The sequence below is a fragment of the Lachnoclostridium sp. Marseille-P6806 genome (assembly GCF_964238185.1).
GTDB lineage: Bacteria > Bacillota > Clostridia > Lachnospirales > Lachnospiraceae > Brotaphodocola.
Map to the genome: position 1 here is coordinate 139,447 of NZ_CAXSLG010000009.1, position 40,584 is coordinate 180,030.

The window sequence follows — 40,584 nt, forward strand, 5'->3', positions numbered from 1 at the left end:
ATCCCTTTTCCCTCGTCCTCTTCCGTCACCTTTCTCACATGAGTAGTATGGGTCTGATAGGACAGAACCATTTTTTCCGGCGCCGTCCCAAGAATTTCTGCCATGCGGCGGTAATTCTCCATCACATGCTCCGGCTCGTCTCCTCTGGTAAAAGAAAAGTTCATAGAAGAAAAAACACCTTTGCTGACACCGCCTATACGGGTAGAAAAGCTATGGCTTACCAGACCGCTTTCCTCTAAAGCAGGAAAAGACAGCCAGACAACACCATTTTTTTCTTTTATATTTAATTGTTCTTTCGCCTGCTTCCGTTTCCATGACACCATAGCAGTAAACCTCCGTCTCCCGATTTTATTAAAACGCATCCCGAATCCAGGATATCTGATCTCCAAGAATACAGATCACATCAAATCTGCACCTTGTCTCCTCTCCATATCCGCAGCTGTACAGATAATATTGAGCAGTGCTGCGGATACGACGCTGTTTGGACGGTGTCACTGCCTCAGCCGGATCTCCCATTGTCCGGCTGGAACGGTATTTTACCTCCACGAAAACAAGCATCGGACCATCCCTTAAAATCAGATCAATTTCTCCCTGACGGCAGTAAAAATTCTGTTTGAGCAGCTTTAGTCCTGCCTTCTGCAGGTAGTCTGCGGCCATCTTCTCATAATGCTGTCCGGTATGGCGCTTATTTTCTGTATTCATCCCAGGCCCTGTCAATCTTCCTGCTTCAGAAGCTTCTTTAAAAAGCTCCTTCTGTGAATGGGACTGGGGCCATATTCCAGAATTGCCGCTCTGTGTGCCGCAGTTCCATATCCTTTATGCTTTTTAAAGCCATATTCCGGAAACAGCGCATCATACTCATCCATCATATGATCCCTGGTTACCTTTGCCATAATACTGGCTGCTGCTATGGACACACTTTTTGCGTCCCCTTTAACAATCGGGATCTGCTGAATTTCCACACCTGGAATCGTCACAGCATCATTCAGCAAAAGCTCTGGCTGTACAGAAAGACCGGCTATAGCCTGACGCATAGCTTCGTAGGTTGCCTGAAGAATATTGATTTCATCAATCACATCCGGCCCTACAATGCCTACATTCCAGGCAATAGCCTTTTCCTGAATTTCAACAAACAGCTCCTCCCGTTTTTTCTCTGACAGCTTTTTTGAGTCATTTAAAAACAGAATTTCACAGTCTTTCGGAAGGATTACTGCTCCGGCCACCACCGGCCCCGCAAGAGGACCGCGTCCGGCCTCATCGATACCGCAGATCCCACTGCAGGCTGCATAGGTATCTTCATATTCCCTCATAGCTGCCAGACGTTCCCGTTCCGCCTGGAGTTTTTCTTCCGTCAGTTTTCGCATGACTCCTCCATTTCCTCTGGGGGAAATTCCAGCGTAATCCTTCCCAGCCGTCCGCTCCTAAAATCGTCAATTACAATCGCTGCTGCCTTTCCGTAATCCGGTTCTCCGCCCTTTAACAGACAGCCTCTCACCTTTGCAATCTGAGAAAGCCATTCCAGCTCTGTCCGGCTTCCAGAAGAAACCTCCTTATCCTCATCCGGCAAATACCGCTGAGGTAAAATCTGCGGATAATAGGTTTCCAAAAAACGAATCAGTTCCATAGCCAGCTCGTCCTTATTTAAAATCTCATCATTAATCGAGCCGATAAAGGCAAGCAAAAGCCCTACTCTCTGATCCTCAAACCGGGGCCAGAGAATTCCTGGAGTATCCAAAAGCTCCAGGGTCTTATTTAAACGAATCCACTGGTTTCCCTTGGTTACACCAGGCTTATTTCCCGTTTTCGTGCAGGCCTTTCCTGCAAAGGAATTAATAAAGGTAGATTTTCCCACATTCGGGATTCCCACAACCATAGCCCGCACAGGACGATTCAGAATTCCCCTGCGGCGATCCCGCTCAATTTTTTCTTTACAGGCCTCCTGAACAACTCCGGTGATCTGCTTTAATCCTGCTCCGCTTCTGGCATTTACCTTTACCACAAAAAATCCTTTTTTCTTAAACCAGGCTGTCCATGCCTCATTCTGCTTTTCACTGGCAAGATCGGATTTATTCAGCAAAATCAGCCGGGCTTTTCCCTTGCCCAGCTCATCAATATCCGGATTCCGGCTTGCCAGAGGTACTCTGGCATCCACCAGCTCAATAATCAGATCAATCAGTTTTATATCTTCCTTCATGGCACGCTTCGCTTTTGTCATGTGCCCAGGATACCACTGTATATTCAAATAAATACCTCCTCTTCCTCGATTTTTATTATTTTTGTCTATCGTTCTTTTTCTCAGTTCTGTTCTGCCGTTTTCTCTTTTCCAAAAAATTTTTTATCCGCAATTTTCTAAGGCGAAGGAATCAGATTCATATCAATCAAAGGAAACAGTCTAAGCCAGACCTTTCCAAGAATCTGCTCCTCTTTCACATTGCCTACATTGGCAAAACGGCTGTCTTCGCTGCTGTCGCGATTATCACCAAGAAGAAAATATTCGCCGTCCCCCAGCTCTATCGGCTTTTCTGCCAGACCAGCCAGAGAAACATGCCCCAGCCCTTCTTCCTGAATCGGCTGTTCATTTACATAGACCGTACCGTCCTGAATCTGAACAACATCACCGGGAACTCCAATCACCCGCTTGACATACAGTTTTTTGTCTTCCCGCTCAAATACTACTACATCCATCCGATCCGGCTTGCCAAAATCATAAACCAGACTGTTTACCAGAACAACATCATCTGAATTCAGCAGCGGCTGCATCGATTGTCCAATTACCGTAACCCGCGTTCCAAAACAGTTCAGGCAAAACCAGGCAAAGGCCAGGGCCACTGCAATATCCACAACCCAGGACGACAGTCTCCGCACCAGGTTCCGTTCATCTCCCTGATAAAATTCCACGCGTAACATCCTTCCTGCTTTTTATCATTTATCGTAACTATTCAGTCCTGACAGTTACCATTTATCCAGAAACAAAACAAAGGGACAATTTTCATTGTCCCCTCATTCACGCAATTATTTTACTAACTCTTTAACCTTAGCAGCCTTACCTACTCTGTCTCTTAAGTAGTTCAGTTTTGCACGTCTTACTTTACCTCTTCTTACAACCTCGATGTTGTCTACAAACGGGGAATGTACAGGCCAGGTCTTCTCAACGCCGATACCGTTGGAGTTCTTACGAACGGTGAAGGTCTCTCTTGCGCCGCCGTTCTGTCTCTTAATAACGGTTCCCTCAAATACCTGAATTCTCTCGCGGTTACCCTCTTTGATCTTGTTGTAGACCTTAACGGTATCACCTACTGCAAACTCCGGTACGGAAGCCTTTAACTGTGCTGCTTCAATGTTCTTAATAATTTCGTTCATTTGTGTGAACCTCCTTCAATATGTTTGATGTTCTATAATGCTTTCAAGGCAACAGAGGACCATCTCTTTTTATTCGTCACAACTTCCTAATCATATCATAGGATTTTATAAAATGCAAGCATAAATTTAACGGTTTTCTGCGGTTTCCGGCAGTTTTTTCAGGCTTTCTCTCCTCTTTTGCTCCACCTGGAGCCTTCTCCTTCCAAGACAAGCTCCACCAGCTGGGGCGGATTGCAGATACGCTTTAAAAAACGGTTTCCCAACCCACTGCTTACAATCAGTTGCTGTCCCTGCTCAATAAAATGTCCTCTGGAATACGGCGGAAACAGACGCAAATCTGGAGAAAGGACAGCTTTCCATTCCCTCTCTGCCGCTGTCAGCCATATCCCCTGTCATAAGCACCATATCTGGCTGGAAGCCTTCTATAGCCTTTATCATCACATTGTGGTTCTTTCCGAACCAGGCTCCGTGAAGATCGGATAAATGTACCATACGGACACCATAAAATTCCGGTGGAATTTTCTCTGAACAGATACTGTAGTGAACCCTTTCAAATAATGGCCTCATTTCCATTCCTCGTCTTTCTGCTTACGATACAGGCGCCTGAAAAACCTTCTCCTCTATCTCAGCTTTTTTTCTTTCCATATCTGTTTCCAGATTTTCCTGGCGACACTTTAACTGCTGGAGTATATTCTGGAGTCTCATTTTAATCGCTGTCATCTGATTTTGTGCCCGGTTAATCTGATCCTGCACCGCCCAGTCAATAAAAATTCCATCAAAAAACAAATCGGCAAACTTTAAAAATCCGTCCGAGCTTACCTCCAGATGTTCCTGAGGAATCTGAACATCTGAAAGCTCCGTCTGAAATCTTCGCAATTCTACCTGAAAACGTTCAATTCCCTCCTGCGCCCGATCCATATGCTCGTGCTTAGCCAAGGTTGTCAGCATTCCTCCTCCAAGCATATCCCAGGTACCCCAGTTTCCCGCACTGGATAAGCTGTCCAGAATTCTGCCTGCTGTAAAAAGAGCTGTATTTCCTGCTGTTACAGCTTCCTGAAGTTCCCGCTGTTGCTGTCTCATCGCAGCCAGCTCCTCTTCCATTTGAAGAATCTGTTCCCCATCCGCTGTTCCGGAAATCCTCATTTCTTCCTGCTTTTCTTTTAAAAGGTGCTTAAACCGCTCTTCACACCGCGAAAGACGACTAACCTCCTGTCTGGCCGTGCACAGATCCCGCTCCACCGCCTCTAGCTCCTGTCTAGCCGCATCATACTTCACTGCCGCCGTATATGCCTCTGCTTTTTCCCGTTCCAACCGCTCCTCCAGGCTCCCCGATACCCGGTAAAACAGATGATACAAACTGCGGCCCTGAAGCTTATCTACGTCATTACTCTCCTTAACCCGCAAAGCATCCAACTGTCTGGCTTTTTCCCGAAGCTCCTGCTGCTGGAATACCAGCTGATCCAGCCTGTTTCTTGCATGCTCCAGCATAGCTGCCTGCTCTCGAAGATGAAACAGCTCCTGATTTCTCTGCATGGCTTTTTCCCGATAAGAAAAATCCCTCATTCCTGTATCCTCTTTCATCGAAGTTCCCCCTTTTCTAAATTTACAGAACGTTCCCATGTAATAAACTATATTTTATCATAGCCGTTTTGGTCTGACTTTGATCTTTCCATAACATTTTTTTAAATTTTCATTACCGTTTTTTCTGCTTTTTGCAGGATATGAAATTTTGTAAATAATAAAAGAACCTCTATTCTGCCTTAGCTCAATAGAAGTTCTCTAATACTGTTTCCTATTATTCTTCTTCCTTTGACTGCCGAATTTCTTCCAATAACTCTTCCAAATACAGCTTCTCCTTTTTGGAAAGATTGGCTCCCTCCAGCAGATCCGGCCGCCGCTCCAGAGTTCTCTTAATGGACTGCTGACGACGCCATGTCTCAATATTTTTATGATGCCCGGAAAGAAGCACCTCTGGCACCCGCATTCCCTCATAAATCTCCGGCCGGGTATATTGAGGATACTCTAAGAGATTATCATGAAAGGATTCAATCTCAGCAGAAGCATCATTATTCAACACTCCCGGAACCAGACGGGAAATGCAGTCAATCATCACCATAGCTGGAAGTTCGCCTCCCGTCAGCACATAATCGCCTACCGAAAGATAATCTGTCACAATCAGCTCCAAAGCCCGTTCATCAATTCCCTCATAATGCCCGCAAAGAAAGACCAGATCATCCTCCTTCGCCAGTTCTTCTGCAATGGACTGATTAAATACTCTTCCCTGAGGAGTCATATAAAGCACCCGGGGACGCTTCCCCAGCTTTTCGCAAAGTGCCTGATATGCATCACACACAGGAGCCGCCTGCATCACCATACCTGCTCCGCCGCCGTAGGGCGCGTCATCTACATGTCCATGTTTTTCTTTTGTATAATCCCGGATATTCACGGCCTCAATAGACAAAAGGCCCTTGTCCACTGCCCGCCCGATAATGCTGGTATTCAGTCCGTCCAGCACCATATCGGGAAATAAGGTCATGATATGATAATTCATGGTTATCCTCCTGTTTTTCTTACAGATCCAAAAGACCGTCCATAATATGCACCGTCATCTCTCCGGCCTCCAGATCCACCTTTAAAATGCACTGCTTAATCGCCGGGAACAGGTACTCTTTTCCATCGTTTCCTTCGATCACATATACATCGTTGGCTCCTGTCTGAAGCACATCCTTCATTACACCAAAGTTCTCACCTTCATCAGTGATAACCTTCAGGCCAATCAGATCCACAATAAAATTCTCATCCGGTCCCAGCTTCACAGCCTGTTCCCGTTTGATCAGCAGATCTTTGCCCTTGTATTTTTCAATCTCATTTATATTATTAAATTCTTTAAATTTTAAAATGACCATATTTTTGAAGAACTTTACACTTTCAATATTCAAAGTTATCTGTTCTCCGCGGCCCAAATCAAGAATTACTGTTTTCAGTTTTTTAAAACGGTTTGCATCATCTGTTGTCGGATATACCTTTACCTCTCCCCGCACTCCGTGAGTGGAAGAAATGACACCGACCCGAAGCATATCATCCATGCTTTTACCTCTTTCACCTCTGATTTTTTTAACAGCCTGTACCTATTGCCGAAGAGAGGCTGTATCAACAGCAATTTCCTATGAACTGAAAAAAGCTGCCGCTGGAAACTCCGACGACAGCCCTTACCGGCTATTGAATATCAACAACAACCTTTTTTTCTTCTTTGGAAGCAGCTGCCTTGACAACAGAACGAATTGCTTTTGCAATACGTCCCTGTTTGCCAATCACCTTGCCCATATCAGAAGGTGCTACCTTCAATTCAATGAAGGTGCCTCCCTCTTTTTCAGTCTCGGTAACAACCACCTCATCCGGATTGTCAACCAATGCCCGCGCAATTACCTCAACTAATTCCTTCATAGCTTATTCACCTCGTCGATTACTGAATACCAGCGGTCTTCAAGAGCTTTGCTACTCTGTCAGTGGGCTGTGCGCCGTTTGCCAGCCATTTCTTGGCTACTTCCTCGTTGAACTTGATGCCGCTCGGCTCCAGGTTCGGATCGTAAGTACCAACCTCCTCGATGAATCTGCCATCTCTCGGAGATCTGGAATCTGCAACAACGATTCTATAGAAAGGTTTCTTCTTAGCACCCATTCTCTTTAATCTCATCTTTACTGCCATGTCATTTCACCTCCTTAAATTGAACTGATATATCAACAAATACAGAATGTCTGCATTGTTACCAAATAATACCCGGACAGTCTTTCTGCTGCCCTCGTCGACTCGCATCAGAATGGCATCTTAAACTTTCCGAGCATTCCACCCAGTCCGCCGCGGCTCTTTTTTCCGCCCATCATACCGGGAAGCTGTTTCATCATCTTTTTCATCTGATCAAACTGCTTAACAAGCCGGTTCACCTCACTGATGTCTACACCAGCGCCTCGGGCAATCCGCTGTTTTCTGGAAGGATTCATAATCCCCGGATTCGTCCGCTCTTCCTTGGTCATGGAAAGAATAATGGCTTCCACCCGATCCATGGCCTTTTCGTCCACTTCCGGCATTCCGCCTTTTATCTGTCCCACACCCGGCATCATACTCATAATACTTCCGATACCGCCCATTTTTTTAATCTGATGCATCTGATCCAGAAAGTCATTGTAGTCAAACTCTGCTTTTCTCAGCTTCTGACCCATCTCTCTGGCCTTTTCTTCATCCAGCTCCATCTCCGCCTTCTCAATCAGGGTCAGAATGTCGCCCATTCCGAGAATACGGGAAGCCATACGGTCGGGATAAAACTGCTCTAAGTCAGAAAGCTTTTCTCCCATACCAATATATAAAATCGGTTTTCCGGTAATCGCCCGAATAGAAAGGGCTGCACCGCCTCTGGTGTCACCATCAAGCTTTGTCAGAATCACACCGTCAATGCCGACTTTATCCTGGAAATTGGAAGCTACATTTACTGCATCCTGACCAGTCATGGCGTCTACCACCAGAATTGTCTGATCCACGGATACTGCGGCTTTGATATTTACCAGCTCCTCCATCATGCTTTCATCTACATGAAGACGGCCGGCAGTATCAAGAATCACCACATTGTAGCCATTTTTTACCGCATGCTCAACTGCGGCCTTTGCAATATTAACCGGATTCTGGTTTTCACCCATGGCAAATACCGGAACCCCCTGTTTTTCACCGTTGATCTGAAGCTGCTGAATTGCTGCCGGACGATATACGTCACAGGCTGCCAGCAAGGGCTTTCTTCCCTTTGCCTTCAGCTTTCCGGCAATCTTTGCGGTCGTGGTGGTTTTACCTGCACCCTGCAGGCCTGCCATCATAATCACCGAAATCTCATTGCCCGGCTTCAGCGCAATCTCTGTTGTTTCAGAGCCCATCAGACGAATCATCTCTTCATTTACAATCTTGATAACCATCTGTCCCGGCTGAAGAGAACCTAATACCTCTTCTCCTACCGCCCGCTCCTGAACAGAGCTGATAAACTGCTTTACTACCTTAAAACTAACATCCGCTTCCAGAAGCGCCATCTTCACTTCCTTCAAAGCGGTCTTTACATCCGCTTCGCTGAGACGGCCCTTGCCCCGCAGATTTTTAAATACGTTCTGCAGCTTTTCAGATAAGCTTTCAAAAGCCATAAATCATCCTCCTGTGGAAAATCTGCACAGACACTGCAGCATCACTGCATCCATGCCCTACAGTTCCAGGATGTTGCTGGAAATCTGTTCGATCTGCGCAATCAGAGACTCATCTTTCGTCTCATGAAACGCTCTGGTTCTTTCCTGGATATCCTCTACCATCTGTCTCGTCTGCTGAAACTTCTGCACCAGATGAAGCTTTTCCTCATATCCGCTTAAAATCTTATCGCATCTCTTGATTAAATCATGAACTCCCTGACGGCTAATTCCCTGCTCCTCGGCAATCTCTCCGAGAGACATATCGTTAAACACTGCATCCTCGTAAACAGTCCGCTGGTGTTCCGTCAGAAGCTCTCCATAAAAATCATACAAGAGACTCTGTTTTATAATGCTTTCCATAACATCACCTTGGTTATCATACATGAAAGTTCAGCAGGTGTCAAGTATTTTTTCTTTACAGCATTGTTTTTCTTTTTAAACATCCCTTACACTCTGATTTTAATGTCATATTCCCGCAGCCAGCAGTCCACCTGAAGCATATATGCCATCATCTGGGGAGCTGCCATCAGCTGTCCGTACCAGGGTCTTCCATAATCAGAAGGCTTTCGCAGAAAACGCATGGTTTTTTCCCGATCCAAAAGCTCTGCCCCCGGACGTTTTGAATCCTCAAGCATTTCCCTCATCCGCTCAGCCAGAATTTCTTCATAATACGGCACATAGGTTTTAGGGTAAGGAGACTTTTTTCTTGTGCGAACCTCCTCCGGCAGGATTCCCTTTGCAATTTCCCTCAAAAGATGTTTTACCTCCCCATTTTTTGCCTTCATTTCCCACGGCACATTCCAGAGATATTCCACAATCCGGTAATCTGCAAAAGGAACCCGGGCTCTAAGCCCTGCCGAGCTGCTGGTTCGGTCCATGCGGTTAAGCAGGGTCTGCATAAACCACTTTAAATTCAGCCATGCCATCTGCCGCTGCCTGAGCTTTTCCGGACTCTCCTCCGGACATTGCGGAACACGTTCCAGGGTTTCTCGGTACCGTTTTTCTACATACTGCTCCATTCCCAGCTCCTGCAGAAAATCCTCTTTCAGAAGAACCTTTCTTGCATCCAGATCTCTAGTCCAGGGGAATGTATCTGCATTCAACATCTCCTTTTTATGAAACCAGGGATACCCCCCAAAGATCTCATCGGCACACTCCCCTGTCATCGCGATCCCGCAATACCTGGCAGTCTGACGGCAGAAATATAATAAAGAAGAATCAATGTCTCCCATCACAGGCAAATCTGCTGCCCTTACAGAATCTTCCAGCAAATCTGCCAGCTGACGGCTGCTGCACTCCAGACAGTGGTGTTGGGAATTCAAAAAATCTGCCATCTGCTCTACATAAGGATGATCCTGGGAGGGCTGAAAAGCATTGGCCTTAAAATATTTCCCATTATCTGTAAAATCAAAAGAGAAGGTATCCAGACGCTGTCCTTTTTCTTCGGCAAGGGAAACGCAGACCGCAGATACCAGGCTGCTGTCCAGTCCTCCGGAAAGAAAAGCGCACAGAGGCTCCTTCGCAACTGCCTGACGTGTGACTGCATCTATCACCAGTTCCCTCACCTTTTCCACGGTTGTATCATAGCTGTCTTCATGAGGACGGCTTTCCAGCCCCCACCATTCCATTTGCCTGCATCCATCCGGCGCAGCAATCATCATTCGTGCCGGCTCCAATTCAAAAATCCCTTTCAGCACACCATTTCCCGGCGTCCGTGCCGGACCAATACTGAAAATCTCGTTAAGGCCCTCCCGATCCACCTCTGGCCGAATTCCCGGACAGGCAAGAAGTCCTTTCAGCCGGGAAGCAAAATACAGCCGGTCTTTCCAGAAGGTATAAAACAAAGGCTTTACTCCAATCCGATCCCGATACAGAAAAACCATTTTTTTGTTAAAATCCACAACAGCCATGGCAAATACCCCATTCAGCTGTTTTACAAATTCCGGGCCATAATGGAGATACATCCGCCCCGCCAGCTCCGCATCCCCATCTGTTTCCAGATCTTCTCCCAGTGCCTTCAGCTCAGTACGCAGTTCCCTGGAATTATAAAATTCCCCGTCCAAAAAAACTGCTGCTCTCCGTTCTAGACTCCGCCATTCCCAGAAGCATTCGTTTGCTTCCGGCTCTTTCCTGGCAGATAAATGGTTTTGTGCCATTCCTCCTGCTGCCACCCCCGTCTGGTTTCCCCATGCTTTTCCTGATAATACAGCACCCCGATCCTGCTGTGCCTGAAATATCTGCCCCAGCACTGCCTCCTGCTCTCCCGTATCCCAGAATCCTCCGTAAAATCCGCCAATCGCTGCCATATGCCCTCTGTCTCCTTTTTTCTGAATTTATAACCATTGTCTTTTTTCCTGTGTTCCCTTCCAAAAGCTTCTGCTTCTTTGGTCATACTACAAAAGTACACATCCCACCAAAAAAACTGCAGCAAATCCAATCAATACCGGCTTGAGATTTTTTCCTGCCAGTTTCAGAGGATCTACATTGCAGATCGCTGCAACCGGGATGAGTCCCCAGGGAATGATGGTTCCGCCTCCTGTAAAAACTGCTGTAATCTGTCCGGCAGCTGCAAGCACTGGAATCGACGTCCCGGAAGCTGTGCCAAAGGTTCTGGCCAGAGCTCCTGTCAGTGGCAGTCCGGAAAATCCCGAGCCATCCAGCCCGGTCAGTCCTCCTGCCAGCATCTGGATCAAAAGAGAGCCGTAACGATTCACAGGCGCATATTCTGCCAGCCAGAGCGCCCAGTCATTCATAAGACCGCTGCTGATCTCCTTTCCCAGCACTGTATTCAGTCCCCCTCCCCCCAGAAAGAAAAAGGCGCCAATCACAATCACTGGTGCAAAAATCTGAATTGCAAAAAGAAAACCATCTGTTACATATCCAGTAATTTTCCCAAAAGAATTTCGACCATAGGCTGCTGCTGAACTAATGCACATGACAAGAAGCGCCGTCCCGGAAACCAAACTGGTTGCATCTGACCCCTTTACATCACAGACTGTCAAAAACACAATATCCGCAAGAAATGCCAATGGTGTGAGAAAAGCCGCTGCTAATGCCGCTCGTCTCTTTTCCTGTTCTATTCCATGAAAATAGCTGCATCTGATTGTTTTTTTCTCTCCAGACTCCGTTTTTCTTTTGATCAGGACGCCCGGATCTGCCATTTCTTCATCACAGTAAATCTGGCCCGATTTTCCTTCTGTAATCTCCTTTTTATACAGAAAAAAAGCTGCCATTGCTGTTACCGCTCCCATAACGAGAAACAGCGGGCCGCCTTCCTGCAGAATGTCCTGCGCAGAAATTCCCGCTGCCTTTGCAGACACAGAAGGGGCCCCCTGTACCACCAGATCATAGCTAAGCGCCATTCCATGCCCAAAAAGATTCATTGCCATAGCCGCCATGAGCGGAGAAAGCCCGACCTTCCCTGCAAAGGGCAGCAGGATTGCCCCTACCAGCGCCACAGACGGCGAAGGCCATAAAAACAAAGAAAACAGAAACATAGAAAGTCCCAGAACCCACCAGGCCATTGTTGGTGTCTTCATAATCCCGGCCATAGGCGCCATCAAAAGTCTGCTGCTTCCCAAATCCGTCAGACATTTGGACAAAGCAGCGACCAGGGCAATCGTTGCAATTACCTCCATAAACTCTCTGGCTGCATAAATAATCGCTGAAAAAACAGTCTGTATTCCTCCGCTTACGGTCCCCAATCCCAAAAATCCCATCAAGAAAAGAAACAGGACACATACCGGCGGAGTCTCAATCCGCAGGATCATTACTGACAAAATCGCAATAACTCCCACAAGATAAACGAAATGAATCGGTGTCAGCAAAACTGCTGTCTCCGGCATTTCCATCACTCTCCCACATCATTCATATCCTATCCTATGCGGCTTTTCCCTGAAATGAGCATGATTTGGCAAACGCTTTCTTTTTCTATCAGAAAACGTGCAAAAACATGGCAAAAATGCGCCAGGGGAAAAATACCTTGAATAAAATGTCGGAAAATGGTATCCTGTTATCATATGACTGAATGGGAGGTTAACATGAATAACAACGAAACTGAAAAAAAACATCATCATGCCCGCGGCAGATTTTCCGGGCGCATCGGTTATGTACTGGCTGTTGCAGGCTCTGCCGTAGGTCTTGGCAATATCTGGCGGTTCCCTTACCTGGCAGCCAAATATGGCGGCGGAATGTTCCTGCTGGTATATTTGCTCTTAATCCTTACCTTCGGCTATGTGCTGATTGTTTCTGAGACTGCCCTGGGACGTATGACCCGCAAAAGCCCTGTAGGCGCTTTTGCCAAATTTGGAAAAAGCTTTTCCTTTCGCTTCGGCGGATGGATCAACGCAGTCATTCCAATGATTATCGTTCCCTATTATTCTGTAATCGGCGGATGGGTTATCAAATACCTGTTTGAATATTTAAAAGGAAATTCTGCAGCTCTGGCAGCAGATGATTATTTTTCCAATTTTATTGCATCCTCCGGCATGGCAGAATTATGGTTCCTTATCTTTTCTGCCCTGGTATTTATCGTTATTCTGGCAGGTGTAAAAAATGGCGTTGAGCTGGTATCCAAAATCATGATGCCTGTTCTGGTTCTTCTGGCAATTTTTGTAGCTGGCTACTCCGTTACCAGACCGGGGGCAATGGAAGGTGTCAAATACTTCCTGATTCCCAACTTTGAGAACTTCTCGCCTATGACAGTTGTAGCAGCCATGGGACAGATGTTCTACTCTCTTTCCATTGCTATGGGTATCCTTTATACCTATGGTTCTTATCTGGGAAAAGATGTGGATATTGAAGCATCTACCAAGCAGGTAGAGATTTTTGATACAGCGATTGCTCTGCTGGCAGGCCTGATGATCATTCCTGCGGTATTCGCCTTCTCCGGCGGTGCTCCGGAGACCCTGCAGGCTGGTCCGTCTCTGATGTTTATCACCCTGCCAAAGGTATTTGCCAGCATGGGCTTTGGAGGAATCGCAGGCTTCACCTTCTTCCTCCTGGTACTGCTTGCAGCCCTTACCAGCGCCATTTCTCTGATGGAAACCAGCGTTTCTACTATTTCAGATGAGCTGGGATGGAACCGAAAGAAAAGCTGTATTATTATGGCCGTGGTTATGCTGTCCATCGGAAGCGCCTCTGCTTTTGGATATGGTATCTGGGATTTCGTAACGATTTTTGGAATGCAGATTCTGGATTTTGTTGACTTTTTAACCAACTCCGTTATGATGCCGATTGCTGCTCTTGCAACCTGCTTCCTGATTCTGAAAGTTGTTGGTCTTCAGACTATCAGCGAGGAAATCGAGCGCTCCTCTAAATTTAAAAGAAAGAAGCTTTATGGCTTCTTTATGAAGTATCTTGCACCGCTTTGCATTACCATTATTCTTTTAAGCTCCATTGCCAATGTACTTGGATGGATTCATATGTAAGCTTTTGCTGTGCTTTCCCCTAACGGGAAAGTCTCAAAAAATGGTCGGTACACCGGTTATTGTAACTGATGTATCGACCGTTTTTTCTGTCAAATATTTCTAAGCTCTGTCTCCACTTACGACATAGGGCATCCATGATGGCTGCCCTTTTCTCCTTCCCGCATCCGGGCCCGTTCTAAGATCATTTCTCCTGCTATGCTGATCGCAATCTCTTCCGGTGTAACAGCCCGAATGGCTGTTCCTATGGGACAATGTACCTGCTGAATTACCGATTCTGCAATTCCAGCTTCACGCAGCTTTCCGTTTACAAATTCTTTTTTATGCTGAGAACCAATCGCCCCCACATAACAGGGCGGATTCTGAAGAACCTGGCGCTCTACCTCATAGTCAAAGCTGTGTCCGTTTGTCATAATCACAACATAATCGGATTCTGACAAAACAAGATGCTCAGAAAGCTTGCGAAAATCACCGCAGATCACTGCCTCTGCTCCTGGGAAAAGCTCCCTGGAGGCATATTCCGAACGATTATCCATAACTGTTACCCGGAATCCCACCGTATTCAGTATGGGAACCAGGGCCTGAGAACAATGACCTCCACCAAAAATCACTGCACGCTCTCCAATAGGAATCGGAAGGAATACCTGACCTTCTCTGCGGCCAAAATCACCGATTCCAGGAAGCTCTTTCTCTCCTTCCACACCGGCCTCTGCAAAGGAAGGCAGTCCGCCTTCCTGATGAAGAACCAGCCAGCCAGGAATCCGCTCCTCCATCTTCGTTAAAAGAAGCTCGGAAAACTCTCCCCAGAAAGAAAGAGAGGAATCAATGTACTGAAACCATACGGTTACATCTCCGCCGCAGACCATGCCGATATTTTCTTTTGCCTTGGGCGTCAGGGAGAAAAATTTCTCACAGGACTGCTTTTCCTCTAGAACCTTTTGTCCAAAGCGGATACACTGAAGCTCCACAGCTCCGCCGCCTACAGTACCGCAAAGCCGTCCTTCTGCCCCCACCAGCATCTGCGCTCCCAGTCCCCTGGGAGAAGAGCCTTCCTGGGAAATAATACTTGCCAAAACCAGATCATGACCTGCAGCTGTCTCCTGACGGATATACTCAAATATTTTTTTCACGATAGTTTTCTCTCCTCTTCCAATTCGTCTGATATTTTCTGAAAATGCTTCTCAAACAGCCTTTGGACAGCTTCCTCTGCCTCTTCCTGAAATGCACTGTAAGAATCCATTATCTGCCTTGCTGCTTCTGTCAGGCGAGAATAACCGCCATGCTTCCCTCCCTGCCCTGTTGCCAAAACCGTTTTTCCTATCTGTTCCTCCATCGTAGATATGAGCCGGCGTCCTTTTGTATAAGATATTCCCATACGCTGACATGCATTCGCCAGAGAACCTTCTGTTTCTGTCAGCTGCAGAAGCTGATGAATACCCGGACCATAAAATACTTTTTCCCGGCGGATTCGCACCTGAACAGATGTCTTCATTTTCCTGACATCATGGCTTTCTGAGAGAGCTTCATAAGATGTCCCTGTGTTTTTGTCAGATAAGATCCCCTTATCCTCTGTTTCTATAATATTGGGACGAATTCCGGAAGCCTCAACCGCTCCCCGTAAGCCTTTTTCTCCCTGATAGGCAAGAAGCCGGGAGAAGCAGCTTTTTCTCAAAAGAATCGGATGCCCGCACCGGCCATGGCAGCTGGGAATACAGACCTCTCCTTCTGCATCCAAAAGCATCCGAACCGTTTTTTCCGAAAACATGGGTACATTTCCATGGGCAACCAGAATTTCTGTACATTGATCCTGCAAATAGCAAACTCCCTGCTGGATACTGTCCAGCATCTCTCCCTCCGATGATGCGGTAAGAAATACTAAATTCATGGACGGCACCAGTTTTTTGGGCCATTCTCTTTCATCTCCCACAACCGCAATCCGCCGAATCCCTGTCATTTGAAGCAGCAGCACCATCCGTTCCAGAGCAGAGATTCTTCCAATCTGCCGCTCTGGAGCAAAAGCGCTTTGATGATCCGTTTTTCCGGTTGCTATAATCAACGCCCCTGTCATGATGGATCATCCTTTTGCATACCCTGGTAAATTCGATTCAGTTCTTCTTCTGTCAAATCTACGTGATAAAACAGCTGGAAGAATTCCTTCACCTCTTCATCAACATTAAAATTCAGGTATTCCGGATAAATCAGGCCGGAAAGCCAGCGAATCCCTACAATACGATTTGGTCCATTGGGACGGTCGATCCAACTGAAGGGAGCATTGGGGGTTCCGTACACTGCTTCTTCCTTCACTGCCTTTAAGGATGCATAATCCGGATTTTCCAGAATGGATTCTGCTGCAGAAGCTCCTGTAATGTCTGCTTTTGGTTCTCCATTTACGATAATCACATCCGGATCCCATGCAAGAAGCTGTTCCGCTGAAATCTGAATCCGTCCGCCTTCTCCCATTTCCAGCTCTGCCACATTGATTCCCTTGACCATTTCAATAATCTGGGCATGAGGAGAGCTTGCCGGTGCGGTTTCCAGAGAATCTTCGCCATTTCCATAGTAAATCCGAACCTTTTCCTCCTCCGGAATGTTCATATTTTCAATATCCTGGAATGTTTTTTCTGCATAAGCTGCCAGCTTTTCAGCCGCTTCCTCTTCACCAAACAGCTCTCCCATAAACCGGTATGCCTCTGGAGCTGCCATCAGATCCCCATCTACCGCCACAACAGGAATTCCTAAGCTTTTCGCCAAAGCGTCACAGTCAGATACCATCTTTTCATTTATAGTTCCTACATTCAGAGCTATGGTTGGCCCTGCTGCTATGACAGCCTCATAATTCACTGCATCTCCCATGCCAAAATTGGGAATGTTATGATACTGTTCCAGAATTACACTCTTTTCTACCTCATTTAACTCATAGTTCCATCCAAGAAGCCGGTCCGGAACCAGGGTATATAAATAAATTGCAGCGGCCGGTCCGGCAGAAAAAACAGATTTGATTTCCGCAGGAACCGTCATCGTTCTCCCTGCCATATCTGTAATCTCACGCTCTTTGGAAGTCTCCGCCAGAGTCTCCTCCTTTGTCTCTTCCTTCGCTGTGGTCTCCTCCTGAGACTGAACTGTAGCTTCCTGCTGCGTCTGTGCAGGCTTTTCTGCCTTTCCACATCCGGTAAGCATACCGGCTGTCATGATTGCTGCAAGAGACAGGGCTAATAACTGTTTTGACTTTTTCATAAGTACCTCCTCTGAACTGATACCTCATTTTTTATTATGCAGGCAAGATGGAATTGACATTCTCCTCCACCTGCGATATACTTTTAAAAGCGAATGGTTTTAAAAAACATATCGGATATATGAAGTATAGCACCTGTATATATATTCGTCAAGACTAAAGAACTGTAAGGAGCAGCTGTTATGAATCTATCTCATCATGAAGTACAGAAAGACACCAGAAAGCGGCGCCATTACCGCCTTCTCCTTCTGGGAATGTTCGGAATTCTGACTGCAATTGTATTTTTTTCCTTCTGGATTGGCTACTATCCCCTTTCTCCCTCCCAGGTTATGACAGCATTTCTGTCACGTTTTGGTTATCAGGGTGAACTTCTGCCCCAGGCAGTTACCATCTTCTGGAACATCCGGCTTCCCAGAATTCTCTCCGCCCTGTTTATCGGCGCATCTCTGTCCGTTGCCGGCTCTGCCTATCAGGGAATGTTCCGCAATCCCCTGGTTTCTCCAGATATTCTGGGCGTCTCCTCTGGCGCCAGTCTGGGAGCCGCTTTTGCTATTTTATGCGGATCTCCCGACTGGCTCATCCAATTGGCTGCCTTTTTGGGAGGTATTGCAGCTGTTGCGGCATCTTATCTGATCAGCCGAAAATCCATGTATTCCCATACGCTGATCCTGGTTCTTACCGGCTCTATGATCATGTCTCTCTGCAACGCCGGAGTGACCATGATCAAATATATTGCAGATCCCAATGATGTGCTTCAGCAAATCACCTTCTGGCTGATGGGAAGCCTTACAAAAACCAACATGAAAGCCTTCCAATGGAGCTTTCTCCCCATGCTGGCCGGACTGTGCTTTATTTTTCTGTTCCGCTGGAGAATCAACCTGCTGACTCTGGACGAGGAAGAGGCCAAAAGCCTGGGCATTAATATCCGGCGTTACCGACTTTTGTTCATTACCGCATCTACCCTTTTAAGCGCTGCGGCAGTCTGCCTGGGCGGTCTGATTGGTTGGGTCGGTCTGATGATTCCCCACCTGGCCCGGGCTTTGGTCGGTGCTGATTATGAGCGACTGATTCCCGCCAGCGCCATACTGGGTGCCGGATATCTGGTGCTTATGGACGATATCGCCCGTTCGATTCTGTCCATGGAGCTTCCTTTGGGTGTTGTAACCAGCATCATGGGAGCGCCGTTTTTTATTTATCTCATCATTCAACGAGGGAGGCATTCACATGCTGCTGGAAATTAACGAGCTTTATGGAGGATACGGACATGGAGACATTGTAAAGGGGGTCACCTTCCATGCAGATCAGGGAGAAATTCTTTGTCTCATAGGCCCTAACGGATGTGGAAAAACCACTTTGTTCCGACTGCTTTTAGGCTCCATCCCCCACTCCTCCGGAACAATCAAAATCAACGGACGCAGTACCCAAGACATGTCCCAGAAGGAGCTGGCCAACCAGATTGCATATATTCCCCAGTATCACTCACCAATCTTTGATTATTCCGTTCTAGATATTGTGATTATGGGACGCGCCTCCCATTTTTCTTCCTTTGATAAGCCCAAAGCGATTGATCGGGAGGCCGCCTTCGATGCTCTGGAAAAGGTTCACGCTATCTCTCTTGCCAACCGAAACTATGCCTCCCTCAGCGGAGGCCAGAGACAGCTGATTTTGATTGCCAGAGCCATCTGCCAGTCCGCCAGTATTTTTATTATGGATGAGCCGGCAGCCAATCTGGATTATGCCAATCACCAGGTTCTTACCGATGTGATTTTTGACCTTGCACAAAAAGGCTATTGTATCATCATGTCAACTCACAGCCCGGAATACCCGTCCTCTGTAAACAGCAGAGTCCTTTTAATGAAAGATGGCCGGGTTGCAGGATTTGGACGCCCGAGAGAAATCATCACACCAGAAAATCTGGAGGCTGCTTATGGGATTGAAATGGATGTTGTCACCATACAGGATCGGTACGGCGTAGAACGGACCGTCTGCCTTCCTGTCAAAAATATTGCGCGGGAGGTTTCGCTATGACCAAAAAAAACAAGGCAAATAAAAATGCGCTTTCTTATTTTATCTCCCTTCATGAACCTCGCCCTACAGACAGCCAGGAGTTTTCTCCTCAAAGATGGGATCAGAGAGCAGAATTCTGGAAAAAGGAGAGGATAAAAAAACGAAAGGGAGATGAAAGGGTCATCAGCGATGTTTCTTATCTGGAGGAAAAGGGGCTTCTCCAAAAGCATTTTGACGTTGCAGATATTGGCTGTGGTCCAGGCCGTTTTGTCGCTGCCTTTGCCCGTCGGGTTCACCGGGCTGTAGGCCTTGATATTTCAGAAAAAATGATCGCTCACGGCATGGAATATTTGAAAGAGGAACAGCTGACCAACGCCAGTCTTCATACCTGTGATTTCCAAAGCCTTGACCTTGATAAAGAGGGCTACCGCAAGGCCTTTGATCTTGTTTTCAGTTCCATGACTCCGGCCCTCCGAGGCATGGATAATCTGAAAAAATCCATGGAAATGAGCCGCGGCTGGTGCTGCCACGTCACACACCTTTCTGGAAGAAACTATCTTAGGGAACAGATTCTCTGGGAACTGTTTGGAAAAAAACCGGTAAGTCCGTGGAATGGGCAAAGTTTTTATGCTCTTTTTAATATTCTTTTCCTGTCTGGCTACAATCCAGAAACTACCTATGAAAGCCGCCGACAGGAAATCTGGGTAACACCGGATGAGGAATACGTGGATTTTCTCATGGAACACATGCTTCCGCAGGAGGAAATCACCAAGGCTCATGCTAAGCAGATAAGAAGCTGGCTTCAAAGGCATCAAAATCAGGAAGGGCAGCTTTTAGAAATCAGCGAAACCACCTATGGAAGACTTTTGTGGGATGTCCGCAATCCGATGGAACGTCCAGATTATCACCCTGTTTCATCTGCATCTTCCTTTCGCCATGTGTTTCTTACCGGGCCAAAGCAGATTGGAAAATCAACGGTGATTCGACAGATATTAAGCAAATTCTCCGGCTCTGTAGGCGGATTTTACACGGTAAAAATGAGCGGATATCTGGATTCTGGCTTCTCTGTCCATCTGTTTTCCCCAAAAGATCCCGTTGTTCCCACAGAAGAGAATTTCCTGTTTGCCTGCGGAAAACCTGACAAAAACTCTGATTTGCGCTTTAATCAGATGGGAAGCAGGATTCTCCGACACAGCGCAGACTGCTCTCTCATTCTCATGGATGAGTTGGGGCCCCATGAAGCCGAGGCAAAAGAATTCCGTCAGGCCGTTTTCGATACCCTTGACGGTCCTGTGCCTGTTCTCGGTGTACTTCAGGCTCCTGCAGATACCTTTTGGCCGGACATTGTCTCCCGCCCTGATGTTCTGATTCTGGAAGTTTCTGAGAAAAACCGCTCGCAGGAAGCTTTGATTCGCAGAATCGAGGCTGAACTGTTACGAAAATAAAGCAGAGGCCCCCCGTTGCCATTACCATCAGAAGCCGAAGAAACAACACGAACAGATACTTCGTAGTATGAAAAAAGAAGCTCCCCCGCGAGCTTCTCCGCTGGTATAAGAAAAGCTGCCGCTTCACGATTCCACGAATCTCGAAAGCGACAGCTTCGTTTGTTTTATTTGCAATAGGTTCCGTACACTTCAATCTGTGTCAGCGCCGGGAACGGTGACGGATCATCAGCCTTAATCAGCTTTCCGAATTTCAGCCAGGTAATGCCGCTCTTCTTCATGGGAATGATATGGGGCTTTACACTCTTTTCCAGGCTTACTGTCTCTTCAGAACCATCTGAGAAGGTAAAAGTTACCTGCTCCCACCAGTTATCATGAGGGAAGTCTGCTCTTGTATACAGAACAATCTCATCAAAATCTACCGGACGTCCAAATTCCAGAGTCAGCTCTGCATCATCCTGCTGGTTGATTCCCCAGGACTCATAAGGCCAGTATCCATGAGACTCGTTTGCCAGCACACCATCAATGGCGTTGCGTGCTGCAAATACAGCCTCGCCTCTCGTCTCTACATTGGCAGATGCGTGAGGATAACAGCCGGGATCTCCGTGCTGATCCATACTGTTTTTCGCCAGATTTCTATATGCATAAATCTCCCGTTCCAAAGCCGGACGCATGGTCAGATAATGACGCTCTCCTGTAAAAGCCTTGGGATTGTAGGAGGTTTTCTTCTCCTCAAAGGGAATAACAAACTCAACCTGGGACTTGGTCAGATATACCAGATCCTCATCCATGGTGTCGTCCAGACGGATTACATAATACTTATCAGTCTCTGCTGCCTCCCATACAATCTTATCGCCCTCTTCATACTGGCCGATCCATGCCAGAATGACTGCTCCCTCAGAAGAAGCAGATGCCTTCTCATTGCCCTCCTGATCCAGCACGCGAATTGTGTTTTTCAGAACTACCTTCTCATCACTCATAGTTACTCCTATCCTTTCCGTTTTTTCCTATTATACCATCAGAAAGGCTTATAGTCAAAGTCTGGAATTGCATTCCATCGTTTTTTTAAATAATGGGCTGCCATTTTCGGCCGTCTGTCCCTGGTAAACAGTCCCTTTTTGTTGCCGTCTGCCCGCATACAGCCCTGAACTGTTGCAAAATCAGCAAATCCCCACACATGCTCTCCAATAAAAAAGCTTCTCTTATCAAATTCTGCATTCTGACGGCGGTAAAACTCCATCTGATACTCTTCACTGAACATTTCTGGAACAGTTTCGTGAATTCCGGCAATCGCATCTGCCCCGTATTCTGTCACCATAACCGGCTTTCCCTGCTTTTCCCAGAAATCCAGCTCCTGATTCCAGGCATAGCAGGCTGCATCCAGATTTCCCGAAAGATTGTACCATCCGTAATACCGGTTAATGCATACCACATCCATAGTCCGTGTTACCAGATCCCGTTCATAATTGTTCTGGCAGCAAACAAAGGTCACCGGACGGTTTTGAGGATCCAGACTGTGTGTATATTCATACAGGGAATGCCAGTATTCGTAAGCTGACTCTGGAAAATGCTCCGTATCCGGCTCATTTCCCATGGACCACATAACCACAGACGGGTGATTTTTATCCCGGCCAACCATTTCCCGAAGTACCTGCTCGTGGTGCTCGCGAATAGGAAAGGTTTCATATGGATTCTGAGCCTCTCCTGCACCAATTCCAACAGCCGGCGTCTCATCAATAATAACAATTCCCTCTCTGTCGCAGAGATCATACATCTCCTCTGCATAGGGATAATGACTGGTTCGGAAAGAATTGGCGTGTAGCCAGTGAATCAGATTAACATCCTTTACATCCAGGCACAGATCCAGTCCTCTTCCATGAAAGGCGGAATCCTCATGCTTGCCAAAGCCCTTAAAATAAAACGGTTTTTCATTAATCAGAAATTTCGTGCCCTCTACTCTGACGGTACGGATACCAAAGGGCTGTTCATAAACATCTTCTCCACAGGAAATCCGGGCCGTATACAGATATGGAATCCCCGGCCACGGCCACCACAGCTTTGCCTGGGGAATTCGAAGCTTGCCTGCACATCCGCATCCCCGGGCCACACAGCTTCTGTTTTCATCAAGAATCTCTATCGCAGTCATTTCAGAAAGCACAGCTTTCTGTTCTCCAGCTCTTCCTTTTACAGAAATATCATATTCCACAATTCCGTCTGCTCCGTCAATAGACGGAACCAGAGTAATATCATCTACATACATTTCCGGTGTTGTATACAAACGAACCGGACGATTGATGCCTGCATAATTAAAAAAGTCAAAATTGGGAATATTCTGCGGCTTTGCCCACAGCTTTGCCGCCTCTACACTGGGAACTCCTGGATTGTCAGAACCGAAAAAAGCAATAGCTCCCTCATTTCCCACAGGAAGGGTTCCATGATGAATCCGGTTGTCCGCAGCCACTGTAAGAACTCCTCTGGTCCCTGCCGGAATCAAATCTGTAATTTCTACCTCAAAGGGCAGAAATCCCCCCTTATGTTCTGCTGCAAGTTTTCCATTGATATACACCTTTGCACGATGTGTCACTGCATCAAAACGCAGAACAAGGCGCTGTCCTTTCAAACTGGCCGGCACAGCAATCGTTCTTTCATAATAAACCCAGCCATAATGATTTCTGTATGCGGGATCCTCCTTTTGATCGTTATAAGATGCAGGAACAGAAATCACCTCTGAATCCTTCAGGCTCTCACAGGCTTCTCCCGGATCCCTGGCATCTCCCAGCTGAAATTTCCAGATTCCTGACAAATCCAGTACAGCCCGCACTTCATTTTCTCTTGGATACAACATAGTTCCACACTCTCCTTTTTCAGACTGCTTCTATTATACCCAAGCCAGTCTGCAGGAAACATGGAAATTCCTATAAGAAATCTGCACTTTCTATGACAGTTTTAAGATACTCCATTCTTCAGGCAGATATCTGACAGGCAGCATTTGTCACAAAAGGGCTTTGTCCGTGCTGTACATACATCTCTGCCATGAAACACCAGCCTGTGACAAAAATCACTTCCCTCCTCCGGGGGAACCAGCTTCCAAAGGGCCATTTCCACCCGCTTCGGATCCTTGATATTGTCTACCAGCCCCATCCGATTGACCAGACGGATGCAGTGAGTATCTGTAACAATCGCCGGCTTCCCAAACACATCTCCCATAATCAGATTGGCGCTTTTCCGTCCAACTCCCGGCAGTCTGAGGAGGGCGTCAAAATCATCCGGCACCCGGCTGTGAAATTCATCCCTCAGCATTTTCATACATCCGCTGATGTCTCTGGCTTTGCTGCGCCCCAGACCGCAGGGCTTTACAATCTCCTCAATCTCTTCCACAGATGCCTCTGCCAGAGCATCAATATCCGGGAATTTTTCATAAAGCTTCGGTACCACTGTATTTACTCTGGCATCTGTACACTGCGCAGCCAGACGCACGCTGACCAGAAGCTTCCATGCTTCCTCATAATCAAGAGTACATCCCGCATCCGGATACTCCTTTTTCAGGCGTTCAATAATTTCCATTGTCCGTTCTTCTTTTGTCATCGCTTCCCTTGTTCCTCCACCCATTCTTTTACAGCATGACCCATTTCCTCTACGGTCATCCCATCTGTTTTTAAAAAATCAACATCCGGCCTTCCTGAAAACCATTTTCGTTTCAACGGCATCAAATGCTTCACATAATATTCAAAAAATTCCCGGGAGCGAGTCTCATCTCCCTCTTTATTTTTGCGAAGCCACTCCTCAGATGCGTCCAGAAATAAAATTCTATGGGGCAGGCAGCCTTTCACCTGTTCCAGCTCCTTTTGTAAAGGAATCTCCACCTCCCAGTCCCATCCCATGGAACGGGGATAGTTCAGCGTGTAAAACACAATCTCCTCTGCCCCAAAATCCATGACGGTACAGGGATAGTCTCTGCAGGCTTCCCACCTTCTCACCTCGTTCAGCAGCCACAGCTTTTGAATTTCCAGATAATCCTCATATTTATTTTTATTCAGTCCCCTTCTCCGAATCTCTTCGATCACGGACCGATTTTCTTCATAGCTTACATGAATCTCCGGAAGACAGGCTTCCAGATATCTGGCAACAGTTGTCTTTCCAGCTGCCATGGAACCCTGAAGCGACAAAAATAATGACATAGAATCCTCCCTGTATTCATATTCCTAAAAAATTTCTTTTGCCCGTGATGCAAGTATACCATATTTAAGCGCTTTTGCGCTAGACATGTCCGCGCAAAAAGAAACAGGCATCTGTCTTTTTTGAACCTGTCCGTTCCGACAAATACCTGTTTCTTTTAAACTCTGTCCCTTTAATATTGGAGCACTGTTCCTGCCAGTACATCCTTCTTTTTATCAAACACAATCACATTTCCATATCCCATACAGCCGTCTGCTTCTTCCAAATCTGTGGGGGAATTCACCTCCTGATGGCAGAAAATAACCACATATTCTGTTCCATGGCAGGAAATTTTTACAGCCTCAGCCATAGAATCCGGATACTGAATTCCCTTCAGAGCGGAGTTGACAGGGATTTTTTCTACCAAAATCGATTCCGGTTTTCCATCCGGCGCAGCATGAATCACTGTCAGCAAAGATGCAAACCCTTCTGCCTGATATTTCACACAAATTCCCTGACGTTTCTCGTACCGGTTATAGTGGCGGGCAATTTTTCCTTCATACAGCTCCGGCTCTGTTCCCGGTGTCAGGAAATAAAAATCGGCTCTTGCCTTGTTTCCCTGAAAAACTGCGCAGTTTTGATTCGATCCTTCCAGGTTCACCTGGCCCCGCTCACTGAAATTCCAGTACTGACGATAGGTATGAGCTCCTCCGGTATACATTTCGTCCATAATCAGATAAATATCCGGTTTTATATAAACAATCTTTCGATTAATAAATACTCCGTCCTCTGCATATCCCAGATGTCCGCCCTGTACATACTCATAAGAATCTGTAAACCGAAACTGTCCCTTTACCGGCTGGCACAGCTTGGAGCATTCCCAGGAATCCTTGCATACTGTAAAAAATTTATCATCGACCGTAATCGTATTATGAGCAGTCGGATCCTTAAACTCAAAACGTCCTGAATCTACCACGTAAGTATAGCGGCCCGCATCCGTCAGCACATCCTCTCCGCCTACACAAAGATCCACATGAAGCTTATCAGAATGGCCGTGTCCTGCTCCCATGGTTCCGCAGTGAAAATGAAGCAGAGAACCGTCCTCTCCCCACTTGTCTCTCAGATAGTAATTTCCACTGTCAGAAAGCGCTCCTGACAGGAAATCCGGTTCCTGAATCTCTATTTCCTGATAGAGTCTGGCGCTTTCGATTCCCAGATCCCATACGCTTTCAAAGTCCAGAACAGGGAAGCCGCCGAACTTCAGCATAGGATCCCGGAACAAAACTGCTGCCGTACTGATATAATCCCGAATATCCATATCATCGCTGTCTCCCATCAGAAGCTGCTTATGATCCGGCTTTTTCCACATCAGATCCGCACAGGCCATTTTGTGAACCGCATTTAAAATGGTGTCGGGAACCTCAATATCATTGCGGGAGGCAAGAATCAGAACATCCTCGTAGCAGTGAAGCACCTCATTGTGATACAGGGGAGACTGCTCCCACTGAACGCCGTCTCCCATAATCTGCATCCGCGCCTCTGCTTCCAGATGCTCCAGGGCAATAGAGGTATAACGCTTTCTTCTCTCCTCATCCGGCATGGCAATTCCGATTTCAAACAGACCGTGATTCTCGATTACTCCCCAGTTGCTCATATAGCGGTAAGGAGAATGCATCTGAATCAGAAATTCTGCGTGTTCCACCAGGCAGCTGTAAAATGCATCTACAACCTCATCTGTTACATAGGGGCTGTCCTTAAAATACCGCATGGCTTTTACCCAGAACTCTCCGCGGATCCCCGTCTCCAAAATCCTCCAGGTTGTTTTTTCCGTTTCCTCCGTCCGTTTCACCCCAGTAATCCAGCTCATCAGAAGTCGGACAAAATGGCGGGCATATTTATCCTCTCCAGTCAGCCAGTAGGCCTGCCCCAGGCAGATAAAAAAGCGGTGACGGTTAAACTGAAACGTAAATTCCGGATCATTTCCCGGCCGGTATTCCCAGTCAACATCTCCCTCTGGATCAAAGATTACCGGCTCCCAGGTTCGTTCCATATCATGTTCCAAATCAAATAAAAAATAATTCCGGCATACCTCATCTGCAACGCGAATAATATGTGCGCAGTCCTCCGGCCAGTATGTTTTGCAGTATTCTGCTACGGCCGCCGGATCGTCAAAGAAAAAATACTCATTTCCCCTGGAAAAAAACTCCTGCTTGGTCATTGTCTGTCTTCTCCTTCATTCTTTTCCTGAAAACGCCTGCTGCTGTCATCCGTCCTGTTTTACCAGTAAATGTTCCAGTCCTTGTGCAGCCTTGTCAAAGCTTCCATATAAAAATAATCTCCCCAGATATTACATTCATCCACCCCGTAATGATTGCAGGTATTGTAGGGGGAATGGTTAGAATAGGTACTGTGAAGCACCAGTCCGTTTGACTGTGACGGATCCTTTACTGCATAATGATCCACCACAGATTTCATCAGCCTTTTTGCAATGGAAATATAGTAAGCCGCCTCCTTAGATGGCAGGTATTTTGCCATTTCCAGCATGCCGCAGGCTGCAATCGATGCAGAAGAAGAGTCTCTGGGCTGATCCTCATTTCCATCGCCAAATTCCAGATCCCAGTAAGGAACCAGATCCTCTGGAAGATGACGGAGAAAATATTCTGTTACTCCTTTAAAAATCGGAATATAGGACTCTCGTTTTGTATATTTATATCCTACCGCTGTTCCGTAAACACCCCAGGCCTGTCCTCTTGCCCAGGCAGAACCGTCGCGGTACCCCTGACAGGTTGCACCGTGATCCGGCGCCCCTGTTTCGCGGTTAAAGAAAAAGGTGTGCCAGGTAGAAAAATCAGGACGGATCACGTTAGCCAGCGCCGTATGAATATGCTTTTCCGCTACCTGACGGTATTTTTCCTCTCCTGTTTCCTCTGTTGCCCAGTAAAGAAGAGGCAGGTTTAGCAGACAGTCAATAATCAGCCGGTAATTATCCGGCGCATTTAAAGGTCCCCATGCCTGAATGAATTCTCCCTTTTCATGGAAACGGGTAATCAGCTCCTCTGCTGCTTTTAAGGCAGCCATTCTTCCCACCTGACTTCCTGTCAGCTTATATCCAGCCACACAGGAGGGAGAATATAAAAATCCCAAATCATGGGTTTCCACATCAATTTTTTCTTCAATCCGATTCAGAAAATCCTTCATCTGAATCTCTCCGGCCTCCTTCAGTGCCGGATTCTTTGTATGCTCATAGGCCAGCCAGATCTCTCCGGTCCAGAAGCCGGTTGTCCAGTCTCTGTTTTCTGTGGGCTGATAAAATCCATTTTCACTGTAAGCCTTCTGAAAGCAGTGAGTAAATTTCGGAAGATTCCGAATCACCTGGGCGGAGGCCGCATCCAGGGCAGCTTCCACCTCGCTGTCTGTTATTTCCGGCTTCTGCTCCAGTTTTTCAAGTGCAATCCAACTCATAATTTAATCTCCTTCTGTTTAACCCTTTACGCCAGAGGCAGCTACGCCTTCTACAAAGTATTTCTGTAAAGACAGGAACACAATCAATACAGGAATCAGACTGAGTACAGAAGCTGCCATAATCAGACCATATTCAGAACCAAACTGGCTGATAAACATACGAAGTCCCAGCTGCAGAGTTTTCTTTGATTCTGTTGTCAGATAAATCAACGGCCCCAGGAAATCATTCCAGGTATTCACAAAGGTGAAAATAGTCAGGGTAGACAGGGCCGGCTTAGAAAGAGGCAGCATTACCCGGTACCAGATCTGGTATTCCGTCATACCGTCAATCCGGGCTGCCTCACAAAGCTCTGTAGGAATTCCCTCGTAAAACTGCTTCATCATAAATACGCCGAAGGCAGAGAAGGCCTGCAGGCAGATAATCGCCAGATGAGTATCAGCCAGTCCAAAGGAACGCATCATCATAAACTGCGGTACCATATATACCTGCCAGGGAACTGCAATGGTTGTAATATATGCTAAAAACAGGGTGTTTTTTCCTTTAAACTGCAGCTTGGCAAAAGCATAGGCCGCAAAGCTGCTGGTCAGCAGCTGAAGGAAGGTTACAATCAAGGTCAGCTTTACGGTATTCAGCACAAATTTTGAGAGGGGGATTTTGTGCCAGATATCCACGTAATTCTGCCATCTGGGATTCTCCGGAATCCACTGTATGGGGAAAATAAATACATCCTTATCAAGCTTAAAGGATGCGGAAAGCATCCAGGCAAAGGGAACCAGCATTACCAGAGCAAGGGCAATCAAAACAACATAGAGGATTACCCGAAAGGCTCTTGTTTTTGTATTTTTGATTTTCATGTTCGGATCCTCCTAGTTTGAATATTTCTTCTCCCCACGGAACTGTACCAGGGTAATGGCCAGAACAATGAGGAACAGTACCATGGCTACTGCACTTGCATAGCCCAGATTCCAGTTACGGAAAGCTTCTTCGTAAATGTGATAAACCAGTACAATCGCTGACTCATTCAGCACACCGGCATTTCCGCCTGCCAGCATGTATACAATATCGTATACCTTGAAACAGTTAATGGTCAGGATAATCGTAACAAAGAAGGTAGTCGGCTGCAGCTGAGGCCAGGTAATGTAGCGGAACCGCTGCCATGCATTGGCGCCGTCTAAGCTGCAGGCCTCATACAGTTCTCCATTGATTCCCTGAAGACCTGCCAGATAAATAACCATATAGTAGCCCATGTTTTTCCAGACAGAGAACATAACAACCGTAAACATAACCCAGTCCTTGTCAGCCGCCCATTTGGGAAGACTTTTTGCCGCCATACCCACATTATACAGAATCATATTGACTGGTCCGCTTTTTGCCGGAGAAAACAGCATATTCCACACTGCTGCAACTGCTACCAGAGAAGCCACATACGGGAAAAAGCTGACAGTACGGAAAAAATTCCGTCCTTTAATATGCTGATTCAGGAGAACTGCCAGACCCAAAGCAGCTGCCAGGGTAAATGGTACTGTTGCAACACAGTAAATAATCGTATTCTTTAAAGATGCCAGGAAACGGGTATTTCCAATCATCATAGCAAAATTATCCAGAGCTGCAAACTGCATCGGGTTATTTCCATCCCATTTAATAAATGCAAGGATAAATGCGAAAATAACCGGTCCAAGAGTAAATACTGCAAATCCGATAAAGTTTGGTGCAATAAAGCTGTAGGCTACCAGATCCCGTTTTGTCTGGCGGCTGAACCGCTCTCCGGTTTTGGCCTGACGAATCTTATCTCTTACCTGATCCACCTTTTTCCCCAGCTTCAGTTTCTTTTTTGGATCCTGCTCCGCCTCTGCCTGCTGCTGCAGCTTTTCAAGCTGCGGCTCTAAAACAGCCAGCCTGCGCTGAACCTCTGCCGGATCCACTGACTTTTTCTGTCTCATAACTATCTGCCTTTCTCTTCCTGCCTATGATTTATATGAGGCAGACGATTTTGTTTATCGCCTGCCTCATATGGATTTTTCTCAAATAATTTTATCAAAAACGAAACCAGAATTACTGCGCCAGAATTGCAGAAATTTTTTCATTCATATCAGCAATTCCTTCATCGATGGTACTGTTTCCGGTCATGATGTTGTCATGAGCCTCGTTTAATACTGTCTCCATCTCAGAGCTCTTGGTGCTTACCGGCATTTCCAGATACAGATTTGCAGTCTGAAGAGCCTCTTTGCTGCCTTCATCTGCCGGGAATCCCTCAATAGAAGCTACCATGTTGGCAATATCATCGGTCATGATTGCCGGAATGGTTCCTGTAGATGCCAGAATATCAGCACCCTCTTCTCCGCATACAAACTTTACAAAATCCCAGGACATATCTTTATCCTTTGCGGTAGTCGGAATAGCCAGAGAAGTAATCGTTGCCAGAGTAGAGCCCGGTTCTACGCCCTCTGCATGAGGATATTTTACCATACCCCAGTTGCCGCAGTCTGTGTATTCACCTGCTTTTACCTTATCAATCAAAGTAGAAATAAACCAGGTTCCCATGTTCATCATTGCTACATTTCCCTGAGAAAATGCACCGGAATAATGAAGATTAGAGGTCTTTAAGGTTGCATAGTCCTGACATACACCGTCCTCCTGCTCTGCCAGAATCATCTCATAATACGGCTTCAGAAAATCATAGTTTCCATCAATAATGCTGTTCTTTCCATCCAGAATACCAAACAACTGAACTGCACTTCTCCAGGTATGATAGTGAGCTCCGTACACCTCCTGACCAGGCATATCGTTGGTAACGCTTCTTGCCAGAGCGTCATACTGCTCAAAGGTCATATCATTGGTCGGATAATCCACTCCTGCTGCATCAAAAATATCTTTATTATAGAATACAACCCAGAAATCGCTTCTAAAAGGAAGCTCATACAGCTTATCTTCTACTTTAATTTGGTCGGTCAGCCCCTTAAATGCGCTTAAATCTACGCCGTCCTTTGCAATATACTCATCCAGCGGCTCCAGAACGCCCTTGTTTACCAGAGTAGTATATCCGGGAACATCTTTTACAGTTACAACATCAAAATCAGAGCCAGATCCGGTCAGCTGTGTAGCAAGAACGGTCTGGTAATCAGAGCTTCCCAGGTCAACCAGTTCAACCTTTACATCCGGATGAGCGCTTTCATAGGCTTCAATTAAGGGCTGGTAATAAACGGTTAAATCCTTATCCCACATAGCCCATTTCAGAATCTTCTGCCCCTCTGCCGGAGCCTCTGTTTCAGCTGCTGCCTCAGTCTCAGCCTTTGTATCTGCTGCAGGTGCTGCCGTGGTTTCTCCTGTCTGAGAACCGCCGCATGCTACCAGACTTCCTGCCATAGCTGCTGCCAGAGAAAGGCTTAAAATACGTTTTTTCATCATAACTTTTCCTCCTGATTCTAATAGCGGCTGCCCTGTGCAGCTCGCATCTGATGGTTCCATTATAGTGAAATCCTCCTGGATTCTGAATGGAATTTTCACCAGAAAAGCTTCATTTTTTACACATCATGTTATTTAATATTATCATATTTTCATGTAATTTTTCACCATTCCTGTATTTTTTTACAATTGTATTCATTTGACAAAGCTAAGACCTGACGATAGAATAAGAGTAATTAACAGAAAGGAATCGTTTTATGAAAAAGCACATATTTCCGCAAACGGTCCGAAACCAGATTATTATCAGTACAGCAGCTATAACCCTTATTATCGCTGCCATTACTGTGACTATCTGCTTTTCTGTATTCCAGTCCTTTCTCCGCAAAGCGGAGATTCAGTCTGCGGAATTCAATATGCAGGTTATTTCCAACAACGTTTCGGCCGACATGGATCACATATTTTCCTTTGTAGACTGGTGCAGCAGCAATACAGACATCAATCATTTTCTGCGGGTCTTTCAGAATCAGGAAAAGATGCCTACTATCTCCTCGGAAGATTTTTCCCTCCGCACCGTAGCCTTAAATACCTATAGCCGGTTAAAGGAGCAGTACAATGATACTCCCTCCTCAGAAAAATACATGTCCCGGGTTCTGATTTCTCCGGAAAACAGAAAGGTATACCTTCAGCTTTCCGATACAAGCGCTACCAATACCTCCTCTGCTGCAGATATTGTCTATGCCGATGAGCATTTTCAGAGGTTTCTCAATGCGCCGGAATACCTGTGGAACGGTTTGCATCCGGATCCTCTTCTGGAATCTGACAGCCCGAAATTCCTTCCCATTGTGCGTCCTATTTATAATCAGTACAATGCGGATCGAATTGGATGGCTCTATCTTACAATTCCGGAAAGACTGCTGACGGATTATATTCATACCCTGCCTTTAGAAGAAGACTCTGCCCTCTATGTTACTATCGGAGAACATACCTACCGTTATAACTGCGGCCAGCTGACAGAGTGTGATTTTTCTTTTCAGATCTTAAAGGATGTCAGCAGTCAAACCTTCCATAAAAGCAATCGCGCTGCTCAGGTACAGTTTCCAGACGGAAGCCGGCGGTACACAGTATCCTGCCCTCTGGGAAATCAGGGATGGACCATTACTCAGGTGCTTTCTGATCAGAGCTATCTGGCCCAGAGAGACGTTTATAATACCATTATTGCGGGGATTGTCGTTGTTATCCTCATATCCGGAGGGCTTCTCTACCTGGTATTAAGCCATCTGATCAATCGTCCTGTGGCCTTGCTTCAGAGCAAAATCGACGCTATTGCTCAGGGAGATTTTTCCAGGGACCCTTCGATTGAATGGAAAAATGAATTCGGAACCATCGGAAAAGGGATTAATCAAATGTCGGAAAATGTAGTTTCTCTGATGGACAAAAAAGTAGAAGATGAAAAGCAGAAAAAGGATCTGGAATATCAGATTCTTCAAAGTCAGATTAACCCGCATTTTCTCTACAATACCTTGAATTCCATCAAATGGATGGCAACCATTCAGGGCGCCGGCGGTATTGCAGAAATGACTACAGCCCTGGCCCGACTGATGAAAAATGTCTCCAAAGGCACAGGCGCCCAGATTCCCTTGAAAGACGAGCTGGCGCTGGTTCAGGATTATTTTCTGATTCAGCAGTATCGATATGGAGGCAGTGTATCTCTGGAATGCCGGATTCCAGATCCCAAGCTGTATCACTGCATGATTCACCGTTTTTCTCTTCAGCCTATTGTAGAGAATGCACTCTTCCACGGCATTGAGCCCAAGGGCTGTGCCGGAAAGATTGTCATTGAGGCATGGGAATCCTCTGCCTCTGACGGCCAGCCACTTCTGAAGGTTTCTGTTACTGACAACGGTATCGGTATGACAGAGGAGACCATGAAAAAAGTGCTGACTGGGGAAGCCGATTCCTCCGCTGAATTTTTCCGCCATGTGGGAATCAATAACGTAAATAAACGAATTCAATATGATTTTGGGGAGGATTTCGGAATCACAATCCAAAGCGAAACCGGAGAAAATTCCTATACTGTCATGACCATAACACTCCCCTATATCACAGATGAAAGGACAACGATATTATGATAAAACTGCTGATTGTTGACGATGAACCTCTGGTACAGATCGGCATAAAATCTATGATAAACTGGGCAGAGCTTGGCATTGAAGTCTGCGGTACTGCCATGAACGGTCAGGCTGCCCTGGATATGATCCGGGAATACGCCCCGGAGCTGGTCATTACCGATATCAAGATGCCGATTATGAACGGCCTGGATTTGGTGAAAGCCTGCAGAGACGAAATCGGCCCCATCCCCCTGTTTCTTGTTCTTACCAGCTATGAAGAATTTGAGCTGGTGAGGAAGGCTCTCTCCTACCAGGTTGTTGATTATCTGGTTAAGCTTGAGCTGGATCCAGACAGCCTCAGACAGGCTGTCGAACGGGCCCTGGAGCGATTAAACCAGCTAAAGGAAAGCGCTGCATACCGTCAGGCTGGCGGACGCCCCCTGCTGCAGAGTTATTCTGATAAATTTTTCATGCGTCTTCTCCACAATCTGTTTGACAGCCGGGAACAGTTTGCCATTCAGGTGCGGGATCTGCGCCTGGATTTTTCCCATCAGTGCTATCTGGCCTGCCACGGTGAAATTCACAGCGGAGTAGCCGCCCAGCTAAGCAGGGAAAAACAGATGAATCTGTATTCCAGCAGCCTGCAGATGATACGGGAAATATTTAATAAATATGCGCCCAGTTATGTTATTTCCCTTGATAAAATCCATTTTGCCGCGGTTTTTCATTTTCCTACGATGGAAAAGGCCGATATTACCGCTGTACAAAACGGTATTTCCAACGCCTGCTCCATGGTACATAATTATTTTAATGTATGGCTTTCCATAGGAATTGGAAGTGCTGTAGACGATCCCTTAAAAATAAGCGGATCCTATCAGGAAGCCCGACAGGCATTCAATCTGGCGGATCAGGAAAATCCTGTTGTTCCTTTTTCCCGGATTACCGATGACACCATGAAAAATGCCTTTAACATTACGGTTTTTAAAAACAGTCTGACACAGGCCTTTGAAGAGTTTGACACAGACGTACTCTACCGCACACTGACGGAAATTACAGAGCTTTTCATCTCCAATCCGCAGAAATATCTTCAGGCTGTAGATGCCGCCTGCAATATTCTGTATCTTGCTCTTTCCCTTCTTCCCGGCAGTGAGGAAACCCTGGAAGAAATTTTTTCCGCCTATCCAGATGGATACCGTTCGATTTACAGGGCAGCCAGCATTATGGAGGTTACGCAATGGCTGAATACCCTTCGGGACGGGCTATGCAGCATTCTGAAAAACAAACGCAAAACCTACAAGGATCATGTTGTCTCTAATGTTCAAAAATATATTGATAATCACATCGAAGACCGGCTGACCCTAAACGATGTCGCGGCTGTATTTGGATTGACTCCCAATTATTTAAGCGCCCTTTTTAAGAAAAGCTGCAGCATCGGATTTACAGAATATATTACTCAGAAAAAAATAAGCCGGGCCAAGGCCCTTCTTCTGGAACAGGATTACAAGATCTACGAGGTGGCAGACCGGCTGGGCTTTGAAAGCGCATTTTATTTCAGCAAAGTATTTAAAAAAGTAGAAGGCGTATCCCCCCGGGACTACATCCAATCCCATACCGCTGCGCCAAGCTACCGTGAATAAAGGAGATTTCTTATGTTTCAGGAACTTGCCAAGACCTATTGTACCACTTTTGTACCCTTTCATCCGGCTGCCCCTGCTGCAGTTCGAACTGCCTGGGAGCACCTGGATCCTTCCATTCTTTCCCTTCTTCTCAAAGATGGAGAACGCTGTTTGAAAGAGCCGTGGCCGACTCTTACTGCCACAGACTATCTTGATTTTACCAGAACCGGAAGAAGATCACTCTTTGAAGGCAAGCTGTTTGCCCGAAGAACCCTTCTCAATTCCATGCTTCTGGCAGAGTGTGCCGAGCATCAGGGACGCTTTCTGGATTCTGTTTTAAATGGAATCTGGTCTATCTGTGAGGAGACCTCCTGGTGTCTTCCTGCCCACAATTCCTATATCCGTGATACACCTCAGCTTCCTCTTCCAGATGCACGGCGCCCGGTAATTGACTTATTCGCCGCGGAGACAGCTGCCATTCTTTCCACAGCCAGATACCTGTTAAAGCAGGAGCTGGATGCAGTCAGTCCTGCTGTTTCTGTCCTTCTTGATAAGGCCCTGTCCGAACGTATCTTTGTTCCTTACCTGAACGAGCATTTCTGGTGGATGGGAGACGGCAAATCTCATATGAATAACTGGACTGTCTGGTGTACCCAGAATATTCTTCTGACTGCCGCACTGTCAGATATCAGTGAGGAAGTTCGCAGAGCTGTTTTTCTTAAGGCATGCGAAAGCCTTGACTATTTTCTTGCAGAATATGGGGAGGATGGCTGCTGTGATGAGGGCGCTCAGTATTTTCACCACGCTGGCCTTTGTCTTTTTGGCTGTATGGAAATCCTCAATGCCATAACAGACGGACATTTCCACGCTTTATATGAGGAGCCGAAGATTAAAAATATTGCCTCCTATATTGTTCAGGTACATGCGGCAGGCCCCTATTATATCAATTTTGCAGACTGCTCTCCGATTGCCGGACAGTGCGGCGCACGAGAATATCTCTTTGGAAAACGCACCGCAAATCCCCGTCTTATGGGACTTGCTGCCGGAGATTTCCGCCAGTCACAGGACCCTCTGCTTAGAGAAGAACACAATCTTTTTTACCGCCTGCAGACGATTTTTTCCGCTCAGGAAATGACGGATTATGTGACAGCTGCTCCAACCACAGGAGATGATATTTATTATCCCAGCACCGGGCTTTTTATCGTCCGTGACAGTCGGTTTTGTCTGGCCGTAAAAGCCGGTGATAATGATGACAGCCATAATCACAATGACACCGGCAGCTTTACTATTTACAGAAACGGGCAGCCTCTCTTTGCTGATATTGGAGTGGAAACCTATCAGAAAAAAACATTTTCGGAAGAGCGTTATTCCATCTGGACCATGCAGTCTCAGTATCACAATCTGCTTTCCTTTGCTGGATGTGACGAATCGGCTGCCATTTCACTTCCTTATGGATATGCAGTGAATTTTGGTTCTGCCAATTCAGAATCCGGCGCTCCCGCCATTGCCGCCATGCAGCACAACGGTCCCCAATATCGGGCAAACGATGTCCGCTGGCAGCTGACCGATACCTTTGGAGAAATTTCCATGGAACTGGCAGACGCTTATCCAGAACAAAGAGTTTCATCTTATGTACGAACCGTTCGCCTGGATAAGGAAAAGGGAATCACCATCACAGATGTAACCAGCTGTGATTCCTTGCAGCCTGTGCTTTCCCTGATTACCAGCGAAGAACCCTTCTGGAAAGGAGAGACCTCTGAGCTTCTGATTCCAAACTCTGGAGCTGCCTCTGTTTTGCCTGAAAGCCAGACTGAGGATTCCCTCTGTGTCTGCAAAATTCAGGGTGCCGCAAAGGTAATAAAAGAGCGGCTGCCCATTACGGACAACCGCCTCAAAACCGCCTGGAAGCAGGATATGTGGAGAACTCTTATTTACCTTCAGTCCAACCAATGCTCCTTAAATATCCGATAGCACCGATTAAACATCATATCCAACCATACGGATGTATGCTTTGATCAGTTCTATAATCTGATCATATTCCAACCTACTGGCATTGATGGGCAGGTCGTAGTTGCTTACGTCCTCCCATTCTCTGCCGGTAAAATATCTGTGGTATTCTCTTCTCTGTCTGGTAATCTTTGTCAGCTTATCCAAGGCTTCCTTGGTATCTGCAAGACCGTCTGCTTCCATGGTTCTGCGAATACAGGTAGCAGTATCTGCATAAACAAAAATTTTAATCAAATCCTCTTTTCCTGCTGTTTCCAGAATATAATCGGCACATCTGCCAATAATCACGCAGGATTCATTTTCTGCCAGTTCCCGAATCACCTCTGACTGAAAACGGAACAGATTATCCGGAGATGTAACATCACCTTCAATTTTGGGATTTCCCGGCAGTGTATGGCGAATTCCTCCTACAATTCGACGCAGAAGATTGTTTCCCGCCTTCTCATCTGCCAATCTGAAATACTGCTCTCCTACTGCACTTTTTTCTGCTGTCAGACTCAAAATTTCATCATCATAAGCCGGAATTCCCAGCTCCTCTGACAGCTTCTTTCCTACAATTTTTCCGCCGCTTCCATACTGACGTTCAATGGTAATCACCAGCTTTTTTTTATCCATAAAGCACCTCCTGAATCCGCTTACAAGTAAGCTTAACACAGCTTTTTCTTTCAAATTTCCCGCCGTCCTGAATAGTTACGTTTTTATTATAACACAAATCAGGAAGGCTGCAAAATTTTTTTACAGTCTTCCTGATATTTTCTGACTATTATCCTGCTCTTGTCAGAATCTTTTTCTGCTTATCTTTCATAAGCAGCAGCATTGGCGCCTGCAGTTCTTCCAAATACAACTGTATCAGTTAAGGCATTTCCACCGAGATGATTGCTTCCATAAATACCGCCGGTTACCTCGCCAGCTGCATACAGTCCCGGGATTACATTGCCTTCTGTATCAATCACCTCTGTGTTAAGGTTGATCTTTACACCGCCCATCGTGTGATGAACCGTAGGAACACGAGCTGCCGCATAGAAAGGAGCATCGTCAATGCCGTTGTTCTTCTGATCATTATCGGTAAACAGAGTACGTCCAAACTCGTCCTCCTGACCTTCCAGATCACCGCCCAGACGATGACGGTTATATTCCTCTACACTTGCTTTGAGGTTTTCAGCCGGAACACCAATCTGTTCTGCCAGTTCTTCCAGTGTATCTGCCTTGTAAGCACGTCCGGCTGCTACCAGAGAATTTACGCTTTCATTAAAGTTGTTTACCTCATCGCCGGTAGGATAGCAGTCACTGTTCATTACAATATACATTGTAGTATCCGGCTGCTCAAATAAAGCAAGCGTCATCTCATCACGGCGTCCGCCTTCGTTTACAAAACGATTGCCTTCTTTATTGACAAAGATACGGCTCTCTACAGAATGCTCAATATTTTCTGACAGGCTTCCTGTCTGGGGATCACCCAGAGGAAGCAGCTGGATATTGCCCATCTGAACCAGTTCTGCGCCGATTTCCTCTGCCATAACAATACCATCTCCGGTAATCGCTGTCGTATTGGTAGATGGAATGGTCTCGTCCAGTGTCGGCCACAGCTTTGTTTCCTCATTGTATTTCTCTCGCATCTCAATATTTCTTCCAAAGCCTCCGGTAGCCAGAACCACACCATTGTTAGCCTTAACGGTCACTTTGTTTCCGGTTTTCCCTTCGCACTCAACACCCACAACAGCGCCATCCTCAACAATCAGGTGTTTTGCTGTCGTTTCGTATTTCATAGTAATTCCTTCATTCTTATCCATATAAGCCTGATAGGTCTTGAAAAATCCGGATCCCTCCGGTTTTACCGGCTTATGCGCGGCTCCCACATACCACCGGTTACAGTAAAGAGTCCTGGCTGGAATTCCATTCCCAGATCCATCAGCCACTCTACACCATCATAGGCTTCATCAACCAGCTTACGAACCAGTTCCGGATCTCCCTGCTTGTCTCCGCCTTCATAGGTCTGCTGATAATGGAAGTCCACGCTGTCTTCTCTGGCAAGATCCTCCTCACTGCCTTCATCTACAGCATTGAGAGCACCGCCGGCACCAATTACAACTACATCTGCTGTCAGCTCCTCATCCTCTGCTGCCGTAACCTCCGGCTTCACAGCCTTAAGTGCTTCCACGTCTCCTCCTGCCTGCTTCACACAGTCTGCCACACCATCTAAAATGGCATTGCTCGTAAGCGTTGCACCAGAAACAGCATCAATACCAAGACCCTGAAGTTCAACAATCTGATTTTCTGTGTTGCTTTGTTGCCTTATTTCTTCCTTACCCCAGCAATTTCCGCACCACAGTTTCATGAATTCCTGTCAGATATGCTATTTCATCCATTGTCTTCCCTTTTCGTTTTAATGAAGTTACTATTCTTCTTTGTTCACTTTTTACACCTTGTTTTTTACCTATTTTCTCACCTCGTTCTCTGCCAATCTTTTCTCCCCGCTTCTGGCCGATTTTTTCGCCTCGCTCCTGGCCTATCTTTTCGCCTCGTTCCTGACCTATCTTCTGACCTATCTTCTGGCCGTTCCTCTCCCCATCCCTGTAAATCTTATCCATCTCTCTGCACATAAACGTCACTCCTTCCTTAGTATTTTTAAATCGATAAACCTGTTGGCGCAGCACGGGATTATACATCTCTTCCGGCGCTTTGCAGTGAAAATCATGCATCAGCCGTCCCAGCGCGGTATCCTCCTGATTTTTGGAATCCACATAAATAATGTGGGCGCAGTCTGGAAAATCCCTGCCGTTTTCCTGGATCTTTCTGCTGATGTGATAAATCGGAAGATGATACCCCAATGCATCTGTTTCCGTAATAAGTATGACATAGCTATTGGGAAGTTTTTGATACGCTTCCCCTGGCTCCAGAAGATTCATATCCAGTAAACCGCTGTGATATCTGGCTCGCTTCGGGGATGCCCCTTCCCGCTTTTGCTGAATCTCCACATTGTAAAGATTGTGTTCCCTGTCCACAGCCACACAGTCCAGGATTGCCGATCTTCCCTGCAAATTTTTATAATCTGCCTGTAGTGTCTGAGAAATGACCGTGAACTACCCATTGTCTAAAGCCAATGGGCTTCCTGCTTCCCAGACCTCGTAACCTACTATCTCCACAGGCGTTAA

The 40,584-nt window shown here is 46.4% G+C and carries 39 protein-coding genes (1 of these 39 only partly in view); 7 read left to right on the forward strand and 32 right to left on the reverse strand.

The features are described 5' to 3' along the window. The 16 genes from pgeF to ACESON_RS12845 all read right to left on the reverse strand — a co-directional run. Positions 1-323 carry the 5' end (the start) of a peptidoglycan editing factor PgeF gene (pgeF, locus tag ACESON_RS12770; protein ID WP_373110269.1) on the reverse strand. 535 nt of this gene lie to the left of the window's left edge, so the window shows 323 of its 858 coding nt (coding positions 1-323); its start codon is at positions 321-323; its stop codon lies off the left edge, out of view. Between the two features lie 28 nt (positions 324-351). Continuing rightward, positions 352-702 carry a YraN family protein gene (locus ACESON_RS12775; protein ID WP_177958309.1) on the reverse strand — a complete coding sequence of 117 codons (351 nt, stop codon included), beginning with the start codon at positions 700-702 and terminating at the stop codon, positions 352-354. Positions 703-713: 11 nt separating this feature from the next. Beyond that, the gene (locus ACESON_RS12780) at positions 714-1,364 is read right to left on the reverse strand and encodes a ribonuclease HII (RefSeq protein ID WP_177958308.1); all 651 of its coding nucleotides are present in this window, start codon (positions 1,362-1,364) and stop codon (positions 714-716) included. Further along, entirely contained in the window at positions 1,352-2,242 is an 891-nt protein-coding gene (ylqF, locus tag ACESON_RS12785) for a ribosome biogenesis GTPase YlqF (RefSeq protein WP_373110271.1), read from the reverse strand. Before ylqF ends, ACESON_RS12780 begins: the two co-directional genes overlap by 13 nt. A 107-nt stretch (positions 2,243-2,349) precedes the next feature. After that, positions 2,350-2,898: a signal peptidase I gene (lepB, locus tag ACESON_RS12790; protein ID WP_177958306.1), complete on the reverse strand. Its 549-nt coding sequence runs from the start codon at positions 2,896-2,898 to the stop codon at positions 2,350-2,352. A 114-nt stretch (positions 2,899-3,012) separates the two neighbouring features. Then, entirely contained in the window at positions 3,013-3,360 is a 348-nt protein-coding gene (gene rplS, locus ACESON_RS12795; RefSeq protein ID WP_177958305.1) for a 50S ribosomal protein L19, read from the reverse strand. 294 nt (positions 3,361-3,654) lie between these two features. Next, on the reverse strand, positions 3,655-3,927 hold the full coding sequence (locus ACESON_RS12800; protein ID WP_373110273.1) for a hypothetical protein: 273 nt from the start codon (positions 3,925-3,927) through the stop codon (positions 3,655-3,657). Positions 3,928-3,948: 21 nt separating this feature from the next. Further along, on the reverse strand, positions 3,949-4,941 hold the full coding sequence (locus ACESON_RS12805; RefSeq protein ID WP_177958303.1) for a hypothetical protein: 993 nt from the start codon (positions 4,939-4,941) through the stop codon (positions 3,949-3,951). A 214-nt stretch (positions 4,942-5,155) separates the two neighbouring features. Beyond that, positions 5,156-5,911, reverse strand: coding sequence for a tRNA (guanosine(37)-N1)-methyltransferase TrmD (trmD, locus tag ACESON_RS12810; protein WP_177958302.1), 756 nt, complete (start codon positions 5,909-5,911; stop codon positions 5,156-5,158). A gap of 19 nt (positions 5,912-5,930) precedes the next feature. Next, positions 5,931-6,446, reverse strand: a complete 516-nt coding sequence (rimM, locus tag ACESON_RS12815) for a ribosome maturation factor RimM (RefSeq protein ID WP_177958301.1) — start codon at positions 6,444-6,446, stop codon at positions 5,931-5,933. 130 nt (positions 6,447-6,576) lie between these two features. Continuing rightward, the gene (locus ACESON_RS12820) at positions 6,577-6,804 is read right to left on the reverse strand and encodes a KH domain-containing protein (RefSeq protein WP_177958300.1); all 228 of its coding nucleotides are present in this window, start codon (positions 6,802-6,804) and stop codon (positions 6,577-6,579) included. 19 nt (positions 6,805-6,823) lie between these two features. Continuing rightward, the gene (rpsP, locus tag ACESON_RS12825; protein ID WP_177958299.1) at positions 6,824-7,066 is read right to left on the reverse strand and encodes a 30S ribosomal protein S16; all 243 of its coding nucleotides are present in this window, start codon (positions 7,064-7,066) and stop codon (positions 6,824-6,826) included. Between the two features lie 107 nt (positions 7,067-7,173). Beyond that, positions 7,174-8,535: a signal recognition particle protein gene (gene ffh / locus ACESON_RS12830; RefSeq protein ID WP_373110277.1), complete on the reverse strand. Its 1,362-nt coding sequence runs from the start codon at positions 8,533-8,535 to the stop codon at positions 7,174-7,176. A 57-nt stretch (positions 8,536-8,592) separates the two neighbouring features. Next, the gene (gene ylxM, locus ACESON_RS12835; RefSeq protein WP_177958297.1) at positions 8,593-8,934 is read right to left on the reverse strand and encodes a YlxM family DNA-binding protein; all 342 of its coding nucleotides are present in this window, start codon (positions 8,932-8,934) and stop codon (positions 8,593-8,595) included. Between the two features lie 86 nt (positions 8,935-9,020). After that, positions 9,021-10,880: an asparagine synthase (glutamine-hydrolyzing) gene (gene asnB / locus ACESON_RS12840; RefSeq protein ID WP_373110279.1), complete on the reverse strand. Its 1,860-nt coding sequence runs from the start codon at positions 10,878-10,880 to the stop codon at positions 9,021-9,023. Positions 10,881-10,967: 87 nt separating this feature from the next. Continuing rightward, positions 10,968-12,419 (reverse strand): citrate transporter, encoded by a 1,452-nt coding sequence (locus ACESON_RS12845; protein WP_373110281.1) that lies wholly within the window; start codon positions 12,417-12,419, stop codon positions 10,968-10,970. A gap of 195 nt (positions 12,420-12,614) precedes the next feature. On the opposite strand from ACESON_RS12845, the gene ACESON_RS12850 reads away from it, so the two are divergent. Then, positions 12,615-14,003 carry a sodium-dependent transporter gene (locus ACESON_RS12850; protein WP_373110283.1) on the forward strand — a complete coding sequence of 463 codons (1,389 nt, stop codon included), beginning with the start codon at positions 12,615-12,617 and terminating at the stop codon, positions 14,001-14,003. A gap of 116 nt (positions 14,004-14,119) precedes the next feature. On the opposite strand, the gene ACESON_RS12855 is transcribed toward ACESON_RS12850, so the two are convergent. The 3 genes from ACESON_RS12855 to ACESON_RS12865 are packed head-to-tail and all read right to left on the reverse strand — an operon-like array spanning position 14,120 to position 17,234. Further along, the gene (locus ACESON_RS12855; RefSeq protein WP_373110285.1) at positions 14,120-15,130 is read right to left on the reverse strand and encodes an XdhC family protein; all 1,011 of its coding nucleotides are present in this window, start codon (positions 15,128-15,130) and stop codon (positions 14,120-14,122) included. Then, a complete protein-coding gene (locus ACESON_RS12860) occupies positions 15,127-16,068 on the reverse strand; it encodes an NTP transferase domain-containing protein (RefSeq protein WP_177958293.1) in 942 nt (313 codons plus the stop codon). The genes ACESON_RS12855 and ACESON_RS12860 overlap by 4 nt, the downstream gene beginning before the upstream one ends. Further along, positions 16,065-17,234, reverse strand: coding sequence for an ABC transporter substrate-binding protein (locus ACESON_RS12865; RefSeq protein ID WP_177958292.1), 1,170 nt, complete (start codon positions 17,232-17,234; stop codon positions 16,065-16,067). Before ACESON_RS12865 ends, ACESON_RS12860 begins: the two co-directional genes overlap by 4 nt. Positions 17,235-17,414: 180 nt before the next feature. On the opposite strand from ACESON_RS12865, the gene ACESON_RS12870 reads away from it, so the two are divergent. Genes ACESON_RS12870 through ACESON_RS12880 form a run of 3 tightly spaced genes read left to right on the forward strand, consistent with a single transcriptional unit; the run spans position 17,415 to position 20,684 of the window. After that, positions 17,415-18,473, forward strand: coding sequence for an iron chelate uptake ABC transporter family permease subunit (locus ACESON_RS12870; RefSeq protein ID WP_177958291.1), 1,059 nt, complete (start codon positions 17,415-17,417; stop codon positions 18,471-18,473). Beyond that, positions 18,457-19,260 carry an ATP-binding cassette domain-containing protein gene (locus ACESON_RS12875; protein WP_177958290.1) on the forward strand — a complete coding sequence of 268 codons (804 nt, stop codon included), beginning with the start codon at positions 18,457-18,459 and terminating at the stop codon, positions 19,258-19,260. The genes ACESON_RS12870 and ACESON_RS12875 overlap by 17 nt, the downstream gene beginning before the upstream one ends. Next, positions 19,257-20,684 carry a nucleoside-triphosphatase gene (locus ACESON_RS12880; RefSeq protein WP_177958289.1) on the forward strand — a complete coding sequence of 476 codons (1,428 nt, stop codon included), beginning with the start codon at positions 19,257-19,259 and terminating at the stop codon, positions 20,682-20,684. The genes ACESON_RS12875 and ACESON_RS12880 overlap by 4 nt, the downstream gene beginning before the upstream one ends. Positions 20,685-20,848: 164 nt before the next feature. Here ACESON_RS12880 and ACESON_RS12885 read toward each other — a convergent pair whose 3' ends face one another. The 9 genes from ACESON_RS12885 to ACESON_RS12925 all read right to left on the reverse strand — a co-directional run bounded on the left by ACESON_RS12885 (position 20,849) and on the right by ACESON_RS12925 (position 31,704). Next, entirely contained in the window at positions 20,849-21,661 is an 813-nt protein-coding gene (locus tag ACESON_RS12885) for a carbohydrate-binding protein (protein WP_373110289.1), read from the reverse strand. A gap of 38 nt (positions 21,662-21,699) precedes the next feature. Further along, positions 21,700-23,526 carry a beta-glucuronidase gene (gene uidA, locus ACESON_RS12890; protein WP_177958288.1) on the reverse strand — a complete coding sequence of 609 codons (1,827 nt, stop codon included), beginning with the start codon at positions 23,524-23,526 and terminating at the stop codon, positions 21,700-21,702. Between the two features lie 101 nt (positions 23,527-23,627). Then, a complete protein-coding gene (locus ACESON_RS12895) occupies positions 23,628-24,266 on the reverse strand; it encodes an endonuclease III (RefSeq protein ID WP_177958287.1) in 639 nt (212 codons plus the stop codon). Then, positions 24,263-24,859, reverse strand: a complete 597-nt coding sequence (locus ACESON_RS12900; RefSeq protein WP_373110292.1) for an AAA family ATPase — start codon at positions 24,857-24,859, stop codon at positions 24,263-24,265. The genes ACESON_RS12895 and ACESON_RS12900 overlap by 4 nt, the downstream gene beginning before the upstream one ends. Before the next feature lie 170 nt (positions 24,860-25,029). Further along, positions 25,030-27,054, reverse strand: coding sequence for a heparinase II/III family protein (locus ACESON_RS12905; protein ID WP_177958285.1), 2,025 nt, complete (start codon positions 27,052-27,054; stop codon positions 25,030-25,032). A 59-nt stretch (positions 27,055-27,113) separates the two neighbouring features. Continuing rightward, positions 27,114-28,298 (reverse strand): glycoside hydrolase family 88 protein, encoded by a 1,185-nt coding sequence (locus ACESON_RS12910; RefSeq protein ID WP_177958284.1) that lies wholly within the window; start codon positions 28,296-28,298, stop codon positions 27,114-27,116. 18 nt (positions 28,299-28,316) lie between these two features. After that, positions 28,317-29,153 carry an ABC transporter permease subunit gene (locus tag ACESON_RS12915; RefSeq protein WP_177958283.1) on the reverse strand — a complete coding sequence of 279 codons (837 nt, stop codon included), beginning with the start codon at positions 29,151-29,153 and terminating at the stop codon, positions 28,317-28,319. Between the two features lie 12 nt (positions 29,154-29,165). Next, the gene (locus ACESON_RS12920; RefSeq protein ID WP_373110295.1) at positions 29,166-30,239 is read right to left on the reverse strand and encodes a carbohydrate ABC transporter permease; all 1,074 of its coding nucleotides are present in this window, start codon (positions 30,237-30,239) and stop codon (positions 29,166-29,168) included. 112 nt (positions 30,240-30,351) lie between these two features. Then, positions 30,352-31,704 (reverse strand): sugar ABC transporter substrate-binding protein, encoded by a 1,353-nt coding sequence (locus ACESON_RS12925; RefSeq protein WP_373110297.1) that lies wholly within the window; start codon positions 31,702-31,704, stop codon positions 30,352-30,354. Positions 31,705-31,958: 254 nt separating this feature from the next. Between ACESON_RS12925 and ACESON_RS12930 the strand changes: the two genes are divergently transcribed. From ACESON_RS12930 to ACESON_RS12940, 3 genes are read left to right on the forward strand one after another with little or no spacing between them, the layout of a single operon-like run. Continuing rightward, positions 31,959-33,830, forward strand: a complete 1,872-nt coding sequence (locus ACESON_RS12930; protein ID WP_373110299.1) for a histidine kinase — start codon at positions 31,959-31,961, stop codon at positions 33,828-33,830. After that, positions 33,827-35,446 carry a response regulator gene (locus tag ACESON_RS12935; protein WP_373110301.1) on the forward strand — a complete coding sequence of 540 codons (1,620 nt, stop codon included), beginning with the start codon at positions 33,827-33,829 and terminating at the stop codon, positions 35,444-35,446. Before ACESON_RS12930 ends, ACESON_RS12935 begins: the two co-directional genes overlap by 4 nt. A gap of 12 nt (positions 35,447-35,458) precedes the next feature. Next, on the forward strand, positions 35,459-37,396 hold the full coding sequence (locus ACESON_RS12940; protein WP_373110303.1) for a heparinase II/III family protein: 1,938 nt from the start codon (positions 35,459-35,461) through the stop codon (positions 37,394-37,396). A 6-nt stretch (positions 37,397-37,402) separates the two neighbouring features. On the opposite strand, the gene ACESON_RS12945 is transcribed toward ACESON_RS12940, so the two are convergent. The 4 genes from ACESON_RS12945 to ACESON_RS12960 form a co-directional block, all read right to left on the reverse strand. Next, positions 37,403-38,047, reverse strand: a complete 645-nt coding sequence (locus ACESON_RS12945; RefSeq protein WP_373110305.1) for an AAA family ATPase — start codon at positions 38,045-38,047, stop codon at positions 37,403-37,405. Positions 38,048-38,226: 179 nt separating this feature from the next. Beyond that, entirely contained in the window at positions 38,227-39,222 is a 996-nt protein-coding gene (locus ACESON_RS12950) for an FAD-binding protein (RefSeq protein ID WP_373110307.1), read from the reverse strand. A gap of 41 nt (positions 39,223-39,263) precedes the next feature. Further along, on the reverse strand, positions 39,264-39,767 hold the full coding sequence (locus ACESON_RS12955; RefSeq protein ID WP_373110309.1) for an FMN-binding protein: 504 nt from the start codon (positions 39,765-39,767) through the stop codon (positions 39,264-39,266). Further along, positions 39,736-40,470, reverse strand: a complete 735-nt coding sequence (locus tag ACESON_RS12960) for a hypothetical protein (protein ID WP_373110311.1) — start codon at positions 40,468-40,470, stop codon at positions 39,736-39,738. Before ACESON_RS12960 ends, ACESON_RS12955 begins: the two co-directional genes overlap by 32 nt. Between the last annotated feature and the right edge of the window lie 114 nt (positions 40,471-40,584).

Bases quoted from the DNA above. Each gene is read 5' to 3' on its own strand.
- ACESON_RS12775 (WP_177958309.1), bottom strand. From the start codon at position 702: ATGAATACAGAAAATAAGCGCCATACCGGACAGCATTATGAGAAGATG.
- ACESON_RS12780 (WP_177958308.1), bottom strand. From the start codon at position 1,364: ATGCGAAAACTGACGGAAGAAAAACTCCAGGCGGAACGGGAACGTCTG.
- rplS (WP_177958305.1), bottom strand. From the start codon at position 3,360: ATGAACGAAATTATTAAGAACATTGAAGCAGCACAGTTAAAGGCTTCC.
- ACESON_RS12800 (WP_373110273.1), bottom strand. From the start codon at position 3,927: ATGAGGCCATTATTTGAAAGGGTTCACTACAGTATCTGTTCAGAGAAA.
- ACESON_RS12805 (WP_177958303.1), bottom strand. From the start codon at position 4,941: ATGAAAGAGGATACAGGAATGAGGGATTTTTCTTATCGGGAAAAAGCC.
- trmD (WP_177958302.1), bottom strand. From the start codon at position 5,911: ATGAATTATCATATCATGACCTTATTTCCCGATATGGTGCTGGACGGA.
- rimM (WP_177958301.1), bottom strand. From the start codon at position 6,446: ATGGATGATATGCTTCGGGTCGGTGTCATTTCTTCCACTCACGGAGTG.
- ACESON_RS12820 (WP_177958300.1), bottom strand. From the start codon at position 6,804: ATGAAGGAATTAGTTGAGGTAATTGCGCGGGCATTGGTTGACAATCCG.
- rpsP (WP_177958299.1), bottom strand. From the start codon at position 7,066: ATGGCAGTAAAGATGAGATTAAAGAGAATGGGTGCTAAGAAGAAACCT.
- ffh (WP_373110277.1), bottom strand. From the start codon at position 8,535: ATGGCTTTTGAAAGCTTATCTGAAAAGCTGCAGAACGTATTTAAAAAT.
- ylxM (WP_177958297.1), bottom strand. From the start codon at position 8,934: ATGGAAAGCATTATAAAACAGAGTCTCTTGTATGATTTTTATGGAGAG.
- asnB (WP_373110279.1), bottom strand. From the start codon at position 10,880: ATGGCAGCGATTGGCGGATTTTACGGAGGATTCTGGGATACGGGAGAG.
- ACESON_RS12845 (WP_373110281.1), bottom strand. From the start codon at position 12,419: ATGCCGGAGACAGCAGTTTTGCTGACACCGATTCATTTCGTTTATCTT.
- ACESON_RS12850 (WP_373110283.1), top strand. From the start codon at position 12,615: ATGAATAACAACGAAACTGAAAAAAAACATCATCATGCCCGCGGCAGA.
- ACESON_RS12860 (WP_177958293.1), bottom strand. From the start codon at position 16,068: ATGACAGGGGCGTTGATTATAGCAACCGGAAAAACGGATCATCAAAGC.
- ACESON_RS12865 (WP_177958292.1), bottom strand. From the start codon at position 17,234: ATGAAAAAGTCAAAACAGTTATTAGCCCTGTCTCTTGCAGCAATCATG.
- ACESON_RS12870 (WP_177958291.1), top strand. From the start codon at position 17,415: ATGAATCTATCTCATCATGAAGTACAGAAAGACACCAGAAAGCGGCGC.
- ACESON_RS12875 (WP_177958290.1), top strand. From the start codon at position 18,457: ATGCTGCTGGAAATTAACGAGCTTTATGGAGGATACGGACATGGAGAC.
- ACESON_RS12880 (WP_177958289.1), top strand. From the start codon at position 19,257: ATGACCAAAAAAAACAAGGCAAATAAAAATGCGCTTTCTTATTTTATC.
- ACESON_RS12885 (WP_373110289.1), bottom strand. From the start codon at position 21,661: ATGAGTGATGAGAAGGTAGTTCTGAAAAACACAATTCGCGTGCTGGAT.
- uidA (WP_177958288.1), bottom strand. From the start codon at position 23,526: ATGTTGTATCCAAGAGAAAATGAAGTGCGGGCTGTACTGGATTTGTCA.
- ACESON_RS12895 (WP_177958287.1), bottom strand. From the start codon at position 24,266: ATGACAAAAGAAGAACGGACAATGGAAATTATTGAACGCCTGAAAAAG.
- ACESON_RS12900 (WP_373110292.1), bottom strand. From the start codon at position 24,859: ATGTCATTATTTTTGTCGCTTCAGGGTTCCATGGCAGCTGGAAAGACA.
- ACESON_RS12905 (WP_177958285.1), bottom strand. From the start codon at position 27,054: ATGACCAAGCAGGAGTTTTTTTCCAGGGGAAATGAGTATTTTTTCTTT.
- ACESON_RS12910 (WP_177958284.1), bottom strand. From the start codon at position 28,298: ATGAGTTGGATTGCACTTGAAAAACTGGAGCAGAAGCCGGAAATAACA.
- ACESON_RS12915 (WP_177958283.1), bottom strand. From the start codon at position 29,153: ATGAAAATCAAAAATACAAAAACAAGAGCCTTTCGGGTAATCCTCTAT.
- ACESON_RS12920 (WP_373110295.1), bottom strand. From the start codon at position 30,239: ATGAGACAGAAAAAGTCAGTGGATCCGGCAGAGGTTCAGCGCAGGCTG.
- ACESON_RS12925 (WP_373110297.1), bottom strand. From the start codon at position 31,704: ATGATGAAAAAACGTATTTTAAGCCTTTCTCTGGCAGCAGCTATGGCA.
- ACESON_RS12930 (WP_373110299.1), top strand. From the start codon at position 31,959: ATGAAAAAGCACATATTTCCGCAAACGGTCCGAAACCAGATTATTATC.
- ACESON_RS12935 (WP_373110301.1), top strand. From the start codon at position 33,827: ATGATAAAACTGCTGATTGTTGACGATGAACCTCTGGTACAGATCGGC.
- ACESON_RS12940 (WP_373110303.1), top strand. From the start codon at position 35,459: ATGTTTCAGGAACTTGCCAAGACCTATTGTACCACTTTTGTACCCTTT.
- ACESON_RS12945 (WP_373110305.1), bottom strand. From the start codon at position 38,047: ATGGATAAAAAAAAGCTGGTGATTACCATTGAACGTCAGTATGGAAGC.
- ACESON_RS12950 (WP_373110307.1), bottom strand. From the start codon at position 39,222: ATGGATAAGAATGAAGGAATTACTATGAAATACGAAACGACAGCAAAA.
- ACESON_RS12955 (WP_373110309.1), bottom strand. From the start codon at position 39,767: ATGAAACTGTGGTGCGGAAATTGCTGGGGTAAGGAAGAAATAAGGCAA.